The organism is Oceanobacter sp. 3_MG-2023 (assembly GCF_030688925.1).
Taxonomy (GTDB): domain Bacteria; phylum Pseudomonadota; class Gammaproteobacteria; order Pseudomonadales; family Oceanobacteraceae; genus Oceanobacter.
In genome coordinates this window covers 115,344-172,558 of sequence record NZ_JAUYVX010000002.1, presented here as the reverse complement: position 1 = coordinate 172,558, position 57,215 = coordinate 115,344, and the positions used below count along the sequence as shown (strand labels likewise).

Sequence of the window (57,215 nt, the reverse complement as noted above, 5' to 3'; positions counted from 1 at the left end):
TCCTATATGGGCGTGCTGGTGGATGATCTGATCACCATGGGCACCAAAGAGCCGTACCGGATGTTCACCAGCCGGGCGGAGTATCGCCTGATACTGCGAGAAGACAACGCAGATCTGCGCCTGACAGAGATTGGTCGTGACCTTGGTATTGTTGGTGATCAGCGCTGGGCGGCCTTTTGCGAAAAACGAGAGCAGATTGAGCGCGAAGCACAGCGTTTGAAAACCACCTGGATACAGCCCGGCTCCACCGAAGCGGCAACCTTGGCCGGACTGGGTGAAACAGCGATTACGCATGAATACAATCTGCACGAATTGCTCAAGCGCCCTGCCCTGACCTATTCGATGATTGCCCGACTCAAGGGCGAGCCATCCAGTGAAGATCCGCGCGTGGCCGAGCAAGTGGAAATCCAGGCCAAGTACGACGGCTATATAGCCCGTCAGCTGGAAGATATCGAGCAACTGCGGCGTTATGAAAATACGCTGCTGCCAGATGACCTCAATTACGATGCCATCGGTGGCTTGTCCAATGAAGTGAAACAGAAACTGTTTGAACTCAAGCCGGAAACCCTGGGTGCTGCTTCACGGCTTTCCGGGGTGACACCAGCGGCGATCAGCCAGATCATGATTCACCTGAAAAAACGCAATATGGCGCATCGCATGGAGGCCTGACACTGGCCTTTAATAACAACAAGTACCGGAGTCTTGCCGTGCATTCGGTCTTTTGACGTCGCTGGCTCCGATTCGCGGATGACTTTGTGCTAGTATCCGCGCCCCTGGCAGGATTCAAGGCATTTATATATGAGTATGGCAACTTCTCTCCCAACTGGACTGCGCCCCCGCTTGGTGCGTGGTGCTGCCCAGATGAATGTCGAACTGAGTGATCAGCACAGCGATCTGTTGATGAGCTATCTGGAACTGCTGCACAAATGGAACAAGGCGTATAACCTCACCGCCATTCGTGAGCCGTCGGCCATGGTTGACCTGCACTTGCTCGACAGTCTTGCTGTGCAGCCACATCTTGGCGATGCAACACATATTCTGGATGTGGGTACCGGCCCTGGTCTGCCAGGCATGGTGCTGGCGATACTGAATCCGCAACGGCACTTTACCTTGCTCGATAGCAACGGCAAAAAGACGCGCTTTATGTTCCAGGCTCGTACCAGTCTAGGGCTGGAAAATGTCACTATCGTGAATGACCGGGTTGAGGCATATCATCCCGAGGTGCCATTCGATATGATTGCCAGTCGAGCATTTGCCTCGCTGTCTGATATGGTGATCTGGTGCCGTCATTTACTGGCACCGCAAGGTTGCTATCTGGCCATGAAAGGCCAGTACCCCCAGGAAGAGCTTGAAGCTCTGCCTGCCGATGTGACGTTGGCATCTGCTGCCATTATTGAAGTGCCAGGTGTCGAAGGTCAGCGTCATCTGCTGCGATTGGTCGCTGCGCCGGGCGACGACCATGTACCGACTGATCAATAATATCCCTGTAGAGCGAAGACAATGATTCTGGCGATTACCAATCAGAAAGGTGGCGTAGGCAAGACGACGACGGCAGTGAACCTGGCTGCCTCACTGGCGGCAACCAAACGCCGGGTGTTACTGATTGATCTTGACCCCCAGGGTAATGCCACCACCGGTAGCGGCATTGACAAATACGCACTGGAAACCTCGTTGTACGAAGTGCTGGTGCAACGCTGCACGGTAGAAGAAGCCATCGTGCCCGCCGGTGAGGCTGGCTATGACCTGATTCCTTCCAATGGCGACCTGACCGCAGCGGAAGTTGAGTTGATCAATGTTATCGGTCGGGAGCAGCGGCTGCGCAAGGCATTGGCCAGTGTGCAAGCAAATTACGATTATATCCTGATCGATTGCCCGCCCTCACTCAGCATGCTGACCGTTAACGCAATGGTTGCGTCGGATGCGGTACTGATCCCGATGCAGTGTGAATACTATGCCCTTGAAGGGCTGAGTGCGCTGATGGAGACCGTCGACTCGATCAAGGATGCCTACAATCCACAACTGTATATCGAAGGTTTGCTGCGTACCATGTACGACCCACGCAACAGCCTGACCGAAGATGTCTCCTCACAACTGATCAGCCACTTCGGTGACCGGGTTTACGATACCGTCATCCCCCGTAATGTACGTCTGGCGGAAGCACCCAGCTACGGCATACCGGCATTGTTGTACGACCGTAATTCCCGTGGTGCCATGGCCTACCTGGCCCTGGCCGGAGAAATGAATCGCCGTCACCGGGTGGTAACGGCCTGAATAGAGATGTTCAAAACGGACATGATCGGAATCAAGGTATGATAAAACGTAAACGTGGCCTGGGGCGTGGCCTTGATGCGCTGTTGGCGGCGTCGCATGCCGGTCAGGATGACGATACCCCTGAGTCGGTAACAGCCGGCCCGGTGCGGGACACAGCCGATAAAGACCTCAGTTATTTGCCGCTGGATGTGATTCAGCCAGGCCAGTATCAGCCGCGTCGGGATATTCAGCCAGAGGCCCTGGAAGAACTGGCCGACTCGATTCGGGCACAAGGACTGATGCAGCCAATCATGGTACGTTTGTTAACGGGCTCGGAAGATCGTTATGAAATCATCGCCGGAGAACGTCGCTGGCGTGCCAGCCGTATGGCCGGGCTGGCGCAAATTCCGGCGCTGGTGCGGAATGTGCCGGATGACGCAGCCATTGCCATGGCGCTGATCGAAAACATTCAGCGGGAAGACCTCAACCCGATGGAAGAAGCCATTGCACTACACCGGTTGCAGCAGGAATTTGAACTGACACAGCAGGAAGTTGCCCAGGCCGTTGGAAAAAACCGTACCACCGTGGCCAATTTGCTGCGGCTGATGAACCTGAACGCCGATGTAAAAATCCTGTTGGAAAACGGCGACCTGGAAATGGGCCACGCCAGAGCCTTGCTGGGACTGAGTGATCAGGCGCAGAGCCAGGCAGCAGACCAGGTGGTCGCCAAAGGTCTGACGGTACGACAAACCGAAGCGTTGGTGCGTGCCCATGAGCAAAAACAATCAGCCAGTGCCGCAGTTCCTGCACCTGCAGATCCCGATGTCGAGCGCTTGGAGCGGCTGCTGGGAGAGCGCCTCGGTGCCAGCGTGTCCATTCGCCATAATGCCAAAGGGAAAGGAAAACTGGTGATCAACTACACCAGCCTGGATGAGCTGGATGGCATTTTGAGCCATATGCAGTAAGCCTGTCACATCTGAAGGAAATGATTTCTGCTGCGAAAGGACAATAACAACGCGATCAAATGACCAGACAAAGCCGTGCAAGCAAGGGGTTTTGCTTGACATATGGCCCGAATTGATACGTATCAATAGTGCATAGACCATCCAAAGCACTACGACCAATTTATTACAGATAGATCCGGTAATTGGTTGAAGGCCGGATACCTTGCCCATATAATCACCGCGCTTTCGCACTGGCCAAAGCAGAAATTCAACGACTAGTGAGATCAGGTTGTCTACTGTACCGCGTCCACCTGTGCATCGGATCGTCATCTTACAACTGATCCTGACGCTGATTTCTGCCTTGATTGCCTGGTTACATAGTGATGTAGCCGCCGTGTCGGCGTTATTGGGCGGGTTAGCCTGTGCCCTGCCTAACGCTTACTTTGTCTGGCGCGCATTCCGCTATACCGGGGCCAGATCGGCCAGCAGGATTGTACAATCGCTCTACCAGGGAGAATCCTGGAAGTTTTTGCTGACAGCGCTGTGTTTTATCGTCATCTTCCAGCGGGTTGAGCATCTGAATGCATTGGCACTGTTTGCAGGATTCATGACAGTGCAGTTGGGGCACCTCGCTTCAGCACATGTCGCCAATTTATAAACTATGGACTGAGAGTGAACGATGGCTGGAAACTCCCAAGAGTATATTGCTCATCATTTGACCAATCTGACATTTGGCAAACTGCCCGAAGGGTATGTGCGTCACGACAAGAATGGTTCTGAAACTGTACTGACCCACGATACCTGGACCATGGCGCACACCGGCCAGGAAGCTCAGGATATGGGTTTCATGGCGATCCATGTGGATTCCCTCGGCTGGTCTCTGGCTATGGGTATCCTGTTCGCATGGGTGTTCCGGAAAGTGGCGAAAAACGCTACATCGGATGTACCTGGCAAGCTCCAGAACTCTGTCGAGGCAGTGGTTGAGTTTGTTGATGGCACCGTTAAGGAAACATTTCATGGGAAAAACCCATTGATTGCGCCGTTGGCATTGACGATTTTTGTCTGGGTCTTCCTGATGAACTCCCTCAAATGGCTGCCAGTTGATCTGGTGCCCGGCATTGCTCATGCCATGGGGCTGGAATTCTTCAAGATCGTACCGACCGCAGACCCGAATGGAACGCTGGGGCTGTCGCTGGGTGTATTCCTGCTGATTATTTACTACAGCATCAAGGTCAAGGGCATTGGTGGCTTCACCAGAGAACTGACCCTGAAACCTTTTAACCACCCGATTGCGATCCCGTTCAACCTGTTCCTGGAAGTACTGGGCTTACTGACCAAACCACTGTCTTTGGCATTGCGACTGTTCGGTAACATGTACGCTGGTGAGGTTGTGTTTATTCTGATCGCCTTGTTACCGTTCTATATGCAGTGGGTATTGAACGTGCCATGGGCAATCTTCCATATCCTGGTGATTCCGCTACAGGCATTTATCTTCATGGTTCTGACGATTGTTTACCTGAGTCAGGCACACGAAGATCACTAGTGCGAATCGACCGACAATTTTAAATTTAACCCTTAACAAACTACGTAACTAAACTTTAGGAGTCTTTAATGGAACTCGTATACATTGCTGCTTCAATCATGATTGGTATGGGTGCCCTCGGCACTGGTATCGGTTTCGCCCTGCTGGGTGGTAAATTGATCGAAGGTACTGCCCGTCAGCCTGAGCTGGGCCCTCAGTTACAGACCAAAACCTTCCTGATGGCTGGTTTGCTGGACGCTGTTCCAATGATTGGTGTTGGTATCGCGATGTACCTGATCTTCGTTGTAGCAGGTTAATCATCCAAGCGATCCCTGATCGTCTTGAAAGAAACCTGTCCAACGAATTCGTAAGAGGTAAATCGTCGTGAACATGAATCTGACCATGCTCGGTCAATTGATTGCCTTCGCGATTTTCGTCTGGTTCTGCATGAAATTTGTCTGGCCGCCTTTGACCAGTGCAATGCAGGAACGTGTAAAGAAAATTGCCGATGGTCTGGACGCAGCAAACCGTGCAGAACGTGACCTGGAACTGGCGCAGGAAAAAGCCATTTCCGAGCTGCGTGAAAGCAAAGAAAAAGCGGCTGAAATCATCGAACAGGCTAACAAACGTGCCAACCAAATCATCGACGAAGCGAAAGAAACCGCTCGCGCTGAGGGTGACCGTCTGGTAGCCGCTGCTCAAGCAGAAGTTGAGCAAGAGGTTAACCGTGCCAAAGAAGTTCTGCGCAAACAGGTATCTGAGCTGGCTGTTGCCGGCGCTACCAAGATCCTGAGCAAGTCAGTCGATGCGTCAGCTCATGCTGATCTGCTTAATCAACTGACTGAAGAACTCTAAGCGAGGTTGCCATGGCTGAATTAACCACTCTCGCTCGGCCATACGCCAAGGCCGTGTTTGCTGAAGCAAAAGAGAAGAAAACCCTGGACGCATGGTCAGAAGATCTGGCCCTGCTGTCTTTATATGCATCCGACGCCGAGATGGCGAAAGTGCTGGTACATCCTTCTCTGACTGCGGCACAGCAAGCACAAGCCTTGATTGACGTATGTGGCGAAAAGCTTAATGACGCAGCCAAAAACCTGGTAAACGTTCTGGCAGAAAACAAGCGCCTGACGCTGTTGACTGAAATTACAGCTCTTTATGAAGAGCTGAAGGCCCAGCTGCAAAACGCAGTAGATGTCGTAGTGACCTCTGCGTACGCACTGACCGAAGCACAGTCGAACAAGCTCGCTCAGGCACTTAAAGCCAAACTGCAACGTGATGTCCGCATGACCAGCGAAGTTGATGAGACCCTCATCGGCGGCGCTATTATTCGTGCAGGCGACCTGGTTATTGACGGCTCACTCACAGGCAAGCTGTCAAAGTTGGCCGAAGCGATGAAATCCTAGTTTGAGGGACGATGCATGCAGCAACTGAATCCATCCGAGATCAGTGAAGTCATCAAAAAGCGCATCGAAAGTCTCGATGTGACTTCACAAGCCCAGAACGAGGGCACCGTTGTATCCGTATCCGACGGTATCGTTCGTATCCATGGTCTTGCCGACGTAATGTACGGTGAGATGATTGAATTTGAAGGCGGTGTATACGGCCTGGCCATGAACCTGGAACGCGACTCTGTAGGCGCGGTTATTCTGGGCGAATACAAATCGCTGGCTGAAGGCCAGAAAGCGAAATGTACCGGCCGTATCCTGGAAGTTCCAACCGGCGAAGCCATGCTGGGTCGCGTTGTGAACACACTGGGACACCCAATTGACGGAAAAGGTCCTATTGAGACCAGCACATCGGCACCTGTTGAACGTGTTGCGCCTGGCGTAATTGCTCGTCAGGGTGTTGATCAGCCGCTGCCAACAGGCTACAAGGCGGTTGACTCCATGGTGCCGGTTGGCCGTGGCCAGCGTGAGCTGATCATTGGTGACCGTCAGACTGGTAAGTCAGCGATGGCGATCGATGCCATCATCAACCAGAAAGGCAGCGGCGTTAAATGTGTTTACGTTGCAATTGGCCAGAAGCAATCTTCCATTGCGAACGTCGTTCGTAAACTGGAAGAGCACGGCGCGATGGAACATACCATCATCGTTGCTGCTGGTGCTGCCGATCCTGCAGCAATGCAGTTCCTGGCGCCCTATTCCGGCTGTGCGATGGGAGAATACTTCCTCGATCGTGGTGAAGACGCCCTGATTGTATACGATGACCTGACCAAACAAGCCTGGGCTTACCGTCAGATCTCATTGTTGCTGAAGCGTCCTCCGGGTCGTGAAGCATATCCTGGTGACGTTTTCTATTTGCACTCCCGTTTGCTGGAACGTGCTTGTCGCGTTAACCCTGATTACGTGAAAAGCGTAAGCGGTGTTGAAGGCAAAACCGGTTCTCTGACGGCTCTGCCAATCATTGAAACCCAGGGCGGTGACGTCTCGGCATTCGTACCAACCAACGTGATTTCGATCACCGATGGTCAGATCTTCCTGGAAACCAACCTGTTCAACTCTGGCGTACGTCCAGCGATGAACGCCGGTATTTCGGTTTCTCGTGTTGGTGGTGCAGCGCAGACCAAAATCATCAAGAAACTGGGCGGTGGTATTCGTCTGGCTTTGGCTCAGTATCGTGAATTGGCGGCATTCGCCCAGTTCGCATCTGACCTGGATGAAGCGACTCGCAAACAGCTGGAACATGGTAAAGCCGTTACCGAGCTGATGAAGCAAGGTCAGTATGCACCGATGTCCACTGCAGAAATGGGATTGTCGATTTACGCTGCTACCGAAGGCTTCCTGGAAGACGTTGAAGTATCCAAGATCAAGTCTTTTGAAGCTGCTCTGCTGAGCTACGCCAACAGCGAATTTGCTGAACTGATGGCGAAGATCAACGTGAAGGGCGACTTCAATAACGAAATCGCGGCCAGTCTGAAAGAGTGTATTGAAACTTTCAAGAACTCCCAGACTTGGTAAGTCCGGCGCTGGCGACCAGTAATGGTTGCCAGCAGGATTCAACCTTCAACGTGAGGCAGCTTGGTTATGGCAGTCGGTAAAGAAATTAAAGAGCAGATTACGAGTGTAAAAAGCACGCAGAAAATTACTTCAGCCATGGAAAAAGTGGCTGTTAGTAAAATGCGTCGCGCTCAGCTGCGTATGGAAAAAAGCCGCCCTTACGCGGAAAAAATCCGTAACGTAATTGGCCATCTGGCCAACGCGACTTCTGAATACCGCCATCGTTATCTGCAAGATCGTGATGTCAAACGGGTTGGTTATATCGTTGTGTCTTCCGACCGTGGCCTGTGTGGTGGTTTGAACAATAATCTGTTCAAGCTGCTTGCTCGGGAAACAAAAAACTGGAGAGGAGAAGGAGTGGATGTTGATTTCTGCTCTATCGGTGCCAAGGCATCGCTGTTTTTCTCCAGTTTTGGTGGCAATGTTGTGGCTGCAAAATCCCATTTGGGTGACGCGCCGGAACTGGCCAGCCTGATCGGCTCGGTAAAAGTGATGCTGGACGCATTTGACGAAGGCAAGATTGATCGTCTGTTTATCGTCCACAATCGTTTTGTAAACACCATGACCCAACAACCTGTTGCGGAACAAATATTGCCGCTGAAGGCAGATGAAGAATTCGCTCGGGATCACTCATGGGATTATATCTACGAACCTGCTGCCGAGGAAATCATCGACAGCTTGCTGGTTCGTTTCATCGAATCCCAAGTGTATCAGAGTGTGGTTGAGAACAACGCCTGTGAACAGGCCGCGCGTATGTTGGCAATGAAGAACGCCACCGATAACGCCGGCGACATGATTAACGAGCTGAATTTGTTGTACAACAAGGCTCGTCAGGCAGCGATCACCCAGGAAATTTCGGAAATCGTTAGCGGCGCCGCGGCTGTATAAGCCGGGGAACGAAGGTTTTAAGGTTAAGAGGAACCGAATATGAGCGGACGTATCGTACAGATTATCGGTGCCGTTATCGACGTGGAATTCCCACGCGACAGCGTACCCAAAGTCTACGACGCCCTGACCGTTGATGGTACTGAAACTACTCTGGAAGTTCAGCAACAGCTGGGTGATGGCGTAGTGCGTACTATTGCGATGGGCTCCACAGAAGGTCTCAAGCGTGGCCTTCAGGTAACAAACTCTGGCGCTCCAATCTCTGTACCCGTTGGTATTGAGACATTGGGACGCATCATGGACGTCCTTGGCCGTCCTATTGATGAATGCGGCGAGATCGGTGAGAAAGAACGTTATTCGATTCACCGTGCTGCACCTGGCTTCGACGAACAAGCCAACTCCACTGACCTGCTGGAAACCGGCATCAAGGTAATTGACCTTGTTTGTCCGTTCGCCAAGGGTGGTAAAGTTGGACTGTTCGGTGGTGCCGGTGTTGGTAAAACCGTAAACATGATGGAACTGATCAACAACATTGCAAAGGCTCACTCCGGTTTGTCTGTATTCGCAGGTGTTGGTGAGCGGACTCGTGAAGGTAACGATTTCTACTACGAAATGGCGGAATCCGGGGTTGTAAACCTGGATGACAAAGCGGCTTCCAAAGTAGCAATGGTTTATGGCCAGATGAACGAACCCCCAGGCAACCGTCTGCGTGTGGCTCTGACAGGTCTGACCATGGCAGAGAAATTCCGTGACGAAGGTAAAGACGTACTGTTGTTTGTTGACAACATCTATCGTTATACCCTGGCGGGAACCGAAGTATCTGCACTGCTGGGCCGTATGCCTTCCGCAGTAGGTTACCAGCCGACTCTGGCTGAAGAAATGGGTGTTCTGCAGGAGCGTATTACCTCCACCAAGAACGGTTCCATTACTTCTATCCAGGCGGTATACGTACCTGCGGATGACTTGACTGACCCATCGCCAGCAACCACCTTTGCCCACTTGGACTCCACCGTGGTACTGAGCCGTGATATCGCATCCAAGGGTATTTACCCTGCGATCGATCCACTGGACTCTACTTCCCGTCAGCTGGATCCACTGGTTATCGGTAACGAACACTACGACATCGCTCGTGGTGTTCAGGGTGTACTGCAGCGCTACAAAGAGCTGAAGGACATCATTGCGATTCTGGGTATGGACGAACTGTCCGACGAAGACAAGCAGCTGGTTGCTCGTGCACGTAAAATCGAACGCTTCCTGTCCCAGCCATTCCATGTGGCAGAAGTGTTTACTGGTGCGCCAGGCAAGTATGTATCACTGAAAGAAACCATCCGTGGTTTCCAGGGTATCCTGAATGGTGATTACGACGACCTGCCAGAGCAAGCCTTCTACATGGTTGGTACGATCGACGAAGCTGTCGAAAAAGCCAAAAACATGTAATTCGGGCTGGTAAGGCCGGAATCATCCGGCTTTACCTCCTCAACCTGAGGAATACCTTATGGCGATCACTGTACATTGCGATATTGTCAGTGCCGAAGAGAATCTCTTCTCCGGTCTGGTCGAGCGCGTTATTGCTGCGGGCCTGATGGGTGAGCTTGGTATTGAACCAGGCCACGCGCCCTTGCTGACCCCGTTGAAACCAGGTCCGGTTCGTATCGTCAGACAAGGCGGTAGCGAAGAGGTTGTTTACGTCTCTGGTGGTTATCTGGAAGTTCAACCAAACCGGGTGACTGTGTTGGCTGATACGGCAGTTCGTGCGCACGATATTGACGAAGCCGCCGCTCTGGAAGCCAAGAAACACGCTGAACAAGCACTGGCAAATCAAGGTTCCGACTTTGATTATTCCCGCGCTCTGTCCCAGCTTGCTGAAGCCGCAGCCCAGCTGCGCACCATTCAGCAAATCCGTGAAAAACTGGGCAAGCGCTAAGCTTCGCCTGTTTTTGACGGCAGCCCTCGAATCTTCGGGGGCTTTTTATTTTCTGCCGACAGGATGTCAGATGGCCGTTAATATTTTTCTGTCTCCTGTTCGTGCGATTTTATACGATATCGTGTTCCCAAAGCTCAGGAGAGCGTCCTTATGTCCAAAGTATTTTCCAGGGCCTTGTTGCCCTTGATGGTCGCTGCCTCATCCTCTGTGATGGCTGGCCAGTTTTATGCCGGTGTGGGAATAGCCGGTTTTATCGGCAGTGGAGAAGAGGAATACACATCAGGTCGTTACTCTGTTACCTATGATTATGAGTATTCGCAACAATCGATCGGGTTGGGTTATCAGTTTGATAACGACAACCGCCTGGAAGTCTCTTTGGCGACCATTGATGTAGAATATGACAACGATTTTTATGATGATGAATCATACTCTGGCCTTGATGTGGATTATTCGTTTGTTTGGCGTTACGAAGCCGTCAGACCCTATCTGCTGATTGGCTTTGGGTTGTACACCTACGATGATTCAGGAGAGTACTATGCCGATGGTGAGGACTTGTCCGGCGTTGCATTCAATTTTGGCGCAGGCGTAATCTGGCAGTTCCATGAACATCTGGATGTTGACCTGGGTTACGGCTTCAAGTCGATTGGCTGGCAGGATGCGGAGGATGGCCACCACATCTACGAAACCCAATCTACCCAGGGCGGTTTCGATCTTGCGGCGCATATACTGTTCTGATTGACGACAGAAGATGATGTGCAACAGGCGCCATGGCGCCTGTTTTTGTATCTGTTAATCTGTTATGCGTTCAATCAATATCACACCTGTACACACCTGCCGGTTTGCTTATTGTTCAGCAAACAGTATGGAAGCGGTTTTCACCACACTGGCATGGCGTTCTGCCAGGCGCTGGTGATCCTTGTCATAGCCACCTCCAATGACCGTCACAACCGGTATGCCGCGCTGTTGGCAGTATGCCAGCACCCAGCGGTCCCGTTGCTGAATACCCTCCAGGGTTATATTCAGGTGGCCGAGCCCATCTCCTTCCCAGACATCAACTCCGGCATCGTAAATCACCAGCTCTGGCTGATGTTCATGAATCAGGCGTTCGAAGGTATCCCTGACAACTGTAAGATAGGCAGCATCATCGAGGTATTGCCCAAGGCCAATATCAAGATCACTGCGGTGTTTACGGAAAGGAAAATTCTTCTCGCAGTGAATCGAGCAAGTAAATGCCCGTGGCTCATGCTCCAGCAGAGCCGCAGTGCCATCCCCCTGATGCACATCCAGATCAAAAATCAGCAAACGCTGGACTTCTCGCCGTTGCAGCAGAGCCAGGGCGGTATAGGCGAGATCGTTGACCAGGCAAAAACCAGAGCCAAAATCATAATGAGCATGGTGGGTGCCGCCAGCGAGATGGCTGGCCATGCCATGCTGGAGTGCCAGCCGGGCGGCCAGCAAGGTGCCATTGGGTGCGGTCAGGGTCCGGTCTATCAAACCCTGGCTCCAGGGTAAGCCCAGGCGCCGCCAGGCTTTCATCTCAATGGCATCGTCAACCAGAGCCTGCAGGTAAACCGGACTGTGGGTAATGGCGAGGTCCGCGATGGAAGCCGCGGCAGGCCGATAGAGATTATCGTGGATATAACCCTGCTGTAACAGATGGTCGTGCAGGCGCACAAACTTGGACATGACAAAACGATGGTTGTCCGGGAACGGGCAAGAATAGTTGGTGTGATAAACAATAGGCAATTTCATGATGAACCGGCAGAGAGTCTGTAGGGTAGCTGAACCAACGGTGGGACTATGCCGCCGTACTGCATCAGAAACTAGCATATTGTCCGGCAATGCGTGACCTTTAAACAGAGCTACGACCAAGGGCGAGTGGCAATTTGATAGCTTGTATGGTCCATTAGAAGCCTGTCAGGATTTGCTCCTGAACGTGCAACGCAGCGCCAGAGCAGGCTTTTGTCAGTCTGCCAGCATACTGTTTAGTCAGCGATGCAACGTCTATTTTTCCGAGGTTGATGTGAAAAAAGATAATAAAAACAAGAAAACAGCCACAGAGAATCAAGCGATCTCCAGCTTTGAGAAATTCTTTTACCGCTATATCGCCTGGTTTCCGATTCTGGTGTTACCGGCCCTGGTATGGGAGATGTTCAGCGTCAACGACTATGCCCCGGCAGGGTTGATCGGCGTTATGCATGCCGTGCTGGTGTTCCGTCTGGTCACGATTGCCGGGCAGGAAGGCTGGTTCAAAAAGCGGCAGCAACAAGTCTGAGATGCGCCGGTGCCTACCCGGGTACCGGTAGAAAACATGACTTACGCTGGGACTGGGACTACACAAAGGTGCCGCGATGCTGCTTGGTCACCGTCGATGCTATTTTTTTGAAAAATAATCGGACAAGACAAAGTACTTTATCTTGTTGATCAAAGAGTAGTCTGATGGATTGCCGAGAAAAAATTCCTGTGGGACTTTTTCGAGATTGTGAGTACCTTTGGCCCGAAAGGTTTTAATCAGGTTGCGCATGGTTCTGTAACCCAGCAGGCTCAGCAAGGACGGACAGGCCTCGCCATCTTTATCAATAAAGTGATGCAGGCTGGGGCTATGAATAATTTTCGGAAATCCTCGCGCCCGGTTAGTGATACGTAACCAGTGCAAGTGCATGACATTGTATTCGGTAGGTAATATATGTACATGGAGGTTAGAGAGCCAAATCAGCTCCCGAAAAAGTGGCTGGTCAGCATTGCTGCCAGTCTCTTGCATTAACCGCTTCCAGGTATTGAGAAAGGCCGTTGTTTCTTCCGTTTTTCGTACTCCGACAACGCCACTATTCAAGGCTGGAAACGATTCAGGAAATGGTAGTTTATGTATTCTCTGGCCATGGTGACTGGTTCGCGCCTGATCGTGTACCGCCGCGATATCAAAACGGTCAAGGATAAAGAACACATCAGATATATCGTCGATTACAAAAGTATCGGCATCGATATAAACCGTTTTTTCAAAGCGGGAATCCTGCAACGCGTCAATTTTGGCGCGAAACCAGGAGTCTTCATACACATGAACCTGATCGAAAACATCGTCATCGCATGGTTGATCTGTGAACAAGTCGATCGGGTAATCGGGGCATTGTGCCTTGAGACTGCGAGCCGAGCGAATGGCTAGCTGTGTGTAGCCAATATCGCCCGTTGCTGCATAGACAAATCCATTCATTAATATATCGCTTCCCTGCTAACAGTACGCCTAAGGTCTGGATGCTAACATATTCTGCGCCCGCACCGCAGCTGCCCGTACCTGATCTGGTGCAGTACCGCCAATATGATCGCGAGCGGCAACAGAGCCTTCCAGGGTCAGTACATCAAAGACATCGGCAGTAATTTCATCGGAAAACTGCTGCAGTTCTTCCAGCGTCATGTCACTGAGGTCCTTGTCTTGCTCCAGGCCATAAGCCACCGCTTTACCAACAATTTCGTGGGCGTCACGGAAGGGAATACCCTTGCGTACCACGTAATCGGCGAGATCGGTGGCGGTCGAGAAACCCCGCTTGGCAGCATCCCGCATATCATCCCGACGTGCTTGCAGGTGAGGAGCCATATCTGCAAAGGCTCGCAGGCTGTCGCGCAAGGTATCGACAGTATCGAACAGGGGTTCCTTGTCTTCCTGATTGTCCTTGTTGTAGGCCAGTGGCTGGGACTTCATCAGTGTCAGCAGGCTGACCAGATGACCATAGACCCGGCCGGTTTTGCCCCGTACCAGTTCAGGAACGTCGGGGTTCTTTTTCTGCGGCATGATGGATGAGCCGGTGCAAAAGCGGTCTGGCAAATCAATAAAGCGGAATTGCGCCGATGCCCACAGCACCAGCTCTTCCGAGAAGCGTGACATATGCATCATGATCAGCGCTGCGGCACTGGTGAATTCGATGGCGAAGTCGCGATCGGAGACAGAATCCAGACTGTTTTCAGTGGGAGCGTCAAAGCCGAGCAATTCGGCAGTATAGAAGCGGTCAATCGGGTAAGTCGTACCGGCCAGCGCCGCAGCACCCAAAGGCAACTGGTTAACCCGCTTGCGGCAATCCTGCAGGCGGGCGTAGTCCCGTTCCAGCATCGCATTCCAGGCCAGCAGGTGATGACCAAAGGTGACTGGCTGTGCGGTTTGCAGGTGGGTGAAGCCCGGCATGATGGTGTCGGCTTCCCGCTTGGCCAGTTCAATCAGGCCTTGTTGCAGGCGGGTCAGTTCGGCACTGATCAGATCGATTTCATCACGCAAGTACAGGCGGATATCGGTGGCAACCTGATCGTTACGGGAGCGGCCGGTGTGCAGTTTTTTGCCGGTGATACCGATCTTGGCAGTCAGTGCGGCCTCGATGTTCATGTGCACGTCTTCCAGTGCGATCGACCAGTCGAAATCACCGCGCTCAATCTCGATACGTACTTCTTCCAGGCCACGAATGATATCGTCGCGCTCGTCGTTACTCAGCACTCCGACGTGGGCCAGCATGCGGGCGTGGGCAACCGAGCCCTGGATGTCGTGGCGGTACATGCGCTGGTCAAAGTCCACTGACGCAGTGTAACGGGCAACAAATGCATCGGTTGGCTCAGAAAAACGGCCGCCCCACGAGGCATTGGTGGATTGATCAGTCATGTACTCCCCCTCAATAAACGCAAATGTTGTGGCTCTATTGGCGTTGGCCAGCCACAACAGAAAATTTCCAGCCGCAGAGTATACCTGTGGCGTGGCAACGGTTTAACCGGAATGTGGAGCAGATACTTGTTGTCGTCCGAGACTAAAGCGAGACTAGTACTGTTTTTACCTTACAGTCAGAGGATCAGCTATGTCAGATACCGTATCCGCTGTCAGCCATCAGCATGATCGCAGTTTACTGGATGCGTTTTTCCTGCCCGATTTGTGTAACACCCGGGCAATCCTGTTTTTGCTGGCGGTCAGTGAAGGCCTGGTAGCGATTCTGACCTTGATGGAATCGTCGCTGGCGGCGTTTTCCTGGGAACGTTTTGGCCTGGTCTCGCTGTTTGTGCAGTGGGTGGCCTTGCTGTCGGTGGCGGTGTTGTGTCAGCTGCGATTTGTGCTGGTGCAGGTGAACGTCATGCTGGTTTCGGTGCTGGCGCTGTTATTGGTGCAGCTGGTGACACTGGGCGTGGGGTTGATGGCGGACTGGTTGTGGCCAACCAGTGTGAGAAGCATCGACTGGCTCTGGCTGGCCCGGAATGCGCTGGTCAGTGCCCTGGTGACTGCATTGGCATTACGCTACTTTTATGTGCAGAGCCAGTGGCGGATTCAGGCGCAGGCAGAGCTCAAGGCGCGGCTGTCAGCGTTACAGGCCAATATTCGGCCGCATTTCTTTTTTAATACACTGAATACCGTCGCTGCGCTGATTGTGATTGATCCGGAAAAAGCCGAAAACATGCTGCTGGATCTGGCGCAATTGTTCCGGGTGGTTCTGAAAGCCGACGACACGCCATCGACGTTGGAGCAGGAAATAGAATTTGGCCAGCGTTATCTGGATATCGAACATACTCGGCTGGGGGCACGGCTGACGATCGAGTGGCAACTCCCCGACCCTTTGCCGGAGATTATTATGCCAACCCTGATTCTCCAGCCATTGCTTGAAAATGCGGTTTACCACGGCATTCAGCCCCTGGTTGGTGGCGGCTGGATTCGTATTTCGCTGACCCCGGTGACGGGAGGCTGGGAGCTGATGGTCGCGAATGCCCGGGTTCCCGGCAGCAGCAAGCCGGGTAATGGCATTGCCCAACGTAATATCCGTGCCCGACTGGACACCCTGTTTGGTGATTCTGCCCGGCTACAGACACTGGAGCTGGCGGATGAGTACCAGGCGCGGATCATGATTCCACTGTATTCTGGAGAGCGTACCCATGAGTTATCGCCTGGCGCTGGTTGATGATGAGCCGCTGGCTCGTGGCCGGTTGGCACGCCTGTTAAAAGAGCACCTGGATTTTGAACTGGTGGTCGAACTGGAGAGCGGGGATGCCACCTTGCAATGGCTGGAGCACCACCGTGCCGATGTATTGCTGCTGGATATCCAGATGCCTGGCCGCAGCGGGCTGGAAACCGCCCAGGCATTGCAGCAATATGACACGCCTCCGCTGGTGGTTTTTTGTACGGCATTTGATGAACATGCTCTGGATGCCTTCGGTGTCAGCGCCATCGATTACTTGCTCAAGCCGGTACGTCCGGCGGATTTGCAGCGGGCATTGGAGCGGGTCAGGGAGCGGCTGGAGGCCCGGGAACTGGCAAGCCGGGATCTGTCAGAAGAAAAACCGGAGCACGACGAAGGTACCGCTAAAATACGCACGCACCTGACTGCCCGCACTCATATGGGCTTGCAACGTATCCCGCTGGAAGACATATGCTACTTTCTGGCTGATCAGAAATACGTCAATGCCATTCAGGAACAAGGCGAAACATTGATCGATGACAGCCTGCGTCAGCTCGAAGAAGAATTTGGCGACCGCTTTGTCCGGGTCCACCGCAGTGCGTTGGTGGCGCGGGATCGTATCGTGCGACTGGAAGCGCAGGAAGGTCGAGGCCATGTGGTATACCTGAACGGTATCAAAGACGGTGTTGCGGTTAGTCGCCGCCATTTACCGGATGTGCGCAAGGTAATGAAGTCATTTTAGCCCTGAACACGGTATTTCCTGCTGGTTAGCTGATCCGGGTAATTTCAGCTGACGCGCCGGCACTGGTATGATTTGCAAATGTCTCATATCGGTGGTCTGCCAGCCAGGCCACCATACTTCCCGTCGAATAAGGATCATCATGTCATCAGCTCGTCTGCTCCGTATTGCCACCCGTAAAAGTCCTTTGGCCCTGTGGCAGGCTGAACATATCAAGGCCCGCTTGATGGCCTTGCATAAAGATCTGGAAGTAGAACTGGTGACCTTCTCCACCCAGGGTGACAAGATTCTCGATACACCGCTGGCCAAAATTGGCGGTAAAGGATTGTTCGTCAAGGAATTGGAAGTCGCCATGCTGGACGGCCGTGCCGATATTGCCGTGCACTCAATGAAAGACGTGCCGATGGAATTTCCGGAAGGGCTGGAGCTGGGCGTGATTTGTGAGCGGGAAACCCCACTGGACGCTTTTGTCTCCAATAACTACAGCAGTGTCGACGAACTGCCACAAGGGGCGGTTGTCGGTACCTCAAGCCTGCGGCGCCAGTGCCAGTTGCAACAACAGCGGCCGGATTTACAGATTCGCTCCCTGCGTGGCAACGTCCAGACGCGCCTGGGCAAACTCGATGCCGGTGAATTTGATGCCATTATTCTGGCTTCTGCCGGACTGTTGCGAATGGAAATGGGTGATCGCTTGACGGCATCCCTCTCGGCCGAGCAGTCCTTACCTGCTGGTGGCCAGGGCGCATTGGGGGTTGAGTGGCGTTGTGATGATGAGCTTGCCCAGACACTGATCGCTCCTTTGGCCCATGCCGATACCACCGACTGTGTGCTGGCCGAACGGGCCTTGAACCGTCGTTTGCAAGGTGGCTGTCAGGTGCCCATTGCCGCCTATGCAGAATTACAAGGCGACCAGCTGACCTTGCGGGGGCTGGTGGGCTCCGTCGATGGCAGCAAGGTGCTGACCACGGAACAGCAGGGCAACAGGGCCGATGCAGAGATACTGGGTATCCTGGCGGCAGAGCATCTGCTGGCCCAAGGGGCTGGCGAGATCCTGACCGAAGTCTACGGTCGTGAGGTACGCTAGGCTTTGACAACGATTCTGGTGACCCGCCCCGAGGGTCAGGCCGATCACCTGATCGCCGCTCTGGAGCAGGCCGGTTATCACTGTCTGCATCGGCCATTGATGGCGATTGAGGCGGTGGCCGAGCACAGCGAGCATGCGCGTTTGGCCCGTGCCCGGATGCTCGATCTCGACCTCTACCAGCACGTGATTGCCATCAGCGCCAACGCTGCCCGGTCGGGGCTGGAATGGCTGGATACGTATTGGCCCCAGCCACCGCTGGGAGTGCACTGGTATGGTGTTGGCCCAGCCAGTACCGAACCCTTCTGGCAGTACGGTCTGGAGGCCAGCTGTCCGGCCAGCCGATATGACAGTGAAGGACTGCTTGCATTACCTGCCTTGCAGCAAGTGGCAGAACAACGCATTCTGATCTGGCGGGGTGTTGGTGGTCGGGAAACACTGGCGACGACATTACGTGCGCGCGGCGCTTGTGTCGACTATGCCGAGCTGTATGAACGGCGACCGCGGCAGTACAGCAGTCACGATTGGGACGTGACACTCGGTACCCGTCCATGGCTGCTGCTCAGCAGTGGCCAGGCCCTGGATATTATAGAAAGGCAGGTGCCCACGTTGGCTAACCGGATTGCCGGGCTGATACTGCCCAGTGAGCGGATTGCCGAACAGGCGCGGGCCAAAGGCTACGATCCGGTATTGGTTCCCGCCAGTGCCAGGGATGACGACATGCTCAGCTGCCTGGCGGCGCAGCTGTAACCCGATAATCAGGTCGCTAGCGGCGGCGGTGACAGGAAAACAGACGTGGACAACAACAAAGACAAGCAAACAACAGACGATGTGGGTGCTGACGCCCAGGTAACGCTGGACAAAGAGCAAGCTCCCGCAGCCCCGAGCGACAGTACGACGGCGTCGACGAATAAAAAAGCGGCGTCGAAAAAGACCCGACCGGATGCGCAAGCAGGCAAACCCGACAAGGAAAACACCCCTGGACGGCGATCGTCATTGGCAATCTGGCTGCTGGTTATTCTGGTGTTACTGTCACTGGCCGTCTCGGCGGCTGTGGTCTGGTATGGGTTGCAACAGCGCCAACAGCTGGGCCAGCTGCAACAGCAGTTGCAAGGCATGGCACAACAGACGCAGGCTGATCGCCAAACCCTGAATACACTGGGTCAGCGCCAGCAGCAACAGGATAGCGGTGATCGGGCTTTGCAAGACCAGCTGGCCACGGTATCCCGTCAGGCGCAGCATAATGAACAACGGCTGGCCGGGCTGGCCGGTTCCGATCGTCAGGACTGGCTCCTGGCCGAAGTGGAATACCTGCTGCGATTGGCGAATCAACGCCTGAACCTGGAGCGTGATGTTACCGGAGCGGCCGCCATGCTGGTGGCTGCCGACAAGGTGCTGCTGGAAATCAACAACCCGGCCTACGATAACGTCCGGACTAAAATAGCCAGCGAGATCCAACAGCTGCGCCGTGTGCCCGGTGTCGACAAGGTCGGTGCGATTGCCCGCTTGCAGGCGATGCAGGATTCTCTGGATCAGGTTGACTGGTTGCCACAAGTGCGGTTGCCATCAACAGCCTCCGACGCCAATACAACCCTGGCCGGAGCCGCTCAAGCCTGGTACCAGCAGCTGTTTGATGAGCTGAAACAAGGACTTGCCCAGGTGGTACGGATACGTCGTCAGGACAGCCCTGTCGATATTCCCATGGCACCGGAGCAGGCTTATTACCTGCAACAGAATGCCCACCTGATGCTGGAACAGGCCCAGCTGGCGATGTTGCGTGGCGATCAGAACCTGTACGACAACAGCCTTGGCCGCGTTAAAGGCTGGGTTGAACGTTATTTGCCCAAGCAAGATCAGGCGGTGCTGGCATTACGCCAGTTGCTGGGCGAGCTGCAACAATGGCAGGTGAGTCCGGCGGTACCGGATATCAGTGCATCCTTGCAGGCTCTGCGTGCACGTATGATTCTGGATGAAACGGAATACAGCCCGGAGCAACAGCCAGTGGCTCCTGCTGCCAAGGCGACCACTGAGCCGCAAGGAGCACAGCCATGAAGCGCTGGTTGCTGTTTTTTGTAATTACCCTGGTGGTGGCCCTGGGGGCAGGGTCTCTGGCGGGGCAGGATTCAGGTTATGTCCTGCTGAGCTGGCATCATTACAGCCTTGAAACCAGCTTGTGGTTCTTTTTGTTATTGCTTGGCGTCATGCTGGTGGCGGTGTATTTCTTATTCCGTTTCAGCCTGGTGATGCTGGGTTCCGACTGGCGTTTTAATGAATGGCGGCGCAGTCGCCGTACCGCCCGTGCCCGCAAGCAAACCACCCGTGGTCTGTTGTCGCTGGCATTGGGGCAGTGGTCAAGGGCTGAACGTTTGCTGACACGTTCGGCAACCGATACCGATATGCCGCTGATCAACTATCTGGCCGCCGCCCGTGCGGCGTATGAACAAGGCAAGCACGACACCACCGATGAGCTCTTGAGTGCTGCCAGTAAAAGCACCCGCGGGGCTGATTTGGCGGTTGGTATTTCCCATGCCCAGTTGCTGATCTCGCGCGGCCACAAGGAGCAGGCCCTGGCGGTTCTGGTCAGCTTGCGCGACCGTTATCCCCGTCATAGCTACTTGCTTAAATTGCTGGTGCGGCTGTATCAGGATCTGGAAGACTGGGTGGCGTTACACGAATTACTGCCGATTCTGGGCAAGGCTGGCAAAGCCGGAAAAATTCCTGAAAGCAAGCTCAAGGAACTGGAAGAAAAAGTCTATTTGCAGCTGATCGACCGTACAGCCAAGGCGCAGCAAAGCAAGGACCCGGTAGCGGCCTTGAAGAAACTGTATCAGTCGATGCCCCGACACTGCCGCCGTCAGGGGGATATTCTGCTGCACTACACCGATACCCTGCATGAGCTGGGAGAGGATGAGCAGGCCGAAGTGGATTTGCGTAACGGGCTGGCGTACGTTTGGCGTGATGACTTGCTGCTGGCCTACGCCAGACTTAATGGCGCGGATGCCCGCAGACGTTTCCTCTTTGCAGAAAAACAACTGCAGGAACGGCCGAATGATCCGGTACTGTTATTGATTCTGGCGCGCCTGGCGCTGCGTCTTGAGCAACCGGAGCGGGCCAGAGAGTTTTTGCTGATGGGATTGAAGCTGAAAAACCTGCCCGGACTAAACGCCGAAATGGGCAAGCTACTGGTGCAAGAACAGGATCATGTTGGTGCCAGCCGATACTTCCAGCAAGCCCTGGCGCAGCAGGACTGCCAGTCCGGCTAGTGTTTACCTCTGGTCAAACCCGATCCGCTCCCTTGAGCGGATCGATCATACGATCATTTCAGCGTGAGCGACTTGCCCGCTGCCTGTCGGGTGGCTGACCATTCTTCATAGGTTTTGGCCGCCGTCTTACCCGGAATACTCAGCAGGACTTCAAAGTAGTCTTCATTAAACTTGTCTGCCAGTACCGTCGCCCGGTGTTTGCCTTTGACGACATACACGGACTGTACACTCTGGTGGTCAAAATCGCGCCAGGTCTGTGGGTCCTTGACGCCGGTATAGGTGTGGTTTTCCAGAGCGGAAATCAGACGGCTGCTACTCAGGCTACCGGTGCGTTCTGCCGCCGCTTTGAATTCATAGACAATATTGTAAGCCGAGGCAGCAGAGCTGGAAGGGTATTTCTGGAAGCGATCGGCAAAGCGCTCAACAAATTGCTGGCCCTTTTCAAAGCCGTACAGATAAGGCACTTGCCAGGTCCAGGGCACGGCACCAATAACGTCTTCCAGAATGCCAGCACCGGCGGAGATGGCCATACCCAGCGTCAGGTTGGGCACCACAATGGTCATCTTGTCTTTCAGGCCCATGCGATAGGCTGCCTTCAACGTGCTGGCCATATCGTCACCAAACTGAACCAGCATCAGCACATCCGCATTGGCGCGTTCTGCTGCTTCCAGAGCACTTTCAATATCTGCCTGCTTCGGGCGTGGAAAAGGTACCAGAACGCCGGGGTATTTGTTTTTATCCTGGGTATTGGTGAAGGTGCGCAGGGAGCCTTCGGTGGAATGGCCCCAGCTGTAGTCGGCGGTCAGATAAAACACTTTTTTACCGGCCAGACTCTGGTTCAGATAAAACGCCAGTGCTTTGGCGGCCATCCAGGCGTTGTAGGTTTCACGAAACATATAACGATGGCCTTCCTCGTCTGTGGTTTCGTTGGCGTAGGTCAGGGTGCCAAAATAGATCAGACCCTGACGGGCAGCCTCTTTACCGGCGGCAATGGCCACGGCACTGGAAGAGCCACCAAACAGCATCGAGACCCCTTGGGACGACAGCCGCTTGACGTTTTCGACGGCTTTATCCGGTTTGGATGCGGTATTGGCCGTGATCAGTTCCAGTGGACGGCCCAACACACCACCTGCGGCGTTGATTTCCTCAACGGCCAGCAAGGCACCACGGGCCTGGGCGATTCCCTGTTCTTTATAGGGGCCAGTCGAGGGGTAGTTCAACCCCAGTTTGATGGAGTCGGCGGCCTGAGCGGTGAGCGCAGACAACGCAAGTGCGGTGAGCACAAAGCAACGATACATGGCGATAACCTTCTTATTATTGTTATTACATCTTGAGTCTTTTCAGCGACCAAGGCGTTACGCCATTGGTCGCATAATCGAGCGGGTGTAGAGGCGGGAAACTTGCTTAATCGACTTTGTTGAGATGAACGTCCATTTGCGGGAACGGAATTTCAATTCCTTCGGCATCAAAACGTAATTTGATGGCTTCCGTCAGTTCCCATTTAACCACCCAGTAATCGGCTGCTTTTACCCATGGGCGTACAACAAAATTAACGGAAGAATCGGCCAGCTCGGACACCGCTACGGTGAAGGCCGGGTCTTTCAGGATACGCTCGTCATTACCCAGCATCTCGGTCATGATCTTTTTGGCCAGCAGCAGGTCGCTGCCGTAGGAAATACCCACGACCATATCCAGACGGCGGGTTGGTTCTTCCGAATAGTTCACCATGGTGTTACCAAAAACATTGGCGTTGGGCACGGTGACTACCCGGTTGTCCGGAGTTTTCAGACGAGTACTGAAAATGGTGATCTTGTTGACGGAACCGGCGACACCACCGACTTCAACGTAATCCCCCAGCTTGAACGGGCGGAAAACAATCAGCATGACACCCGCAGCAAAATGCGACAGTGAATCCTTCAGGGCCAGACCAACTGCCAGGCCGGCTGCACCCAGCAAGGTGATCAGTGAGGTCGTATCCAGACCCAGCTGCGACAGCGAGATCACCACCACCAGCACCATCAGCAGTGCCCGCAGTACCGTGCTTACAAAATCTGTCAGGATCGGTTCAACCCGGGCCTTGACCATCATGCCGGTGATGGCTTTCAGCACCAGATTGGCGACCATGCGGCCGGCAAAAAATATCAGTAACGCCAGAACAATCTGGGTACCCCATGGCAGCAGATATTCTGCCCAGATGTTTTCCGTAGATAATGAACTTCCGAATTGATTTAGCCAGTCCACAAATATTCCTCAATAGATTGGCGATGCCTGGAAAGCCTCGCCTGGTTTGCCATCGCTGGTCGGTGATTGCCGGTCAATAATAGAACGGCGTGTATTCTCGGCTGATGTGGCTGTCTTGTCGGTCAGGCTTTGGGAGGCCGTGGCGCATAAGCCAGTACATCGGAGTGCAGATTGGTCTCGCCAAGACCCAGCGGTTCCAATTGCTCTAGAGTACCGTAGACCATATTAGGGGAACCGCAAGCAAAGACATGGACCCCGGAGAGGTCTTTGAAGTCGTGCTGTATCACCTGATAGATCCAGCCAGCCCGTCCGTGCCAGCCATCGGCCTGTTCTTCCAGTATAGGATGGAAATGCAGATTGGGATGATCATGTGCCCATTGTTGGGGTAAATCGGCCATATAGAAGCCGTCAGCGCTGCGGTTGGACCAATACAGGTGGGTTTCTTGTGCCGGGGCCAGCGCCAGAATGCCTTCTGCCAGTGCCTTGATCTGGGCAAAACCGGTGCCCGCCGCAAGCAGCAGGATCGGTTTGCCAGCACAGGCCCGCAGCTGGGTGGGGGAGATAAAGCAGTCACCCATCGGCAAGGTGGCTGAAATCGTTGGCTGGGTTTGCAGCTGTTTGATCACCTGTGCGGCGGTGTCGCTGGTGTTGGCAATATGCAGCTGCAAGGCCCGTGGCTCGGAGCCGGTGAGGCTGCCCGGGGCGCTGGCAATAGAGTAGGGGATTTTCCGTTCGCTGCCGTCGGTGCCGGTGATATGTAACAGTAGATACTGGCCAGGCCAGAAATCCAGTGCCTTGCCTGCCGGAGCCAGCAGCTCAACGACATATACTTCCTCCGTCAAGGGGGTGACGGCTTGGACTTGCATGGCCAGGTTAACCTGGTCTTTGCAATCCGGGTGCTGAATATTAGCCATAACAATCTGGGTATCCGTTTGGGGCATCGCTATACAACATAATACCCGATTGCTTTGATCAAGTATTTGCTGGCCAATGAGATTATTGAATTTTAGAGAGCCGGCCAGCCAACGACCAGCACAGACTTCACAGACGCCGTTTTTGCAGGCGGTTTTCATCTTGATGCCATGTTCATGAGCCGCATCCATCAGGGTCTGATCAGTGCGGCAAGGCATGGTCACCTGATTCGGTAAAAAGGTAACCGTTACCGTGGTGACGGGTTGCACACTGTTCACTGGCTGTCGTCCATGGGGTCAAGACCGAGTTCCGACCAGATTTCATCAATATGGGCAACCACCTCTGGGTCTTTGACGATCGGTGTACCCCATTCCCGGGTGGTTTCACCGGGCCACTTGTTGGTGGCGTCCATTCCCATTTTGGACCCCAGACCAGAGACCGGCGAAGCAAAGTCGAGGTAATCGATAGGCGTGTTCTCGATCAGGGTGGTATCCCGTGCCGGGTCCATACGGGTGGTAATCGCCCAGATCACGTCTTGCCAGTCGCGGGTATTGACGTCGTCATCCACCACGATGACAAACTTGGTGTACATGAATTGCCGCAAAAACGACCATACCCCCATCATTACGCGCTTGGCGTGACCCGGGTACTGCTTTTTCATGCTGACAATGGCCATACGGTAGGAGCAGCCTTCCGGAGGCAAATAGAAATCAACGATTTCCGGAAACTGCTTTTGCAGAATCGGCACAAACACCTCGTTCAGGGCAACACCCAGAATGGCGGGTTCATCCGGTGGCCGACCGGTGTAGGTGCTGTGATAAATCGGATCGCGGCGGTGGGTAATACGCTCGACGGTGAAGACCGGGAACTGATCCACCTCGTTGTAGTAACCGGTGTGGTCACCGTACGGCCCTTCCGGGGCCATGTCACCAGCATGGATCACGCCTTCCAGCACAATCTCGGCACTGGCGGGCACCAATAGCTCATTCCCAATACTCTTCACCAGCTCGGTTTTGCTGTCGCGCAGCAGTCCGGCAAATGCGTATTCACTCAGGGTATCGGGCACCGGAGTGACTGCACCCAGAATCGTGGCCGGGTCGGCCCCCAGTGCGACAGTGACGGGAAACGGCTCGCCGGGATGGGCTTTTTGCCATTCCAGAAAATCCAGCGCCCCGCCTCGATGACTGAGCCAGCGCATAATGACCCTGTTCTTGCCGATAACCTGCTGGCGATAAATGCCAAGATTATGGCGTTCCTTGTGTGGGCCTTTGGTGATCACCAGGGGCCAGGTAATCAGCGGTGCGGCGTCTCCGGGCCAGCAATGCATCACCGGAATCTTGCCCAGATCCACGTCTTCACCTTCGATGACCACCTGCTGACAGGGGGCCTTTTTAATCACGCTTGGGCCCATGGTTAATACTTTCTTGAAGATCGGCAGCTTTTCCCAGGCGTCCTTCATGCCCTTGGGTGGCTCCGGCTCCTTCAGAAAAGCCAGCAGCTTGCCGACCTCCCGCAGTGCTGCAACTGAGTTCTCGCCCATACCCATGGCGACCCGCTTGGGGGTACCAAACAGATTGGCCAGCACTGGCATTTCGTAACCTTTGGGGTTTTCAAACAGCAGTGCCGGGCCTTCTGCCCGTAATACCCGGTCGGCGATTTCGGTCATTTCCAGATGGGGATCGACGGGGTAGCGGATGCGCTTGAGCTCACCCTGCTTTTCGAGTTGGTCAATAAAGTCACGAAGGTCGTTGTATTTCACGCGGCTGCCTCACTTTCAGGAAGAGGCATGATAGCAACGGGGCGGGTTAATGAGCCAATAGGCTGTGATACTTCTGTGATAACCCGGACGACTCCGTAACACTTCCGGGAGGACTGCAACCGGCTCCAGGCATCATTCTGAACGGGTTGTTCAGCAGGCTGTTGGCAGGCTGCGAACCCTAACCCAATGATGGAGAGCATGATGATGAATTTACGTACAACGCTGCTGGCCGCCGCCATAAGCACTCTGGCGACCCCGGCAATGGCAGCCGACCTGACCGTAGAAATCACCAACCTGACGCGTGGAATTGCCTTTACGCCGTTGCTGGTAGCTGGTCACGATGCCGATACGGCGCTGTTTATGCCGGGTGAAGCGGCCAGTGCCAACCTGCAAAAAATGGCTGAAGGTGGTGATATCAGCGGCTTGTCGGCGGATGTAACCGGTGCCGGTGGTGTCATCGTCGACAATCCAGCCGCCGGGTTGTTGCTGGCAGGACAGTCAGCCAGCACAGATATCGACACCGGTATGAATACCCAACTGTCGATTGTGGCCATGATGCTGCCCACTAACGACGGCTTTGTTGCTCTCAACAGCCTTGAGATTCCAACACTGGCGGGGACCTATTACTACGACCTCAACGGCTATGACGCCGGTACCGAAGCCAATGATGAAATGCGGGGCAGCGGAGCACCGGGCGAAGCCGGATTCCCGGTTCCTGAACCTCTGGATGCCAGCATTGGCATGTCGGCAACAGGCATTGCCGCAGTAGCGGAAGAATTTGTTCATATTCACCGCAATGTGCTGGGCGACAGCGATCTCGGTGGTGGTGTCAGTGATATCGATTCAACAGTACACCGCTGGTTGAACCCGGTGGCCCGTGTGACCTTGACGGTCAAGTGAGGTGATTAAGATGATTCTGATACGCAAGCATGCCGGCCTGGTGCCGGTCTTGGCCAGCGCGGTGCTCTTGAGCGGTTGTTTGGCTGATGACGATAACAACAGCAGTAACAGCGCGAGCGACGCTGAACAAACCAGCAACAAAACCTTTGCCGTCACCGTGACCAATGCCACGGCCGGGCAACCCCTGTCGCCACTGGCGGTGGTGGCACATGGGGCCGGTTATCACACCTTGGTGACCGGCACGGCCGCCAGTATTGAGCTGGAGCAATTGGCCGAAGGCGGCGATAACAGCGCCTTGCTGGCCGCTGCCAACAGCAACCCGGCGGTGTACAGCAGCCAGAGCGGCGAGGGGGTCGTTGTGCCGGGCGGTACGGCAACGCTGACCATAACGCTGGATGGCATAAGTGTAGACAGCATGGGCGCCATGGATGAGAGCATCTTGCTGAGTATTACCAGCATGCTGGTGAATACCAACGATGGGGTGATTGCTGCCTCTGCGCTGGACGTGACGCAGCTGGCAGTGGGGTCATCGCTTCAGGTAACGGCCAACAGCTACGACGCTGGCACCGAAGCCAATACCGAATCGTCGACGACCATTCCTGGCCCGGCTGCCGGTGGCGAAGGGTTTAATGCCAGTCGAGATGATCGGCAAGACCAGGTGACGCTGCATGCCGGTGTGGTCACGCAGGACGATGGCCTGGCCAGCTCGGCACTGACGCACGTCCATCGTTGGGATAACCCTGTGGCCTTGATCACCGTGACCCGGACAGAGTGAATCCGGATACCTCGGTGTGACGCATGTCCGGGCCGCCGCCGACGGGTTTTGTAAGAACCCGAGGCTGCGCGCGACCAAGGAAACAAGGAAAACAGCCACCGCCCGGAGACCCGCCATGCCTGCGCCACTCACTTCCGCCACTGACCCGACGACGCCCGCCGGAGCCACTGAACGTGGCCTGGTCTCGGCCTCTGCGGCGCTGGCCCATCGTATTCTGGTGATTGAGGATGAGCCCGATATTGCCAATTTACTGGCCTTGCATTTACGCCAGCAGTACCACCATGTGCAGGTAACTCACGATGGTCAAGCCGGGTTTGAACTGGCCTGCCAACAGGACTGGAGCCTGATTGTGCTGGATTTACATTTGCCGGGAAAAGACGGCCTGGAAATCTGTCGTGACCTGCGCGGTCGGGGTCACACCGTACCTGTGCTGATGCTGACCAGCCGTTCCAGTGAAATGGACCGGGTGCTGGGGCTGGAAATGGGAGCCGACGACTACTTGCTAAAACCCTTCAGTGTGATTGAGCTGATGGCCCGCATCAAAGCCATCTTGCGCCGGGTACAAACCGAGCGGGCCGGTCGGGAGCCGACCGCGCCAGTGGATGAACTGGTCAGCCAGTCGCACCGTCTGGTGCTGAACCTGCGCCAGCATCGCATCAGCAAGGCGGGCAAGGTGCTCGACCTGACGGGCAAGGAATTCGACCTGCTCAGCTATTTTATGCAGCATCCGGAAGATGCCTTCTCCCGCGCCCATTTGTTAAACCGCATCTGGGGGCAAGGGCAAGAAGGCTACGAACACACGGTCAACACTCACATCAATCGTCTGCGTGCCAAAATCGAAGATGACCCGACCCGGCCCCGCATTATTGTGACTGTTTGGGGGGTGGGGTATCGCCTTGGATAAGCCGGATCATACGTACCGCCATCCGCTGAACCCGAAACCCTCCAGCCGGGTGATGGCACTCGGGGGCCGTCTGTTTACCCGGCTGGCATTGGCGTTGCTGCTGATTCTGGTGATGCTGGGCACCTTGCTGCTGGGACTGTCGGGCTATATGAGCCAGAACCACAGTCTGAATGTGTTGCAACAGCTGAACCAGCCGGTCGCTGGTTATGTGACGCGACAACAGCCGCTGCTGGATGCAGCCGGCGTGGTGGACGAGCAAGCTCTCGACCAGTTGGCCCGGCATGCCATGGTGCTGAACCCTGCCCTGGAAATCTACTTGCTGGACGCCAACGGCCAGATTCTTGGTCATCGTCTGCCGCCTGACCAGGTGCATTTGCAGCGCGTGGCGCTGGCTCCGATTCAACAGTATCTGCAACCGAACGCCCGTTACCCTGTGCTGGGCGATGATCCCAGTAATCCGCAGCAGCGCAACATCTTCTCCGTGGCCGCTATTCCGGCATCTCCAGCCTCCATACTGACCGCCAGCAGCGGCGATGCTGACGCCAGCGGAGCCAGACCACTCGGTTATGTTTACGCCGTTATTGGGGGCCAGCATTACCGGCAGTTGCATGAGTCGGTTTTTTCCAGCTACACCTTTACGCTGGGCAGCTGGCTGATGGTCGGCAGTATTGTCACCGCCGTGCTGGTGGGGTTGTGGATCTTTTTTGTGCTGACCCGGCGGCTGACCCGCTTGCGGCAAGCTGTCTTGCGTTACAACCTGCTCTACCCGGATATGTCGGTGATGCAGCCATTGCTGCAAAAAACACCGCAGCCGTCGGATGAAATTGGCCAGTTGACTCTCGCTTTCCAGCAGATGGCGGCACATATTCAACAGCAGTTCAGCCGGGTGCAGGCACTCGACAGCAACCGGCGGGAACTGATTGCCAATGTGTCCCACGATTTACGCACCCCGCTGGCCAGTATTCAGGGGTATATCGAAACGGCCTTGCTCAGGTTGCACGACGGCCCGCAGCAAGCGGAGTTGCGAGGCTACCTGGACATTGCCAGCCAGCAGAGTCAGCGGTTGTCGCAACTGATTAACGAGCTGTTTGAACTGTCGCTGTTACAGGCCGACAACGCCGAGCCCAATAGCGAACCGTTTTCCTTGCTGGAGCTGGCCCATGACTGTTTGCAGGAATTTCGCCTGAAAGCGCAACAGCAAGGCGTCGAACTGGATTTGCAAGGCCAGCAGCACGACAGTTATGTGGTGGCGGATATCGCCATGATACAACGGGTACTGCAAAACCTGATCGACAATGCCTTGCGCCACACGTCATCCGGCGGCTCGGTGGTGTTGCAGGTCCAGGCGCTTGAGGGTGCCACCCGGATTGAAATCCGCGATACCGGTATCGGCATCCAGCAGCACGATATTCCACATATTTTTGAGCGTTATTATCAGGCCAGCCGCTCGCAAACCATGACCTCAACCCCCACAGGGCAGGCCAAGCGACAAGGCAGTGGCCTCGGGCTGGCGATCGTCAAACGCATTCTGGAATTGCATCAAAGCCGTATCGATGTGGAATCGGTACCAGGAACGGGCACCTGCTTCCGTTTTGAACTGGCCAACTCATTGCCAGCCCGGGAAGCTACCCTGTGACGTAACGCCATGCCTCCTCTATAATGCGCCATTGTTTTTCCGACGGAGCCGAACCATGCAGGCACGAACCACCCTGATGCTGGCCGCTATTGCCGGATTCCTGGGCGTAGCGCTCGGTGCTTTTGGTGCCCATGGCCTGAAACCCCTGCTGTCGGCACCAATGATGACGGTGTATCAGACCGCCGTTGACTACCATCTGCTGCACGCCGCGGTGTTGCTGGGCCTGGGGGGTTGGCAACTGCACCAGCCGCAGGTTTGGCTCAAGCGGGCGGCGCTGTTTATGGTGGCCGGACTGCTGCTGTTTTGCGGCAGTCTGTACGCCATGGTGCTGCTGGATTTGCGCATGCTGGGCATGATTACCCCGATTGGCGGCGTTAGCTGGCTGATTGGCTGGGGCTTGTTGTTTATCGCGGCCCGTTCGATGACGACTTCTACTTCCATTGATTAACGTTAGGCATTCCTGAGTGACAGAACACGAGTCCAACAACCTGAACGACCATCTTCCGGCCGATGCCGCCACTGCCTTGCCTGAAGAGGATGAAGTCGCGGCGGAACAAGCAACGGCGGACGACAAACCCGTTTATCGCCGGGGTATCAAAAGCTTTGTGATCCGCGCTGGCCGCCTGACCAAAGGGCAAGAGCTGGCACTGGAGCGCAAGTGGGCCGAGTGGGGGCTGGAGCTGGCCGATGGCCCGATTGTTCCGGCGGATGTGTTTGGCCGTGATGCCCACACTGTGCTGGAAATCGGCTACGGCATGGGTCAGTCACTGGTGGCTATGGCCGCTGCGGCACCAGAGAAGAACTTTATCGGTGTTGAAGTGCATTTGCCCGGTGTCGGCTCGCTGCTCAACCTGGCAGAAGAAGCCGGTGTCACCAATGTGCGCAGTTACAAGGACGACGCCATCGAGGTTCTGAAGCTGATTCCGGATAACAGCATTGATACGGTGCAGCTGTTTTTCCCTGATCCCTGGCACAAGAAAAAACACCACAAACGCCGGATCGTACAAACCGGATTTGCCCAGACCCTGCGCCGTATTCTCAAGCCCGGTGGCATCTTCCATATGGCTACCGACTGGGAAAACTACATGGAGCACATGATCGAGGTGATGGACGCACAGGCGGGTTATGACAATATCGCCGGCCCTGGCCAGTGTGTTGAGCGCCCGGATGACCGACCACTGACGCGGTTTGAAAAACGCGGTCAGGGTAAAGGCCATGGTGTCTGGGATATGAAATACCGCAAGATTGACTGATCGTTGATCGCCCACGATCATCACTCAGGTCGATAATCCGGCGGCACCAATAATGCCGCCCCCGACTTACTATTTGATAACGTCTGGCCGCTGATTGCCGACGTCCGACGGAGCATACTGATGCAAAAGAAAGATAAAGAAAAAGTATTTGGTGGTGACTGGAGCGAAGACCAGTTGAGCACCTTTCTTGACGTTCCCAGCTACGATGGTGACAGCGCCGATTATATCGGTGCCATCCGCGCCTATCGTTATATGGTGCCTGGTACCTTTGCCCAGTATATCGAGTTGTTCAAGGCCAAAGGTCACGACCTGAATGCCACCAATGCTGCTGGTGAAACCATTCTGGCGACCATCAGCCAGCATAAACAAGGCGCAGAATACGCCGAGATCCTGAAGGATGCCGGAGCTGTCTGATCATGGTGATCAACCTGAGTGAACGATGTGCCAGCTGGCGGCTGATTGGCTGTCGGCCGGTTCGGTCACTCAGGTCTGAATGGATTGTATTCAACTATCGGCCGTTAGCTGGATGTCAGCGTCGTCGGTAGTGTTCCCACTGTTATTTTCCCATCCCCGGGTGCTTGTTATCGCCGGATATCGCGGTTGATTATCTGGTGTCTGCTCTCGCTCTTGTTCTCGCTTTCTGTTTGTCACTACATCGGCACCAGACCGTCCAGATAACGGACGTTATCGGCACTAATGGCTGTATGCCGTACGTGCTTGCTCACCTTCAGTGGTCAGGCTGTACCGGTGAGGTAGCGTAGTAGTTAAGTAGTGAAGTTAGGTAAAAGATAATTGAACCTGTCGCAGCACCACACCCCCCCCCAAAACAGACGCGTAATTGGTGCCATTTGGATACTTCTCAGCACGGAGTCTCCAGTAGATACTAATGCTCTCTATAGATGACATAAAACGGATGTGAATGCATGAAAACGATACTGATAACAGGTGCCACATCGGGTATTGGACTGGCTGCGGCACAGCACATCAGGCAGCAGGGCCATCGAGTGCTGATCACCGGCAGGAGGCCGGAGCGTCTGGAGGTTGCACTGACGGCTCTTAACGGGACAGATCAAGATCACAAGCAGCAGGATACACCTGCGGCTCGTGGTTATTGCTGTGACCAGACAGACGTAACGGCGATCACACAACTGTCGGAATTGCTGTTGGCAGAACGGTACCAGCTGGACGCCCTGATCCTGAATGCCGGTATCTTTTTGCCACAAGCCTTTGAGTCCTTTACAACAACAAACCTGCAGCAGCAATTAAACAGCAACCTGCTGGGGCCATTACAGACCTTGTATGAATTGCTGCCGGTATTGAACAACCCGGCGAGTGTGGTGCTGGTCTCGAGCATTGTGGCGGACAAGGCCTTTGCCAATTGTACGGCCTATGCCGCCAGCAAGGCTGCACTGGAAGGGGCCATGGGCCCATTAAATCTGGAGTTGGCCAGCCGTGGTATACGGGTTAACTGTTTGCGACCGGGCATTACATTAACCGAAATCCAGTCCAAGGCCGGGATGAATGAGGAAGCGTTGGCACAGCTGACGGAAAATATGAAATCCACACTGGCCGGACGCATCCTGCAGCCAGACGATATGGTGGCAGCACTGGAATATCTGGCGTTGGGTGGCAGTAGTGCGGTCAGAGGGCTGAAGTTGCAGGTGGATGGCGGTTATTGCCTGTGATCCCGCTGGTCGGTAGCTTGCCGCGATGGCTGATGGCTGATTGATGGTAGATGGCTGATCGAAAGTGGCCAGGCTGATAATTAAGACGCCCCTGAACGGCTTAACCGCGGAGCAACCGATACACTGCTGTTGCCGTTTCGACAGCCATTACCAGTCGACCCTGTTTGTTTTCACGTGGAACAATACCAACACCTGCGGCTACAACGTCGGGTGCCCAGCGGGCAAGTGATGCTGTAACAAGGCATGCAGACACAGGTGTAAATCATCCAGTGTCCGCCGCGCCCGCTGTGGGTTCTGGTGTACGACCACCAGAAATACGCTGTGGCTGACTTCCAGATAAAACCGCCCCAGCCGTTCACGTTCGCGAATATGGCTCTGGATTCCCATACGTTTGAATATCACCGCCATATGATGGATCACCAGGTCGTCGTGTTGTTCATCCAACTGGCGTAATTCGGGGACCGAAAACATGGCTTGCACCAGTGTCAGTACGGCCTTCTGGCGTTTGTAGACTTTTAAATGGCGCTCCAGCACCTTGTTGAGTAACTGTTCCAGCGGCAGGGTTTCAACCGGTAGCTGGGCAATACCGAGCAAGGCTTGCTCGACATCTTCGAGCCAGCGTTGGCCCATGGCATACAGAATGGCGTGCTTGTTGGGAAAGTAGTGATACAGCGAACCTACCGAAATCCCCACCGCTTTGGCAATCAGAATGGTGCTAAGGTCATCCAGTCCCACTGTTTCCAGCAGTTCAGCCGTGATATCAATGATCTCCCGTGAGCGTTTGCGTGAGCGCCGTTGCATCGGCTCGCTGCGAGGTTGCAGGTTTTGCTGACGCTGTGAACGGGGGTTGGCAGGGGCTGGTTCATCACTCATTGGTGCAGGGGTTCCTCGTCGATAGTGATCCGGGCAACAGGCTCAATATGGATCAGAAAAAGCGGTCGCGCAGGGAATAATACAGCATTCCAGCCACCAGTCCGGGCCAGCGCAACAGGGTACCACCGGGAAAGCTTGGCGTCGGCACCGCGGCAAACTGATCAAAACCCTGGGCTGACCCGGCGAGGGCATCGGCCATCAGCTTGCCACCCAGGGTGGCAAGAGCAACGCCGTGACCGGAATAACCATGGGCAACAAACAGACTTTGATCCACGCGCTCAAAGTGTGGCATACGGTTCAGGGTAATGGCGAGGGTACCACCCCAGCCGTAGTCGATACGGTACTGTGCCAGCTCAGGGTACAAGGCCAGCATATGCTGCTGCACAAAGGCGCGAATATCGCTGGGGAAGCGTGAGGTATAGGTTTCGCCCCCCCCCCACAGCAAACGGTTGTCACCCGATAAACGAAAATAATTGATGACAAAGCGGGAGTCTGCCACCGCTACATCGGCGCGATTAATCCGTTGGACGAGGTGGTCCGGGAGCGGCTCGGTGGCGAGAATAAAATTGTTGATGGGCATGATCTTGCCCGCAATGCGTTTTTCCAGAGGCCCGAGATAGCCATTGCACGCCAGCAATATATATTGGCAGGAGACGTTGCCCGCGCTGGTACTTACCTGGGTTGTTCGGCCCGATTGATAGTCTGTTACCCGGCTATGTTCATACAGCTGGACACCGGCTTGCTCGGCGGCAGTCGCCAGCCCCAGCGCGTAATTCAGCGGGTGCAGGTGCAAGGCATTGGTGAAATGTTCTCCACCGTAATAACGCTCGGTACCCAGCATCTCCTGTACATCGGCGGGCTTGATGTAAGCCACGTCCTGATAACCCAGAACCTCCTGTTTATAGGCTACCGCGGCTTCAATGTCGGCGCTGTGACCCGGTTTGGCGGCGACATGTAACACGCCATGTTTAAGATCACAGTCAATCTGATGTTTGTTGATGAGTGTTCTGACCAGTTCGACCGAATCCAGCGACATCTGCCACAAGGCGTCCGCTGTGGGGCGGCCGACTTTTGCAGCCAGATCCTCATGCGCCATATTCAGGCCTTGGCAAACCTGGCCACCGTTGCGGCCAGAAGCACCCCAGCCGATTGATTCCGCCTCCAGCAAGGCGACCGACAAGCCGTGTTCGCGCAGCTGCAGTGCTGCCGACAAGCCAGTGTAACCACCACCAATGACACACACATCGGCCTTGATGTCCCCTTCCAGTGAGGGGTAGGCGCTGACACGATTGGCACTGGCGCGATAGTAGCTGTCGCGATCTGATTGTGTGTGCATGGTCTTGCTCCAGCTGTCGGATGATCTGTCTGGCGCTACCGTAGCACAATAAAATCCGAATGATAATTCGGTTTTTATTGTGCTGACAAAATCGCCAAATTGAGCAATTATCGAACAGGTTGCGTTGCTCTTGCGGGCTTTTTGACATAGCCTTAAACCGAATTATTGTTCGGTTTGAAGCTGAAGATCAAACACGAATCGTTATCCTACCGACGCTGGTTAATTGGCCAGCACAACCAGAACCTACTGCAGGACAGGTGAATTATGGAAGCCGTCGAACGCTTTCTGAAAGAAAATGGCATTACTGAAGTTGAGTCTACTTTTCCCGATATGACGGGTAATGCCAGAGGCAAGTTTTATCCTACGCGCAAATTCCTGACCGAAAATGGCGGTCATATTCCGGAATGTTTACTGGTACAAACGGTGAACGGAGAGTGGGCCGACAATCACTATGATCTGGTCGATCCGGCGGATAAAGACATGCTGCTGGTGCCGGACCCATCGACGTTGCGTATTGTGCCCTGGGCCGATGAACCCACTGCCCTGGTGATTAACGACTGTTATACCTCCGATGGTAAACACCACCCGCTATCAAGTCGCTCGGTACTGCGCCGGGTCTTGGCACTGTATGAAAAAGAAGGCTTGCGACCGATTATTGCGCCAGAGGTCGAGTTTTACCTGGTACAGAAAAACAGTGATCCGGATTACGAACTGAAACCAGCCATGGGCCGTTCCGGCCGTCGTGAAAACGCGCGCCAGTCTTACAGTATTGATGCGGTAAACGAGTTTAACCCGGTGATTGACACCCTGTACGCCTACTGCGACGAGTTGGGTCTGGATGTGGATACCCTGATTCATGAATCAGGGGCCGCACAAATGGAAATCAACTTCCTGCATGGTGATGCCATGAGCCTGGCAGACCAGGTGTATATCTTTAAACGTGCATTACGTGAAGCGGCCCTGAAACACGATATGTACGCCACTTTTATGGCCAAGCCGATGCAAAGTGAGCCAGGCAGCTCGATGCATATCCATCAAAGCCTGCTCGACGCCAATACGGGCAAGAATATCTTTGCCGGAGAAGGGGATGAGCTGTTCTCAGCAACCTTTTATCACTATGTTGGCGGTTTGCAGAAATTTACCCCGGCGGCGATTCCTTTTTATGCCCCTAATGTGAATTCCTACCGCCGTTTTGTGCCGGAAATCGCTGCGCCGGTTAATTTCAAATGGGGAATCGATAACCGCACGGCAGGATTACGTGCCCCCAAGGCTCCCAAGGATGCCACCCGAATTGAAAACCGCTTTGCCGGGTCAGACTGCAACCCGTATCTGGCCATCGCGGCCAGTCTGGCGTGTGGTTATCTGGGGATGAAACTGGGTATCAAGGCGGAAGCCCCGGTCGAGGCGCTGGCGGCTCATGAAGGGGATCTGGTGGCGGTCTCACGTACACTGGAAGAAGCCTTGCGCTTGCTGGAAGAATGTCCAGAATTGCAAGAAGTGATCGGAGAGCACTTTGTTAAGGGATATATCGGCGTCAAGCGTGCTGAATTTGAAACCTTCAACAAGGTAATCAGCTCCTGGGAGAGAGAGTTTCTGCTGATGACGGTCTAACGAACGTTTCATCGGTGTTGTTCGATAATAGATAGAGCGACGACGTAACGCTCGAAAATGTAGTTCTCGATGCATTAACGCTGGATGAAGTATCCGTAAACCAAGGCAGGGCCATCAGGTTCTGTCCCTTATTCATACAAGGGAGATCACGATATGACGTACGTAACCCGGTCACGCCTGCCACTATTGTCAGCCACTATGCTGATAGGGCTTTCTGGTTTGACACCGCTTGCCCAGGCAGAAGGCGTACTGAACTTTTATAACTGGTCTGACTATATTGGTGAAGAAACCATCGCCAATTTTGAGCAGGAAACCGGTATCAAGGTGAACTACGATGTGTACGACAGCAACGAAACCCTGGAGGGCAAGTTGCTGGCGGGTAATACCGGTTATGACCTGGTGGTACCGACGTCGAACTTTATGGCATTGCAAATCAAGGCGGGTATTTTTCGCAAGCTGGATAAAAGCCAGCTGCCGAATCTGAAAAACCTGGATGCTTCCTTGTTAACGTCATTGCAGAAAAAAGATCCGGGCAACCAATATGGCGTGCCGTATTTATGGGGTACCACCGGGATTGGTTACAACCCGGCGATGGTTGCCGAAGTGTTGGGCGAAGAGGCTCCCGTCGATAGCTGGGAGCTGGTATTCAACCCCAAATACATGGAAAAACTGGCTGACTGCGGCGTTTCCTTTATGGATTCCTCCGACGAAATGTATCCGTTTGTGATGTTGTATAACGGCGATGACCCAAACAGCACCGACAAGAAATACTTCAGCGACGATGCCAGAGCGACCCAAACCCTGAAAGCGGTACGGCCCTACGTCAAACAGTTCACGTCATCCCAGTACATCAGCGATCTGGCAAATGGTGACAGCTGTGTCGCTGTCGGTTACTCCGGTGATGTGTTTCAGGCAGCCTATAACGCTGAAGAAGCAGACAACGGTGTTGAAGTGGTCTACAGCATTCCGAAAGAAGGCTCGGAAGTCTGGTTTGATATGCTGTTGATTCCGGCGGATGCCAAAAACGCCGAGAATGCCCACAAATTCATCAACTATCTGTTGCGCCCGGAAGTGATTGCGGAAGTAACCGATTATGTCTGGTACGCCAATCCGAACACCGCTGCAACGACACTGATTGATCCTGAGATTGCCGCTGATCCGGCGATTTATCCGACTCCCGATGTGTTGGAGAAGCTGTTTGTCAGTAACGAAGAAGACCCTAAAGTGGCACGTATCCGTAACCGCAGCTGGGCCAATATCAAAGCCGGACGTTAACGGCGAGAACAAGCGGCAAAGGAAAGCCAGCACGTTATAGATATAGAACAGTAGCCACAAAAAAGCCCGTTTGAGTTTCCTCAAACGGGCTTTTTATCGTTCAGTCTGGCGCATAAACCGGCATTTGAAGGCCGGTTATGAGATCAGGCTGTTTTTTTCGGCTTGGAGCGCTTGCGTTCATTTTCAGTCAGCAATTTCTTGCGCAGACGAATGCTGGTAGGAGTCACTTCGACCAGTTCATCTTCTTCGATGAATTCCAGAGCCTGTTCCAGCGTGTGACGGACTGGAGGGGTCAGGTTAATGGCTTCATCAGTACCGGAAGCACGGACGTTGGTCAGCTGCTTGGCCTTGGTCGGGTTAACCACCAGGTCGTTGTCGCGGCTGTGCAGACCAATGATCATGCCTTCGTAGACTTCCAGGCTTGGGGCTACAAACAGGCGACCACGTTCTTGCAGGGTGAACAGGGCATAGCCCAGTACCTTGCCCGGTACCATGGAGACCAGTACGCCGTTGTGGCGAGTAGAACCCAGGCTGCTGAGCACAGGACCGTAGTGATCAAACACGTTGGTCAGGATGCCGGAGCCAGAGGTCATGGTCATGAACTGCGAACGGAAGCCGATCAGGCCCCGTGCTGGCATGATGAACTCAAGACGGGTGCGACCCTTGCCATCCGGTACCATATTGGTCATCTCGGCGCGACGGTTGCCCATCTCTTCCATGATGGAACCCTGGTGCTCGTCTTCAACGTCGATAACCACTTGTTCGTATGGTTCTTGCAGCTCGCCGTCGACGATTTTCTGGACCACTTCGGGCTTGCCGATGGCCATTTCGAAGCCTTCGCGACGCATGGTTTCAATCAGTACCGACAAATGCAGCTCGCCACGACCAGAAACCTTGAACTTCTCAGGGCTGTCGCCCGGCTCAACACGTAATGCCACGTTGTGGATCAGCTCTTTGTCGAGACGGTCCTTGATATTACGTGAAGTAACGTACTTGCCTTCTTTACCGGCGAACGGTGAGTCATTGACCTGGAAGGTCATGCTGACTGTTGGTTCGTCGACGGTCAGGGCAGGCAGGGCTTCAACATGACCGACCGCACACAGGGTATCGGAAATGTTCAGGCCTTCAATACCGGAAACACAGACGATGTCACCAGCGGAGGCTTCTTCAACGGCAACCCGGTTCAGACCGTGGAAACCTTTTACTTCCAGCAAGCGGCCCTTGCGGATCTTGCCTTCAGCAGAAATCAGCTGAATGTCAGTACCTGGCTTGAGCTTGCCGCGGGAGATACGGCCAACACCGATAACACCGACGAAGCTGTCGTAGTCCAGTGCCGAGATTTGCATCTGGAACGGGCCATCAAGATCGACAGGTGGAGGGGTTACATGGTCGACGATCATCTGGAACAGTGGCGTCATGTCTTCGGCCATATCATCCGGATCTGTACCGGCGATACCGTTCAGGGCGGAGGCGTAGATAACCGGGAAGTCGAGCTGTTCATCGGTGGCACCGAGACGGTCGAACAGATCAAAGATCTCGTCCATTACCCAGTCAGGGCGAGCGCCAGGGCGGTCGATCTTGTTGATCACCACGATAGGACGCAGACCACGCTCAAACGCTTTTTGGGTAACAAAACGGGTTTGTGGCATCGGGCCGTCGACGGCATCGACGAGCAGGCAGACGGAATCTACCATGGACATCACACGCTCAACCTCGCCACCGAAGTCGGCGTGTCCTGGTGTGTCGACGATGTTGATTCGGTAGTCGTTCCAGCGAATAGCAGTGTTTTTCGCCAGAATGGTAATACCGCGTTCTTTTTCCTGATCATTCGAGTCCATGACTCGCTCGCCACCTTGGTCTTTACGATCCAGGGTGCCGGATTGCTCCAGCAGTTTATCGACCAGGGTAGTTTTACCGTGGTCAACGTGAGCAATAATGGCGATGTTTCTGAGATTGTCGATCACAACAAAAGCCTTGGTTAAAGTTTGTGCAAAATTGGCGGCCGATTATACCTGACTTCGGATCGATGCGTGATGTCAATTTCATTATAAGAAAAGCGCTATTAATGTAGGCGTGGATATTGGAAACTGGTTGTATGAACCTCTAACGGGCACGCAGTCTGACTGGGGTCATATAAAATCAAGCAAAATGCACCAATATGGTTCTATTTTGCTTGTAAGGCACCTGAAGTGTGCAAAAAAGACGATTATGGGATCGGATATACCCTGAATACCGTGAGGTTTTTTGCATGCCTCTAAATGGCACGCGAATTGCTCCTTTTTCGGGCATGGTAGCAGGGGCTGGACCCCATTATCGGATATGAAACAGCATCTGGAGATAAGTAAATGTCAGAGAACACTCTGAATCTGATCAAAGAAAATGACGTTAAGTGGGTTGACCTGCGTTTTACCGATTCCAAAGGTAAAGAGCAGCATGTAACCATTCCTGCCAGCTATGTCGACGAAGAATTCTTCGAAAATGGCCAGATGTTTGATGGCTCATCCATCTCCGGCTGGAAAGGCATCAACGAATCCGACATGATCCTGATGCCGGATGACACCACGCCTTTCATGGACCCCTTCACTGAAGATGCAACGCTGGTTCTGCGTTGCGACATTATTGAGCCTAGCACCATGCAAGGCTATGAGCGCGATCCCCGTTCTGTGGCCAAGCGCGCTGAAGAATACCTGAAGTCTACTGGTCTGGGTGATACTGCCTTCTTTGGTCCAGAGCCAGAATTCTTCATGTTTGATGATGTTCGCTGGGGCCAGGACATGACCGGCAACTTCTACAAAATCAATTCTGACGAAGGTGCCTGGGCAACTGAAGCCGTTACCGAAGGCGGCAACCTGGGTCACCGTCCACGCGTCAAGGGCGGTTACTTCCCTGTTCCTCCAGTCGACAGCCACCACGACATCCGTGCTGCCATGTGTAACACCATGATGGCTATTGGTCTGGACGTTGAAGTACATCACCACGAAGTAGCAAACGCCGGCCAGAACGAAATCGGTGTTAAATTCAACACGCTGGTGAAAAAAGCCGACGAAGTGCAAATGATGAAATACATCGTGCACAACGTTGCCGCTGCTTATGGCAAAACAGCTACTTTCATGCCGAAGCCAATCGTTGGTGACAACGGTTCCGGTATGCACGTGCACCAGTCTTTCTGGAAAGATGGTGAAAACCAGTTTGCCGGTGACGTTTATGCAGGACTGAGCGAAACAGCTCTGTACTACATTGGCGGTATCATCAAGCACGCCAAAGCGTTGAACGCGTTCACCAACCCGTCAACCAACTCCTACAAGCGTCTGATTCCTGGATTCGAAGCCCCGGTCATGCTGGCATACTCTGCCCGTAACCGTTCTGCTTCTATCCGTATTCCTTACGTTGCGTCTCCTAAAGGCAAGCGTATCGAAGCCCGTTTCCCTGATCCGACTGCCAACCCATACCTGGCATTCGCAGCCATGCTGATGGCTGGCCTGGACGGCATCAAAAACAAACTGCACCCTGGCGATGCAGCAGACAAGGATCTGTACGACCTGCCTGCTGAAGAAGCCGCAGCTATCCCACAAGTGTGTGGCAGCCTGCGTGAAGCCCTGGACAGCCTGAAAGCTGACAGCGACTTCCTGACAGCTGGTGGTGTATTCACTGAAGATATGATCGAAGCTTACGTCGACCTGAAAATGGAAGATGTTTACCGCGTTGAACATACCACTCACCCGGTTGAGTTCGATATGTACTACTCCGTTTAATCTTCGGATGAACGGGTTGTCATAAGGAAAGGTCGCTTCGGCGGCCTTTTTTTGTGGCTTACTATTGTTGTTTGCAGCCACCACCAAATAAAGACATGGCGCTATGGCTGCTGAGGACTATGGTGTTAGACGCAAGAGGATCGGCGTGGTGAAAACAACCAAAGAATTATGGAATTCATATCCGCTCCGGAATGCCCTGCCTGACTGGCGTATCCGTTGGCAGCCGTCGGCTCCTGAGGCATTGACACAGGCGTATCGGCAGTATTATCGGTTACCCGATGTTGAAGCCGGACAGCACCGCATGGGCAAGCTGGAAAGTGCCGGTTTTGATATTGCGCTGCAGTACTGGACTTGTCCTGACGCGGTGGCCAATCTTATTCTGGTGCACGGCTATTATGACCATGTCGGGCTGTATGGCAGCCTGATTGGGTTTTGCCGGGCCCAGCGCCTGAACCTGGTGGCATTCGACTTGCCGGGGCATGGCTTGTCGAGTGGTGAGGCAGCCAGAATCGACGATTTTGATCAGTATGAAACCGTGTTTGCCGATGTGTTCCAGCAGGCTAAACAGCAGCTGCCGGCGTTGCCCTGGCTGGCTGCCGGTCAGAGTACCGGGGGAGCGATTCTGGCCAGCTATCTGCTCAAGCGCCACCCGGTAGCCGGTCAGTCCGGGCCGTTGCTGGTCTGGCTGCTGGCCCCGTTGTTACGGCCAGCGGGATGGCGCAGCGGCCGCTGGATACATACGCTGGTACACCGTTTCGTCGCCCGGGTGCCGAGACGTTTTGTGCTGAACGGTAATAATCGGGTATTTGCTGAATTTGTTGCCAGTAGTGACCCCCTGCAATCCCGTTATTTGAGTGTCCATTGGGTGACAGCACTCAAGCGTTGGCTCGGCTGGATCGAGCGGCGATCACCGTTTGATTACCCGGTACGCATGATTCAGGGGACGGCGGATCAGACCGTTGACTGGCGTTACAATATTCCGGCCTATCAGCGGTTGTTCCCGGCGTTAATGTTGAGCCGCATCGTCGGTGCTCATCACCACCTGGTGAATGAATCTCCGGAACGATTGGGGAACGTATACGAGGTGATGCGGTCAGATTTGAGTGCTGTGTTGGCTGCTCAGGAGACGGCTTCCAAAACAGGGCAATGAGCTGCTCTTTTTTAAGAGCAGTGCCATAAAAAGAAGCAGGCTGGCGAAATATATCGGGGAACAGCCTGCCATACGCAGATCATCTGACGGATGATAGATTTGATTTTCGACCTCAAATAGTGCAATAGCAGCTTTTCTTGCCTGGTGGGTCGGTCTTTCAGAAAATGAGCGCACTGATTTTGGCGTCATTGCTCAAAACAGAAGGGCAATTCTGGTGCAATTCATACTTTGGTCACTACTTGTGATTAAAGTGGCAGAAATGTTGCTCAAAGACAGACAAAGTAGCTATATGTCTGCCTGGTGTCATCTTGGTAGGCCATACGTATAAAAGTAGATTTTTGCTGGAGTCACTTTCAATGAAGAAGCCAGATTTACTGGTCTTTGTAGGATTGGTTGTTATTTTGGGTGCTGCCATTACTGGCATGACAATCGATGAGAATCAACGTCCGTCTGCCGTCCTGGCATCGGAACATACTATTCGCTAACTGGCTGGCACCCATCGTAGTGCGGTATCGGTAGCAATAGCAGATAAAGGAATATCCCAGGCTTCAGCAGGAAGCGTAGCAAGACACTGAAACTCATGGGCGCAGCCTATGAGCTTTGGGTGCTTGCCTGCGCGCTGAGTAAAGGCCAGCGAGCGGTCGTAAAAGCCGCCACCCATCCCCATACGATTGCCATGCAGGTCAAACGCGACCAGTGGCAAGCAGATAACAGACAAGAATCTTGCCTGGCAGCGTTTGCCGTAGCGAAAATCCGGCTCTGCGATACCAAAGCGGTTGTTGCTCATGCGTGTGCCTGGCTGATAACGGATAAACGCCAGTTCGCCGCGACGTAGCGGATGCAAGCTGGGCAGATAGACTTCCTTGCCCATTCGGATCAGCTGCTTGATGATCTGCTCCGGGTTGATTTCACCATCATTCACCAGATACAGCGCGATTCTCCGGGCAGCCAGCAGGGCACCCGGCTGTAATAACGAGCGTTGCAGGCCTCGTGCTGCCTGGCGTTGCTGTTGCGCTGTCAGGGAGCGACGCTGCAAGCGCATGGCCTTGCGAATTTGAGGTTTGTTCATAGGGACAGGAATACAGGATGTAAGCAAATCAGAAAGGAGGCCCGCCGCACCGCTGTCGGAAAAAGGCCTTGAACCCAATGGTTCAAGGTGGTGGGTTCTTCACTGAATCAGGCTTTCCGGAAACCGGACATGCGCACAACAGCGACTGGAACCCTCCGGGGTTGTGGACATCGGCTCGAGGTCTTTGTCGACTGGCCAATGCGGCAGGAGCTGGCGAGTATATCAGAGATCAGGAGTTCTGCGAAAAGTCTGCGGCAGAATGCTCGTTTTCACGTTGTGCGGAGAGATTCAGCGCAGTGTCCAGCCGATTATTCAGGTCATCAAAAATAGTCGCCTGTTGCTGCAGCTCATGTTGTGTTTCAAGTAACTGATGGGCAATGTTCAGCGCCGCGATCACCGCAATCCGGTCGGTACCCGGCAAGGTACCGGAGGACGACGTCGAATTCTTGATTTCAGCCATCTTCTGGTCGAGCAGGTGCGCGGCATCACGCAGCTGCTGTTCGGCCCCGGCAGGGCAGTTGATCCGGTATTCCCGGTCCAGAATCGTGAGACTCAGGGTTCTGGGGTCATTGGCCACAGTTGCGCTCCAGCACTTGCAATTTTTGTATCATTTCATGAACCTTGCGGCGTGCCGCTTCATTTTGCTGTACCAGTCTGGTCCGTTCAGACTGCCAGTTCGCTTCTTCAGCACGCATGCGCTGGTTTTCTTCGTACAGTTTCTGATGGATGTCGAGCAGTTTCAGGATACGCTGCTGCAGGCTGTGCAAGTCATTTGCTGGCATAACATTCTTCTGGTTCAGGGCTGGACTGGGGCTACTACTATAAGAGCCGTCCAAGTGGCTGGTCAATCCGACTGTCGACTCCAGTGAAAGCGGGCAACCTGCACGATGGCAATGTTAGAATAAACAGATTGATTATATAGAGGTTGTTATGAAATTTGACTTTGCCAGTGCAGCGGATATCTGGCTTGAAGCCCGTTGTTACCAATCCCCGTCGGCTTTGCACGGCTGGTTGAGTGGTTATCTGGCCAGTGGTTCCCGCCTGACACCGAAACAATGGCTGGCAGAAGCCATGGATTACCTGGAACTGGAAATGGCTCCAGAGCCGCCACTGTCCGATATGTTGCCAGAATTCTATGACTGGGTGCTGGCTGTGATTGGTGCGGAAGAAATGGCCTACAGCCCGTTATTACCCAGTGACGAAGATGCCGATGTCGCCGAGCAGGTCGAATGCCTGGCGGAATGGAGCAAAGGTTTCCTCGATGGTTTTGGGGCTTCCGAGCGCTCTGCCGGGCAGCTACCGGAAGATGTCGTGGAAGTCTTGCGTGATCTGGATGCCTTTTCCCAGGCCGAGGTTGACGACCTGGACGATGCCGCCAACGAAGGCATGTACCTTGATCTGTCCGAGCACGCCCGGGTGGCGGCCCTGACGGTGTTTTACAACATGAACCGCTCGGCCGGTTCGTCATCCACAACCCTGCATTGATCCGGAGGTGATATGAAACTGGAAGCATCCGAATACGCTCGTCGTCGTCAGCAACTGATGGCGCAAATGAGCGATAACAGCATCGCGATTATTCCATCGTCTCCGGTGCATGTGCGCAACCGGGACGTGGAATACCTGTTTCGCCAGGACAGCGATTTTTATTACCTCAGCGGCTTTGACGAAGAACACGCCGTGCTGGTGCTGATTCCGGGGCGGGAATATGGCGAATACGTTTTGTTCTGCCAGGAAAAAATCAAGGAGCAGGAAATCTGGACGGGTCGCCGGGTAGGGCCAGAAGCGGCGCTGGAGCGACTGGGAGCCGATGATGCCTTTCCGATCACCGATATCGACGACATCCTGCCTGGCCTGATTGAAGGCCGGGACAAGATTTACGCCAACCTAGGCGTCAGCCCGGACTTCGACAACCAGCTAATGGGATGGGTCAACCATATCAAATCCCAGGTGCGTAACGGCTCACGGCCACCACGGGAATTCAGCGGCCTGGATCATATCCTGCACGAAATGCGGCTGATCAAATCCGAGGCCGAAATCGACCTGATGCGACAGGCAGCAGCAATCAGCGCCAATGCCCACTGTCGGGCCATGCAAATGGTTGAGCCGGGGATGTATGAATATCAGCTGGATGCCGAAATCATGCGTACCTTTATGGCTGCTGGCAGTCGTTGGCCGGCCTATCCTTCGATTGTCGGCAGTGGTGAAAACGCCTGCATCCTGCACTACACCCGTAACGATGCGCAGATTCAGGACGGTGCCCTGATTCTGATTGATGCCGGTTGTGAACTGGACTATTACGCCTCTGATATTACCCGCACCTTCCCGGCCAATGGCCATTTCAGTGCAGAACAAAAAGCCCTGTATAACCTGGTGCTGGATTCCCAATACGCCGCCATGGACTGGATCAAGGCTGGCAATCGCTGGAATGATCCACACGATGCCGCAGTAACCGTGCTGGTCGAAGGATTGCTGGCACTCGGCTTATTGTCCGGTGATCCGGATGAGATTCTGGCCTCCGGTGAATACCGCCGTTTCTATATGCACAAAACCGGACACTGGCTCGGTATGGACGTACACGATGTGGGGGAATACCGCATCGACGGCGAGCCAAGACGACTGGAAAACGGCATGGTGATGACCGTCGAGCCAGGATTGTATGTGGCACCAGACGATGAAACCGTCGAGGCGCGCTGGCGCGGCATCGGTATCCGCATCGAGGACGACGTGGTTGTACGTGCCGATGGCTGTGATGTACTGACGGCTGGAGTGCCGAAAACCGTTGAGGAAATAGAAGCACTGGTTCAGGGCGGGTTGACTGACTGAGGGCAATGCCCGGTGTGTTTTTCTTGCCTTGGCGGGCGCTAATCGTGACAGGCTCTTGACCCTGCCGCGAGCCACCCGTCAGAGTGTCACCTGCTGAACAAAGAGCGTTATCCATGACCGAACCTGCCTTATCTTCCCCTGCCTTTGACCTGGTGATTCTCGGTGCTGGCATGACCGGCGCCAGCCTGGTGCACCTGCTGCAGCCTGCGCTGGATGACGGTCTGCGCATTGCGTTGATCGATCGCCAGCAGATTCGCTGGACTGCCGACATACTGGAGCGACCGCCCAGTTTTGATGGTCGTGCCACAGCGCTGGCCTGGGGGTCACGGCAGTTATTGGAACGTATGGGGTGCTGGTCGGCGGTGGCGGACCGGGCCTGTGCGATTGAACATATTCAGGTATCGGACCGTGGCCGCTTTGGGCAAACCCACCTACACGCCAGCGAGCAGGGCACCGAAGCATTGGGCTATATCGTTGAAAACGCGGTATTGGGGCGGGCACTGCTGCAAGGGCTGGATTCCTGCCCGAATGTCACCCTGTTGTCCGATACCGAGGTAACGCAAGTTACCATGACCGCCACCGGTAGCCAGCTGACCCTGGCCGATGGCAAGACCCTCACCACGGCGCTTTTGGTCATGGCCGATGGTGGCCGCTCCGGTCTGGCGCAACAGCTGGGAATTCGGCATCAGCGCGAAGACTATGGCCGCATGGCACTGGTAACCCAGGTTGAGATGGATCGCGAGCATCAGCACTGGGCTTATGAACGCTTCAGTGACCATGGCCCGGTGGCCTTGCTGCCGTTACAGCAACGCCACTTTGCGGTGGTCTGGACTCTGCCACCCGATGATTGTGAACGTATTATGGCGTTGCCAGATGCCTTGTTTGCCGAGCAGTTACAACAGCAGGTCGGTTATCGCAGCGGCCGTATTCTTCGGGTTGGCGAACGCTTCAGTTACCCGCTGGCACTGGTGCGCAGTGGCGAACAGGTACGCCGGGGCCTGGTGTTGCTGGGGAATGCTGCTCACAGCCTGCATCCGGTGGCTGGACAAGGCTTTAACCTGGCATTAAGAGATACCGCCGCGCTGGCGGCCCGTGTACTGGAAAGCTGGTCGATGAAGCGACCGTTAGGTGATCTCACCGTATTGCTGGAATACGCCCAGCAGCAACAGCAGGATCAGGCCAATACCATTCTGGCCAGTGACCTGTTGCCCAGAGTGTTTTCCCACCCCGGCACCTTGACGGCGCTGGGTCGTGGTGCCGGACTGCTGGCGCTGGCCAGCCTGACGGTGCCGCGACGGTTATTGGCACGTCACGCCATGGGGCTGGGCCAGCCTGCTCCCCGGTTTGGTTTGCCGCCAACCCCAAAACCTGACAATTTATCTTCCCGGTCGGAGTCTGCTGATGCGTTATGACGTGGTAATTATTGGTGCCGGGCTGGTCGGACAATCCCTGGCGGCCGCTTTGGCACAGGGTAATCCGCAGCTGGCTATTGCTCTGGTTGATCCGGCGTTGGCGTCCGCAGCGGAGCTTCCGGCGGTATTGCCCACGGAGGGGCTGGATGGATTTGATCTGCGGGTGAGTGCCTTGACCGCGCGCAGCCAGAATTTTCTGACCGATATCGGCGCCTGGCAATGGATTCGCTCACAACGGTGTCAGCCTTACACGCATATGACGGTGTGGGATGCAGAAGGCACCGGTGAAGTGAATTTTGATGCTGCCGATTTGCATGTTCCCTGCCTTGGCCACATCGTTGAAAATCGCGAAACCCTGGCCGGGTTGCGGCAGCAGCTGGCCTCGTGCCCGGCGGTGACCCAGATCGCGCAGCCGGTGCAATATCTCGACAGCCGTCAGTCCGACGGCCTGACGCCCGTAGTGCTGGCGCAGGGGGATACCTTGCTGGCGGCACTGGTGGTCGGAGCCGATGGCGCGCATTCCCAGGTGCGGCAGTGGGTTGGATTACCAACGCGGGAATGGGATTACCAGCATCAGGCGCTGGTGGCGACCGTCGCCATGGAGAAACCGTTGGCGGCCACCGCCTGGCAGCGCTTTCGGCCACAGGGGCCGCTGGCCTTGTTGCCTATGCCAACCAATCCGCATCTGGCTTCGATCGTCTGGTCTACCAGTGACGATGAGGCCAATGCGCTGATGGCGCTGTCGGACGAGGCTTTTGGTCACGCCCTGGCCGAAGCCTTCGAGCAGCGATTGGGAACCGTTACCGGGTGTTCTCAACGGGCTGCGATTCCTTTGCGCCAGCGCCATGCCCGCCGTTACTGGCAAGACGGTGTAGTGCTGGCGGGGGATGCCGCACACACCATTCATCCGTTGGCCGGGCAGGGCGTCAACCTCGGTTTCAAGGACGTGGAAGTGCTGGCCGCTGAAGTACTGACGGCTGTTGCACGTGGCATCTCTCCCGGACACGATCAGGTGCTGGCCCGTTATCAGCGTCGACGTCAGGCCGATAACCTCGCGACCATGGCGGCGATGGAGGGCTTCAAGCGTCTGTTTGCTGCTGATGCGCCACTGGTGCGATTACTGCGTAACGTCGGAATGAACCGGTTTGACCGGCTGTTACCCGTCAAGCAGCACGCCATGATGCAGGCAATGGGCCTGTAGCTCCATTTGGTGTGCTGGCCGGTTCGTGCTCAACACGACGTCAGTATGTATTACGTATAAGTGCAAGTTGCTTATGATCAGTGCTGGCACAGACAGCAGCGAATAAACGGTGATGACAGCAGGAATGTTTCGCTGCATGTGCCGCAAACCGATATAATGCCCGGTTCTTTTTGCTCCACCCTGTTGAGGTCTCCATGTCTGAAGCTGTTTCCTGTCTGCGCTTGAACCCACAAGCGGAACGCCGTCTTAAATCCGGTCATTTGTGGGTTTACAGTAACGAGGTGGACACCAAAAAAACGCCGATTCAAGGTCTGGAGTCCGGTAGCCAGGTAGTGATCGAAATGGCCAACGGCAAGGCGCTGGGCAGTGCGGTGGTCAGCCCGGATCAATTGATTTGTGCGCGTCTGATCAGCCGTGACAGCAAGCAGTTTCTCGACAGCTCGCTGATTGTACATCGCCTCAAGGTTGCCCTGAGTAGCCGTGAACTTTGGTATCCGGATGGCTGCTACCGCTGGGTGTATGGCGACAGTGACGGCCTGCCGGGGCTGGTTGTTGACCGTTTTGGTGATGTCGCAGTGGTGCAAATATCCAGTGTCCTGATGGAAACCCTGCGGCAGGAAATCGTGGATGCCATCGTCAAGGTGATCAAGCCGGACGCCGTGGTACTGAAAAATACCGGCAAGCTGCGGGCCGTTGAAGGTTTGCCAGAATACGTCGACGTTGTGTACGGCGAGCTGGAAGACAACTGCGCCCCCATGATTGAAAACGGTACCCGCTTTATGGTGCCTGTGATCGATGGCCAAAAAACCGGCTGGTTCTACGATCACCGTGAAAACCGGGCGGTGCTGAACCGGTTGGTGACGGGCAAACGGGTACTGGATGTTTTCAGTTATATCGGCGGCTGGGGCGTGCAGGCGGCCCGCCATGGTGCTGCAGAAGTTCACTGTGTGGATTCCTCTGCCAAGGCCCTGGATTGGGTTGCCCAGAATGCGGAGCTGAACGGCGTGGCAGAACGGATGACCTGCTGGGAAGGCGATGCCTTTGAAGCACTGCGGCAGCTGAAAGACAGTGGCGAGCGTTTTGATGTGGTGGTGGTTGATCCGCCAGCGCTGATTCCGCGCCGCAAAGACATCAAGGCTGGTGAGCAGGCTTATCATCGCCTCAATCAGCTGGCGATGCGTCTGCTGAATCGTGATGGCCTGCTGGTGGCTGGTTCTTGCTCCATGCACCTGGGCGAAACCCGCTTGCCGAGCATTATCCGGACACTGGGCCGGGAGCTGGATCGTGATGTGCTGATTCAACACGTCGGTAGCCAGGGCGCAGACCATCCAGTGGTTCCGGCCATTCCGGAAACCCGTTACCTCAAAGCCGTGTTCGCTCGCGTATTACCTACCCGCTAACCGCGGTTGCAGATGTTCGGCCCGGCCCTGTCCGTGGCCGTTATGTCTTGGGCAAGGTCAGGCGTAACAGGCTGGCGGTTTGTTGCAACAGACTATCCAGCTGCTTGATGTGATCAACCTGCGAGGTGGCTGCCGGTATCTCTGCCGCTGCTTCTGCCGGGGTTGCTGAGGTATCGGCTGGTTCGGCCCTGGCCGTTTCACTAACAGGCGTCAGAGCCTGGGTCAGCGCCGCCTGCCATTGCGCCAATAATTCTGGATGCTTGTCGCCTAGCAGCGATATTAAAGCCCCTTCCTGGGATTCGTTACCGAGTAACCAGAGCTGCATTCCTTGCAACAGAGCCTGAATATCCTGCTGGCTGGTATCGCTGAATTCACTGCTGTTACCCGGCAGACGTTTTGCCAACAATTCCGTTCGGATCAGCCAGGCACAGGCACTCATGCCGGCTTGCAGGGCTGCCGACGGGGTACTGCTGGTTACCAGCTGGGCATAGTAGCCGTCAACTTGCTGCCAGCGGCTTTGTAACAGGTGTTGGTGATCCAGTAACTGCGCCGTCACCAGTTGCAGGTATTGGCGGCGGCGTTTCTGGTTGGTGACGGCATCAGGAGCCGGTTCGCTGGAGCTACTGCTATTGGCTGGCAGCACATAGTCAGAGGCGTCGCGTTGCCCGTCACTGCCCCACAGCAAGAATTCAATCACATGAAACCCCAGGCTGACCGAGGCCGGGTCAGAAAACCCATGCTGCTGCCTGAGTGCTTCCGGGGTCAACGGCAAGGCCAGATCGTTCACAATGCCGGTAAAGGGGTAGCCCGGCAGATAGTCGAGGTAGCCGCCTTCAATCGGCCAGCTGTCAATCTGATTGACTATCTGGTGGAAATTAACGCCCTGTCGCTGCCATTCAACCGGGTCCGATATCGGCAGAAAACCATACAGGCGAGTACGTAAAAACGCGCTGTAGCTGTCGCGCCAGGCGCTACGGGCAGCGGCCAGCGTGGCGCTATCGGGTTGACCGATCAGGGCCGAGACAGCACCTTGCAGCGCTTCGCTACTGGCGTAGGCCTGCAGGTAGCTATCGAAGGCCGAATGAGTCAAATGGTCATTGATCGTTGCCGGGAAAGATCCTCCCGGACTGGTGCTCAGCTCAGCCGCCGTCGGGAGAGGTTGCGCTGGTGGTTGCGATTGTTCACAGCCCACCATGCCGAGTGCCAGGGCACTGCTCAGTCCGATCATGAGTCGTTTCATTGGTGCCTGCCTCCTGATGGTCTATGGTTACTGGCGCCAGCGCCAGGATCAATCGTCACGCAGTGAGATGATTGGCCAGCCATATTGGCGAGCCTCGGCTTCCAGAGTGCTGTCCGGGTTGACCGCCACGGGATGATCGACCAGTCGTAACAGTGGCAGATCGTTGCGGGAGTCGCTGTAGAACCAGGCACCGTCCATGGACTGCTGATGCTCTTCCAGCCAGGCGTTGAGCCGGGTTACCTTGCCATCCTGAAAGCTGGGTACGCCAACAATTTCGCCAGTGTATTGGCCGTCGATGACTTCCGGGTGTGGTGCGATAATGTCGGCAATACCCAGACGCTCGGCAATCGGATAGGTAATGAAACCGTTGGTGGCGGTAATGATCAGTAAATGATCCCCCTGGTCCCGATGCTTCTGGATCAGGTCACGGCTTTTTTGGCTGATCAGTGGTTCAATACGTTCAGCCAGAAAACGCTCGCGTTCGGCCAGCATATGTTGCAGTGGATAATCGAGTAACGGCTGTAAGGCAAAACGCAGGTAAGCGTGAATATCCAGCGTGCCGGCTTTGTATTGTTCATAGAAGTGGTCGTTGCGATGCTGATGCACCGCCGGGTCGACGAGTTCCCGGTCGGCCAGATACTGGCCCCATGCGTGGTCACTGTCATCGGATAACAGGGTGTGGTCGAGGTCAAAAATTGCCAGAGCCAAACGATTCTCCCGAACGGATTGCCGAAAATTGCACAAAGAGCCATATTCTATGATGAATGGGCAGCCCGGGTCACATGTTAAAAACAGGCACGGACTGACACTCATTGGCATAAACGTCCTGTTCCGCCGCTTGTCAGATCCTGTGGTTCGGGAGAAGATAAAGAATAACAATCAATACCTGCGAGTCGATGCATGTTGCTTGACCTTTGCGTTGAAATGGGCAAGTTTTGCAACTCTGTAATAATTCTCGGATGGCATTGTGATTGATGATCAGGGTTACCGCCCGAATGTCGGTATCATTCTGTGTAATGACCAGGGCCAGGTGCTCTGGGCCAGACGCATAGGACAGGATGCCTGGCAGTTTCCTCAGGGTGGGATCAAACAGGGGGAGTCCCCGGAAAATGCGCTTTATCGGGAGTTGACCGAAGAAGTTGGCCTGACAGCGAACGATGTCCAGATTCTGGGCTGTACTCGTGGCTGGCTGCGTTATCGCCTGCCAAAACGTATGATCCGTCAGGGGCGTCAACCGGTGTGCGTTGGCCAAAAGCAAAAGTGGTATCTGTTAAAGTTGACCACCGAAGAAGCACGAATCGATGTGGCTGCATCACCCAAGCCGGAGTTTGATGGCTGGGACTGGGTTAGTTACTGGTTTCCGTTGGGTGAAGTAGTCGCTTTCAAGCGCGATGTCTATCGTCGCGCAATGACTGAGCTGGCGCCGAAAATCGCTCGCTTGCAACGTAAAAGCACCAGTTGAGGTCTTATGCTCGACATACTTCGCCGAATTGTCCAGGAGGTCAGCAGCGCCAGCGATCTTAAGGATGCATTAAAAGTGGTGGTCGTGCGTATCCGCGAGGCTATGCACACCGAGGTATGTTCTGTGTACCTGTTTGATGCAGACAGCAAGCGTTATGTACTAATGGCGACCGAAGGCCTGAAGCAAGAAGCCGTTGGTCGGGTCAGCCTGTCATCATCCCAGGGTCTGGTTGGCCTGGTCGGTGCCCGCGCCGAACCGATCAACATCGACAATGCTCCGTCACACCCCAAATTCCATTTCCTGTCCGAGACCGGAGAAGATCCGTTTCTGTCGTTCCTTGGCGTACCGATTATTCATAACAAGCGCCTGATGGGGGTGCTGGTTGTACAGCAGCGTGACAGCCGGCAATTTGATGAAAGTGAAGAAGCCTTTCTGGGCACCATGTCGGCCCAGTTGGCCGGAGTGATTGCCCACGCTGAAGCGACCGGAAATATTCTGGAGCTGTCACCTGCCAGCACCGAACGTAAAAGTACCCGTTTTAACGGTGCACCGGGGGCGGCGGGTGTCGGCCTGGGCACCGGTTACGTGATCACCCCGGCGGCAGACCTGATTGTGGTGGTCGACCAAACGGTCGAAGACATTGAGCAGGAGCTGGAGAATTTTGACAAGGCGCTGATTGCTGCCCGCAGTGAAATCCGTCATCTGGGTGCCCAGCTCAGCCATGATCTGCGCCCGGAAGAAATGGCGTTGTTTGATGTTTATATCAATATGCTCGACGACAATGCCCTGGGGGCAGAAGTCACCAGCCGCATTCGTGAAGGCCAGTGGGCACAAGGGGCCTTGCGTCAGGTCGTGATGCAGTATGTGGGTCATTTCCAACTGATGGAAGACGTTTACCTGCGTGAGCGGGCGACGGACATTCTGGATCTGGGTACCCGTATTCTGGCCCACCTGCAGGGCACGGCGGATAAAGCGCCGGAGGAAAAAATATTTCCGGACGACTGCATTCTGGTCAGCGAAGAACTGACCCCTGCCATGCTGGGCGAAGTACCGACCAGCAAGTTACGCGGACTGGTATCGGTAAAAGGCTCCTCCAACTCCCACGTGGCGATTCTGGCCCGGGCGATGGGGATTCCAACCGTAATGGGGGTGGTGGATTTACCCTACGCCCAGTTGCACGGCAAGGATCTGGTGGTGGATGGATATCGTGGCGTCTTGGTGTCCAACCCGAATGAGGATATCCGCGCGGAGTATCAGGAAATCTACGAAGAAGAGCTGGCCCTGCAGGAAGACCTGGAAGTACTGCGGGATGAACCGGCCGAAACCCTGGACGGCCATCGTATTCCCTTATGGGTCAATACTGGCCTGCTGACGGATGCCTTGCGCAGTCTCGATCGGGGTGCTGAAGGCGTGGGTTTATACCGCACCGAAGTGCCCTTTATGATGCGGGATCGTTTCCCCAGTGAAAGTGAGCAGCAAAAAATCTATCGCCAGCAGCTGGAGATGTTTGCTCCGGCACCAGTGACCATGAGGACGCTGGATATCGGTGGCGACAAGTCGCTGACTTATTTCCCCATCAACGAAGCCAATCCTTTTCTGGGCTGGCGTGGTATCCGGGTAACGCTGGATCATCCCGAGATTTTTCTGGTGCAAGTGCGGGCCATGCTGAAAGCCAGCGAAGGCCTGAACAACCTGCGTATCATGCTGCCGATGATCAGCAGCGTCCATGAAGTCGACGAAGCGCTGCACCTGATTTACCGTGCCCATGCCGAAGTGATCGAAGAAGGCTGTGATATCGACATGCCCAAAGTCGGGGTCATGATCGAGGTACCTTCCGCCGTGTTCCAGATCCGTGATCTGGGCTTGCGAGTTGATTTCCTGTCGGTCGGCAGTAACGACCTGACCCAGTATCTGCTGGCGGTGGATCGTAACAACCCGCGGGTGGCTGACCTCTATCAGGCGTTTCATCCGGCGGTCTTGTCGGCCCTTAAAATCATTGCCGAGACCGCTCGTGAAGTAGGCAAGCCGGTCAGTGTCTGTGGTGAGCTGGCGGGTAATCCACTTGGCAGTGTGCTGCTGATGGCCATGGGTTACGAGATGCTGTCGATGAACGCTACCAACCTGCCAAAAGTAAAATCGGTTATCCGTGGTGTCAGCCTGGAGTGGGCAGAACGCTTGCTCGATCAGGTAATGCAGATCGAAAGTGCCCATGTGATTGCCGCCATGGTACAGCTGGCACTGGAGAAAGAAGGCTTTGGCCGGATTATCGGCCCGGCTTCCGGTCGCGGTTAACCAGGGTTGGAACGACTCATTGCCCCGGCTGCTCTGATTGCGCGGGGCGCTTGCTGATTGTTTTATATCAAGGGTAGCTGAAACCGGTACCGGGTGCCTGCAGCGCCATTCTCTTGCCAGCGCTGTTCTTCAATGCTGAGCCGTTGCCCCCGGCCGAGCAGGCTGCTGCTACTGCGGGTGCCATAACGGGCAGAGATAATAAACTGCGCCGATAACAAACGCTCTGTTTCCAGCGCAACGCCGGTGTCGGGCAGCCTGTCGTCCGGCCAGGGCTGACGGCGATTCAATAAGCGGGTTAATTCAGACTGATCCTGCTGCCAGGTGGGCCGGTGCTGCTGGCGTCGTTGGGCTTGCAGCAGTTGCTCTTTCGCCAGCTGTGCTTTGGGCCAGTCACTGTCGAGCCAGGCATTACTGAGCGCATGTATGCCGGGAGAGACCGCCACCGCCGCGGGTTCCGGTGTATTGGTGATGTACCAAAGCTGATGCGCTGTACCACACAGCAAATTAAAGCGGCCATAACGGCCTGCCTCCGGCAACAAGGCATCGGCAAAGTCCGCGGGTGTTTGTGTGCTGCGCAGATAACGGGTCACCAGTTCACCACGAGAGCGCACATGCTCTGGCGGCTCAGGTAAACGAATATTGGTGACTGCCGCAAAACGCAGGTCATTGGTTACTCCCAGCCAGCTGCCGCCTTGCTGCAAATCCTGCCCGGCAACCAGGTCGGGAGACTCGGGCCAGCGG

57 protein-coding genes and 1 other RNA gene (2 of these 58 cut by a window edge) are annotated in these 57,215 nt (G+C 54.8%); 41 read left to right on the top strand and 17 right to left on the bottom strand.

The window, feature by feature from the left end; translation table 11 throughout:
* The 14 genes from mnmG to Q8W32_RS02645 all read left to right on the top strand — a co-directional run.
* Positions 1–669, top strand: partial view of a tRNA uridine-5-carboxymethylaminomethyl(34) synthesis enzyme MnmG gene (mnmG, locus tag Q8W32_RS02710; RefSeq protein WP_305413605.1) — the final stretch only. Its footprint begins 1,233 nt before the window's first position; the window shows 669 of its 1,902 coding nt (coding positions 1,234–1,902); the start codon falls outside the window, past its left edge; the stop codon is at positions 667–669.
* A 129-nt stretch (positions 670–798) separates the two neighbouring features.
* A complete protein-coding gene (rsmG, locus tag Q8W32_RS02705; protein ID WP_370693299.1) occupies positions 799–1,479 on the top strand; it encodes a 16S rRNA (guanine(527)-N(7))-methyltransferase RsmG in 681 nt (226 codons plus the stop codon).
* A gap of 21 nt (positions 1,480–1,500) precedes the next feature.
* A complete protein-coding gene (locus tag Q8W32_RS02700; protein ID WP_303431230.1) occupies positions 1,501–2,271 on the top strand; it encodes a ParA family protein in 771 nt (256 codons plus the stop codon).
* Between the two features lie 38 nt (positions 2,272–2,309).
* Positions 2,310–3,215, top strand: coding sequence for a ParB/RepB/Spo0J family partition protein (locus tag Q8W32_RS02695; protein WP_305413604.1), 906 nt, complete (start codon positions 2,310–2,312; stop codon positions 3,213–3,215).
* Between the two features lie 268 nt (positions 3,216–3,483).
* Complete coding sequence (locus Q8W32_RS02690) at positions 3,484–3,852, top strand: F0F1 ATP synthase subunit I (protein WP_303431227.1); 369 nt, start codon at positions 3,484–3,486, stop codon at positions 3,850–3,852.
* Between the two features lie 21 nt (positions 3,853–3,873).
* Complete coding sequence (gene atpB, locus Q8W32_RS02685) at positions 3,874–4,737, top strand: F0F1 ATP synthase subunit A (RefSeq protein WP_303431226.1); 864 nt, start codon at positions 3,874–3,876, stop codon at positions 4,735–4,737.
* Positions 4,738–4,805: 68 nt separating this feature from the next.
* Entirely contained in the window at positions 4,806–5,033 is a 228-nt protein-coding gene (gene atpE / locus Q8W32_RS02680; protein WP_303431224.1) for a F0F1 ATP synthase subunit C, read from the top strand.
* 67 nt (positions 5,034–5,100) lie between these two features.
* The gene (locus Q8W32_RS02675; protein WP_303431223.1) at positions 5,101–5,571 is read left to right on the top strand and encodes a F0F1 ATP synthase subunit B; all 471 of its coding nucleotides are present in this window, start codon (positions 5,101–5,103) and stop codon (positions 5,569–5,571) included.
* An 11-nt stretch (positions 5,572–5,582) separates the two neighbouring features.
* Entirely contained in the window at positions 5,583–6,119 is a 537-nt protein-coding gene (locus Q8W32_RS02670) for a F0F1 ATP synthase subunit delta (protein ID WP_303431222.1), read from the top strand.
* 15 nt (positions 6,120–6,134) lie between these two features.
* Positions 6,135–7,673 (top strand): F0F1 ATP synthase subunit alpha, encoded by a 1,539-nt coding sequence (atpA, locus tag Q8W32_RS02665; RefSeq protein ID WP_303431220.1) that lies wholly within the window; start codon positions 6,135–6,137, stop codon positions 7,671–7,673.
* 66 nt (positions 7,674–7,739) lie between these two features.
* The gene (gene atpG / locus Q8W32_RS02660) at positions 7,740–8,600 is read left to right on the top strand and encodes a F0F1 ATP synthase subunit gamma (protein ID WP_303431219.1); all 861 of its coding nucleotides are present in this window, start codon (positions 7,740–7,742) and stop codon (positions 8,598–8,600) included.
* A 39-nt stretch (positions 8,601–8,639) separates the two neighbouring features.
* Positions 8,640–10,034 carry a F0F1 ATP synthase subunit beta gene (atpD, locus tag Q8W32_RS02655; RefSeq protein WP_303431218.1) on the top strand — a complete coding sequence of 465 codons (1,395 nt, stop codon included), beginning with the start codon at positions 8,640–8,642 and terminating at the stop codon, positions 10,032–10,034.
* 58 nt (positions 10,035–10,092) lie between these two features.
* Positions 10,093–10,521, top strand: a complete 429-nt coding sequence (locus Q8W32_RS02650) for a F0F1 ATP synthase subunit epsilon (protein ID WP_303431216.1) — start codon at positions 10,093–10,095, stop codon at positions 10,519–10,521.
* A 150-nt stretch (positions 10,522–10,671) separates the two neighbouring features.
* Positions 10,672–11,256 carry an outer membrane beta-barrel protein gene (locus Q8W32_RS02645; RefSeq protein WP_305413603.1) on the top strand — a complete coding sequence of 195 codons (585 nt, stop codon included), beginning with the start codon at positions 10,672–10,674 and terminating at the stop codon, positions 11,254–11,256.
* 108 nt (positions 11,257–11,364) lie between these two features.
* Here Q8W32_RS02645 and Q8W32_RS02640 read toward each other — a convergent pair whose 3' ends face one another.
* Positions 11,365–12,273 (bottom strand): histone deacetylase, encoded by a 909-nt coding sequence (locus tag Q8W32_RS02640; protein ID WP_305413601.1) that lies wholly within the window; start codon positions 12,271–12,273, stop codon positions 11,365–11,367.
* 271 nt (positions 12,274–12,544) lie between these two features.
* On the opposite strand from Q8W32_RS02640, the gene Q8W32_RS02635 reads away from it, so the two are divergent.
* Positions 12,545–12,796, top strand: coding sequence for a hypothetical protein (locus tag Q8W32_RS02635; RefSeq protein ID WP_305413599.1), 252 nt, complete (start codon positions 12,545–12,547; stop codon positions 12,794–12,796).
* A 99-nt stretch (positions 12,797–12,895) separates the two neighbouring features.
* Here the strand turns inward: Q8W32_RS02635 and Q8W32_RS02630 are convergent, their stop codons facing one another.
* Both Q8W32_RS02630 and argH read right to left on the bottom strand, forming a co-directional pair.
* Positions 12,896–13,729: a putative nucleotide-diphospho-sugar transferase gene (locus tag Q8W32_RS02630; protein WP_305413598.1), complete on the bottom strand. Its 834-nt coding sequence runs from the start codon at positions 13,727–13,729 to the stop codon at positions 12,896–12,898.
* Positions 13,730–13,759: 30 nt separating this feature from the next.
* The gene (gene argH / locus Q8W32_RS02625) at positions 13,760–15,157 is read right to left on the bottom strand and encodes an argininosuccinate lyase (protein ID WP_305413597.1); all 1,398 of its coding nucleotides are present in this window, start codon (positions 15,155–15,157) and stop codon (positions 13,760–13,762) included.
* A gap of 190 nt (positions 15,158–15,347) precedes the next feature.
* Between argH and Q8W32_RS02620 the strand changes: the two genes are divergently transcribed.
* The 6 genes from Q8W32_RS02620 to Q8W32_RS02595 all read left to right on the top strand — a co-directional run bounded on the left by Q8W32_RS02620 (position 15,348) and on the right by Q8W32_RS02595 (position 21,513).
* On the top strand, positions 15,348–16,433 hold the full coding sequence (locus tag Q8W32_RS02620) for a sensor histidine kinase (RefSeq protein ID WP_303431209.1): 1,086 nt from the start codon (positions 15,348–15,350) through the stop codon (positions 16,431–16,433).
* Positions 16,408–17,172, top strand: coding sequence for a LytTR family DNA-binding domain-containing protein (locus Q8W32_RS02615; RefSeq protein WP_305413595.1), 765 nt, complete (start codon positions 16,408–16,410; stop codon positions 17,170–17,172). Before Q8W32_RS02620 ends, Q8W32_RS02615 begins: the two co-directional genes overlap by 26 nt.
* Positions 17,173–17,311: 139 nt before the next feature.
* Entirely contained in the window at positions 17,312–18,253 is a 942-nt protein-coding gene (gene hemC, locus Q8W32_RS02610; RefSeq protein ID WP_305413593.1) for a hydroxymethylbilane synthase, read from the top strand.
* A gap of 3 nt (positions 18,254–18,256) precedes the next feature.
* Positions 18,257–19,000, top strand: a complete 744-nt coding sequence (locus Q8W32_RS02605) for a uroporphyrinogen-III synthase (protein ID WP_305413592.1) — start codon at positions 18,257–18,259, stop codon at positions 18,998–19,000.
* A gap of 45 nt (positions 19,001–19,045) precedes the next feature.
* On the top strand, positions 19,046–20,302 hold the full coding sequence (locus tag Q8W32_RS02600; RefSeq protein ID WP_305413590.1) for a uroporphyrinogen-III C-methyltransferase: 1,257 nt from the start codon (positions 19,046–19,048) through the stop codon (positions 20,300–20,302).
* Positions 20,299–21,513: a heme biosynthesis HemY N-terminal domain-containing protein gene (locus tag Q8W32_RS02595; protein ID WP_305413589.1), complete on the top strand. Its 1,215-nt coding sequence runs from the start codon at positions 20,299–20,301 to the stop codon at positions 21,511–21,513. Before Q8W32_RS02600 ends, Q8W32_RS02595 begins: the two co-directional genes overlap by 4 nt.
* 53 nt (positions 21,514–21,566) lie before the next feature.
* Here Q8W32_RS02595 and Q8W32_RS02590 read toward each other — a convergent pair whose 3' ends face one another.
* From Q8W32_RS02590 to ubiD, 4 genes are all read right to left on the bottom strand, one after another.
* Positions 21,567–22,811, bottom strand: coding sequence for an ABC transporter substrate-binding protein (locus Q8W32_RS02590; protein WP_305413587.1), 1,245 nt, complete (start codon positions 22,809–22,811; stop codon positions 21,567–21,569).
* A gap of 106 nt (positions 22,812–22,917) precedes the next feature.
* Positions 22,918–23,754 carry a mechanosensitive ion channel family protein gene (locus Q8W32_RS02585; protein ID WP_303431202.1) on the bottom strand — a complete coding sequence of 279 codons (837 nt, stop codon included), beginning with the start codon at positions 23,752–23,754 and terminating at the stop codon, positions 22,918–22,920.
* Positions 23,755–23,876: 122 nt separating this feature from the next.
* Positions 23,877–24,944 (bottom strand): 2Fe-2S iron-sulfur cluster-binding protein, encoded by a 1,068-nt coding sequence (locus Q8W32_RS02580; RefSeq protein WP_305413585.1) that lies wholly within the window; start codon positions 24,942–24,944, stop codon positions 23,877–23,879.
* A complete protein-coding gene (ubiD, locus tag Q8W32_RS02575; RefSeq protein WP_303431200.1) occupies positions 24,941–26,425 on the bottom strand; it encodes a 4-hydroxy-3-polyprenylbenzoate decarboxylase in 1,485 nt (494 codons plus the stop codon). Before ubiD ends, Q8W32_RS02580 begins: the two co-directional genes overlap by 4 nt.
* Positions 26,426–26,623: 198 nt before the next feature.
* On the opposite strand from ubiD, the gene Q8W32_RS02570 reads away from it, so the two are divergent.
* The 8 genes from Q8W32_RS02570 to Q8W32_RS02535 all read left to right on the top strand — a co-directional run bounded on the left by Q8W32_RS02570 (position 26,624) and on the right by Q8W32_RS02535 (position 33,578).
* Complete coding sequence (locus Q8W32_RS02570; protein ID WP_305413582.1) at positions 26,624–27,325, top strand: spondin domain-containing protein; 702 nt, start codon at positions 26,624–26,626, stop codon at positions 27,323–27,325.
* A 10-nt stretch (positions 27,326–27,335) separates the two neighbouring features.
* A complete protein-coding gene (locus Q8W32_RS02565) occupies positions 27,336–28,100 on the top strand; it encodes a spondin domain-containing protein (RefSeq protein ID WP_305413581.1) in 765 nt (254 codons plus the stop codon).
* Between the two features lie 115 nt (positions 28,101–28,215).
* Complete coding sequence (locus tag Q8W32_RS02560; protein WP_305413579.1) at positions 28,216–29,004, top strand: response regulator transcription factor; 789 nt, start codon at positions 28,216–28,218, stop codon at positions 29,002–29,004.
* Positions 28,997–30,640 (top strand): cell wall metabolism sensor histidine kinase WalK, encoded by a 1,644-nt coding sequence (locus Q8W32_RS02555; RefSeq protein WP_305413577.1) that lies wholly within the window; start codon positions 28,997–28,999, stop codon positions 30,638–30,640. Before Q8W32_RS02560 ends, Q8W32_RS02555 begins: the two co-directional genes overlap by 8 nt.
* Before the next feature lie 55 nt (positions 30,641–30,695).
* A complete protein-coding gene (locus Q8W32_RS02550) occupies positions 30,696–31,088 on the top strand; it encodes a DUF423 domain-containing protein (RefSeq protein WP_305413576.1) in 393 nt (130 codons plus the stop codon).
* A 16-nt stretch (positions 31,089–31,104) separates the two neighbouring features.
* Positions 31,105–31,893, top strand: coding sequence for a tRNA (guanosine(46)-N7)-methyltransferase TrmB (gene trmB / locus Q8W32_RS02545; RefSeq protein ID WP_370693300.1), 789 nt, complete (start codon positions 31,105–31,107; stop codon positions 31,891–31,893).
* Between the two features lie 120 nt (positions 31,894–32,013).
* Complete coding sequence (locus tag Q8W32_RS02540; RefSeq protein WP_303431194.1) at positions 32,014–32,307, top strand: PA4642 family protein; 294 nt, start codon at positions 32,014–32,016, stop codon at positions 32,305–32,307.
* Positions 32,308–32,816: 509 nt separating this feature from the next.
* A complete protein-coding gene (locus Q8W32_RS02535; RefSeq protein ID WP_303431193.1) occupies positions 32,817–33,578 on the top strand; it encodes an SDR family NAD(P)-dependent oxidoreductase in 762 nt (253 codons plus the stop codon).
* A gap of 198 nt (positions 33,579–33,776) precedes the next feature.
* On the opposite strand, the gene Q8W32_RS02530 is transcribed toward Q8W32_RS02535, so the two are convergent.
* Entirely contained in the window at positions 33,777–34,451 is a 675-nt protein-coding gene (locus tag Q8W32_RS02530; protein ID WP_305413574.1) for a TetR/AcrR family transcriptional regulator, read from the bottom strand.
* Positions 34,452–34,503: 52 nt separating this feature from the next.
* Entirely contained in the window at positions 34,504–35,787 is a 1,284-nt protein-coding gene (locus Q8W32_RS02525; RefSeq protein WP_305413572.1) for an FAD-binding oxidoreductase, read from the bottom strand.
* Between the two features lie 264 nt (positions 35,788–36,051).
* Here Q8W32_RS02525 and Q8W32_RS02520 point away from each other — a divergent pair, with 264 nt between their 5' ends.
* Both Q8W32_RS02520 and Q8W32_RS02515 read left to right on the top strand, forming a co-directional pair.
* Entirely contained in the window at positions 36,052–37,398 is a 1,347-nt protein-coding gene (locus tag Q8W32_RS02520) for a glutamine synthetase family protein (protein ID WP_303431190.1), read from the top strand.
* A gap of 153 nt (positions 37,399–37,551) precedes the next feature.
* The gene (locus tag Q8W32_RS02515; RefSeq protein ID WP_303431189.1) at positions 37,552–38,673 is read left to right on the top strand and encodes a polyamine ABC transporter substrate-binding protein; all 1,122 of its coding nucleotides are present in this window, start codon (positions 37,552–37,554) and stop codon (positions 38,671–38,673) included.
* Between the two features lie 143 nt (positions 38,674–38,816).
* On the opposite strand, the gene typA is transcribed toward Q8W32_RS02515, so the two are convergent.
* A complete protein-coding gene (gene typA, locus Q8W32_RS02510; protein WP_303431188.1) occupies positions 38,817–40,637 on the bottom strand; it encodes a translational GTPase TypA in 1,821 nt (606 codons plus the stop codon).
* Positions 40,638–41,018: 381 nt separating this feature from the next.
* Here typA and glnA point away from each other — a divergent pair, with 381 nt between their 5' ends.
* The 3 genes from glnA (at position 41,019) to Q8W32_RS02495 (ending at position 44,060) form a co-directional block, all read left to right on the top strand.
* Positions 41,019–42,425 carry a glutamate--ammonia ligase gene (glnA, locus tag Q8W32_RS02505; RefSeq protein WP_303431187.1) on the top strand — a complete coding sequence of 469 codons (1,407 nt, stop codon included), beginning with the start codon at positions 41,019–41,021 and terminating at the stop codon, positions 42,423–42,425.
* Between the two features lie 148 nt (positions 42,426–42,573).
* Complete coding sequence (locus Q8W32_RS02500; RefSeq protein WP_305413569.1) at positions 42,574–43,575, top strand: alpha/beta hydrolase; 1,002 nt, start codon at positions 42,574–42,576, stop codon at positions 43,573–43,575.
* A 356-nt stretch (positions 43,576–43,931) separates the two neighbouring features.
* The gene (locus tag Q8W32_RS02495; protein ID WP_303431185.1) at positions 43,932–44,060 is read left to right on the top strand and encodes a hypothetical protein; all 129 of its coding nucleotides are present in this window, start codon (positions 43,932–43,934) and stop codon (positions 44,058–44,060) included.
* Here the strand turns inward: Q8W32_RS02495 and Q8W32_RS02490 are convergent.
* From Q8W32_RS02490 to Q8W32_RS02475, 4 genes are all read right to left on the bottom strand, one after another.
* Complete coding sequence (locus Q8W32_RS02490) at positions 44,057–44,644, bottom strand: 5-formyltetrahydrofolate cyclo-ligase (RefSeq protein WP_305413567.1); 588 nt, start codon at positions 44,642–44,644, stop codon at positions 44,057–44,059. The two genes, Q8W32_RS02495 and Q8W32_RS02490, sit on opposite strands and share 4 nt — an antisense overlap.
* A 35-nt stretch (positions 44,645–44,679) precedes the next feature.
* A non-coding RNA gene (gene ssrS / locus Q8W32_RS02485) (6S RNA) lies at positions 44,680–44,857 on the bottom strand.
* A gap of 16 nt (positions 44,858–44,873) precedes the next feature.
* Entirely contained in the window at positions 44,874–45,221 is a 348-nt protein-coding gene (locus Q8W32_RS02480; protein ID WP_303431182.1) for a cell division protein ZapA, read from the bottom strand.
* Positions 45,211–45,426 carry a DUF904 domain-containing protein gene (locus tag Q8W32_RS02475; RefSeq protein ID WP_305413564.1) on the bottom strand — a complete coding sequence of 72 codons (216 nt, stop codon included), beginning with the start codon at positions 45,424–45,426 and terminating at the stop codon, positions 45,211–45,213. The genes Q8W32_RS02480 and Q8W32_RS02475 overlap by 11 nt, the downstream gene beginning before the upstream one ends.
* 148 nt (positions 45,427–45,574) lie before the next feature.
* Between Q8W32_RS02475 and Q8W32_RS02470 the strand changes: the two genes are divergently transcribed.
* The 5 genes from Q8W32_RS02470 to Q8W32_RS02450 all read left to right on the top strand — a co-directional run bounded on the left by Q8W32_RS02470 (position 45,575) and on the right by Q8W32_RS02450 (position 51,480).
* Positions 45,575–46,129: a UPF0149 family protein gene (locus tag Q8W32_RS02470; RefSeq protein WP_303431179.1), complete on the top strand. Its 555-nt coding sequence runs from the start codon at positions 45,575–45,577 to the stop codon at positions 46,127–46,129.
* 12 nt (positions 46,130–46,141) lie between these two features.
* Positions 46,142–47,467 (top strand): Xaa-Pro aminopeptidase, encoded by a 1,326-nt coding sequence (gene pepP / locus Q8W32_RS02465; protein ID WP_305413562.1) that lies wholly within the window; start codon positions 46,142–46,144, stop codon positions 47,465–47,467.
* A 113-nt stretch (positions 47,468–47,580) separates the two neighbouring features.
* Positions 47,581–48,879: a 2-octaprenyl-6-methoxyphenyl hydroxylase gene (gene ubiH / locus Q8W32_RS02460; RefSeq protein ID WP_305413561.1), complete on the top strand. Its 1,299-nt coding sequence runs from the start codon at positions 47,581–47,583 to the stop codon at positions 48,877–48,879.
* Positions 48,869–50,080, top strand: coding sequence for a UbiH/UbiF/VisC/COQ6 family ubiquinone biosynthesis hydroxylase (locus Q8W32_RS02455; protein ID WP_305413559.1), 1,212 nt, complete (start codon positions 48,869–48,871; stop codon positions 50,078–50,080). The genes ubiH and Q8W32_RS02455 overlap by 11 nt, the downstream gene beginning before the upstream one ends.
* Before the next feature lie 194 nt (positions 50,081–50,274).
* On the top strand, positions 50,275–51,480 hold the full coding sequence (locus Q8W32_RS02450; protein WP_303431173.1) for a class I SAM-dependent rRNA methyltransferase: 1,206 nt from the start codon (positions 50,275–50,277) through the stop codon (positions 51,478–51,480).
* A 40-nt stretch (positions 51,481–51,520) separates the two neighbouring features.
* Here the strand turns inward: Q8W32_RS02450 and Q8W32_RS02445 are convergent, their stop codons facing one another.
* Both Q8W32_RS02445 and Q8W32_RS02440 read right to left on the bottom strand, forming a co-directional pair.
* Positions 51,521–52,720 (bottom strand): imelysin family protein, encoded by a 1,200-nt coding sequence (locus Q8W32_RS02445; protein WP_305413557.1) that lies wholly within the window; start codon positions 52,718–52,720, stop codon positions 51,521–51,523.
* A 48-nt stretch (positions 52,721–52,768) separates the two neighbouring features.
* On the bottom strand, positions 52,769–53,428 hold the full coding sequence (locus Q8W32_RS02440) for an HAD family phosphatase (protein ID WP_303431171.1): 660 nt from the start codon (positions 53,426–53,428) through the stop codon (positions 52,769–52,771).
* A 259-nt stretch (positions 53,429–53,687) separates the two neighbouring features.
* Between Q8W32_RS02440 and rppH the strand changes: the two genes are divergently transcribed.
* The gene (rppH, locus tag Q8W32_RS02435; protein ID WP_303431170.1) at positions 53,688–54,182 is read left to right on the top strand and encodes an RNA pyrophosphohydrolase; all 495 of its coding nucleotides are present in this window, start codon (positions 53,688–53,690) and stop codon (positions 54,180–54,182) included.
* 6 nt (positions 54,183–54,188) lie between these two features.
* Complete coding sequence (ptsP, locus tag Q8W32_RS02430; RefSeq protein WP_303431169.1) at positions 54,189–56,474, top strand: phosphoenolpyruvate--protein phosphotransferase; 2,286 nt, start codon at positions 54,189–54,191, stop codon at positions 56,472–56,474.
* 62 nt (positions 56,475–56,536) lie between these two features.
* Here the strand turns inward: ptsP and Q8W32_RS02425 are convergent, their stop codons facing one another.
* A protein-coding gene (locus Q8W32_RS02425; RefSeq protein WP_305413555.1) for an NRDE family protein crosses the window boundary here: on the bottom strand, positions 56,537–57,215 show its 3' portion. Its footprint extends 101 nt past the window's final position; the window shows 679 of its 780 coding nt (coding positions 102–780); the start codon falls outside the window, past its right edge; its stop codon occupies positions 56,537–56,539.

Excerpts from the sequence above, each read along its gene's own strand:
- atpE (WP_303431224.1), top strand. The coding sequence starts at position 4,806 with ATGGAACTCGTATACATTGCTGCTTCAATCATGATTGGTATGGGTGCC.
- pepP (WP_305413562.1), top strand. The coding sequence starts at position 46,142 with ATGAAACTGGAAGCATCCGAATACGCTCGTCGTCGTCAGCAACTGATG.
- Q8W32_RS02540 (WP_303431194.1), top strand. The coding sequence starts at position 32,014 with ATGCAAAAGAAAGATAAAGAAAAAGTATTTGGTGGTGACTGGAGCGAA.
- hemC (WP_305413593.1), top strand. The coding sequence starts at position 17,312 with ATGTCATCAGCTCGTCTGCTCCGTATTGCCACCCGTAAAAGTCCTTTG.
- Q8W32_RS02645 (WP_305413603.1), top strand. The coding sequence starts at position 10,672 with ATGTCCAAAGTATTTTCCAGGGCCTTGTTGCCCTTGATGGTCGCTGCC.
- Q8W32_RS02560 (WP_305413579.1), top strand. The coding sequence starts at position 28,216 with ATGCCTGCGCCACTCACTTCCGCCACTGACCCGACGACGCCCGCCGGA.
- atpA (WP_303431220.1), top strand. The coding sequence starts at position 6,135 with ATGCAGCAACTGAATCCATCCGAGATCAGTGAAGTCATCAAAAAGCGC.
- Q8W32_RS02475 (WP_305413564.1), bottom strand. The coding sequence starts at position 45,426 with ATGCCAGCAAATGACTTGCACAGCCTGCAGCAGCGTATCCTGAAACTG.
- Q8W32_RS02640 (WP_305413601.1), bottom strand. The coding sequence starts at position 12,273 with ATGAAATTGCCTATTGTTTATCACACCAACTATTCTTGCCCGTTCCCG.
- Q8W32_RS02550 (WP_305413576.1), top strand. The coding sequence starts at position 30,696 with ATGCAGGCACGAACCACCCTGATGCTGGCCGCTATTGCCGGATTCCTG.
- Q8W32_RS02490 (WP_305413567.1), bottom strand. The coding sequence starts at position 44,644 with ATGAACAAACCTCAAATTCGCAAGGCCATGCGCTTGCAGCGTCGCTCC.
- Q8W32_RS02630 (WP_305413598.1), bottom strand. The coding sequence starts at position 13,729 with ATGAATGGATTTGTCTATGCAGCAACGGGCGATATTGGCTACACACAG.
- Q8W32_RS02615 (WP_305413595.1), top strand. The coding sequence starts at position 16,408 with ATGAGTTATCGCCTGGCGCTGGTTGATGATGAGCCGCTGGCTCGTGGC.
- Q8W32_RS02700 (WP_303431230.1), top strand. The coding sequence starts at position 1,501 with ATGATTCTGGCGATTACCAATCAGAAAGGTGGCGTAGGCAAGACGACG.
- Q8W32_RS02595 (WP_305413589.1), top strand. The coding sequence starts at position 20,299 with ATGAAGCGCTGGTTGCTGTTTTTTGTAATTACCCTGGTGGTGGCCCTG.
- Q8W32_RS02470 (WP_303431179.1), top strand. The coding sequence starts at position 45,575 with ATGAAATTTGACTTTGCCAGTGCAGCGGATATCTGGCTTGAAGCCCGT.
- Q8W32_RS02565 (WP_305413581.1), top strand. The coding sequence starts at position 27,336 with ATGATTCTGATACGCAAGCATGCCGGCCTGGTGCCGGTCTTGGCCAGC.
- Q8W32_RS02495 (WP_303431185.1), top strand. The coding sequence starts at position 43,932 with ATGAAGAAGCCAGATTTACTGGTCTTTGTAGGATTGGTTGTTATTTTG.
- Q8W32_RS02670 (WP_303431222.1), top strand. The coding sequence starts at position 5,583 with ATGGCTGAATTAACCACTCTCGCTCGGCCATACGCCAAGGCCGTGTTT.
- argH (WP_305413597.1), bottom strand. The coding sequence starts at position 15,157 with ATGACTGATCAATCCACCAATGCCTCGTGGGGCGGCCGTTTTTCTGAG.
- Q8W32_RS02515 (WP_303431189.1), top strand. The coding sequence starts at position 37,552 with ATGACGTACGTAACCCGGTCACGCCTGCCACTATTGTCAGCCACTATG.
- ubiH (WP_305413561.1), top strand. The coding sequence starts at position 47,581 with ATGACCGAACCTGCCTTATCTTCCCCTGCCTTTGACCTGGTGATTCTC.
- Q8W32_RS02620 (WP_303431209.1), top strand. The coding sequence starts at position 15,348 with ATGTCAGATACCGTATCCGCTGTCAGCCATCAGCATGATCGCAGTTTA.
- Q8W32_RS02520 (WP_303431190.1), top strand. The coding sequence starts at position 36,052 with ATGGAAGCCGTCGAACGCTTTCTGAAAGAAAATGGCATTACTGAAGTT.
- Q8W32_RS02525 (WP_305413572.1), bottom strand. The coding sequence starts at position 35,787 with ATGCACACACAATCAGATCGCGACAGCTACTATCGCGCCAGTGCCAAT.
- atpD (WP_303431218.1), top strand. The coding sequence starts at position 8,640 with ATGAGCGGACGTATCGTACAGATTATCGGTGCCGTTATCGACGTGGAA.
- Q8W32_RS02455 (WP_305413559.1), top strand. The coding sequence starts at position 48,869 with ATGCGTTATGACGTGGTAATTATTGGTGCCGGGCTGGTCGGACAATCC.
- Q8W32_RS02445 (WP_305413557.1), bottom strand. The coding sequence starts at position 52,720 with ATGAAACGACTCATGATCGGACTGAGCAGTGCCCTGGCACTCGGCATG.
- ptsP (WP_303431169.1), top strand. The coding sequence starts at position 54,189 with ATGCTCGACATACTTCGCCGAATTGTCCAGGAGGTCAGCAGCGCCAGC.
- Q8W32_RS02530 (WP_305413574.1), bottom strand. The coding sequence starts at position 34,451 with ATGAGTGATGAACCAGCCCCTGCCAACCCCCGTTCACAGCGTCAGCAA.
- Q8W32_RS02590 (WP_305413587.1), bottom strand. The coding sequence starts at position 22,811 with ATGTATCGTTGCTTTGTGCTCACCGCACTTGCGTTGTCTGCGCTCACC.
- atpB (WP_303431226.1), top strand. The coding sequence starts at position 3,874 with ATGGCTGGAAACTCCCAAGAGTATATTGCTCATCATTTGACCAATCTG.
- glnA (WP_303431187.1), top strand. The coding sequence starts at position 41,019 with ATGTCAGAGAACACTCTGAATCTGATCAAAGAAAATGACGTTAAGTGG.
- Q8W32_RS02450 (WP_303431173.1), top strand. The coding sequence starts at position 50,275 with ATGTCTGAAGCTGTTTCCTGTCTGCGCTTGAACCCACAAGCGGAACGC.
- Q8W32_RS02650 (WP_303431216.1), top strand. The coding sequence starts at position 10,093 with ATGGCGATCACTGTACATTGCGATATTGTCAGTGCCGAAGAGAATCTC.
- Q8W32_RS02535 (WP_303431193.1), top strand. The coding sequence starts at position 32,817 with ATGAAAACGATACTGATAACAGGTGCCACATCGGGTATTGGACTGGCT.
- atpG (WP_303431219.1), top strand. The coding sequence starts at position 7,740 with ATGGCAGTCGGTAAAGAAATTAAAGAGCAGATTACGAGTGTAAAAAGC.
- Q8W32_RS02695 (WP_305413604.1), top strand. The coding sequence starts at position 2,310 with ATGATAAAACGTAAACGTGGCCTGGGGCGTGGCCTTGATGCGCTGTTG.
- Q8W32_RS02570 (WP_305413582.1), top strand. The coding sequence starts at position 26,624 with ATGATGATGAATTTACGTACAACGCTGCTGGCCGCCGCCATAAGCACT.
- rsmG (WP_370693299.1), top strand. The coding sequence starts at position 799 with ATGAGTATGGCAACTTCTCTCCCAACTGGACTGCGCCCCCGCTTGGTG.